We start from the raw sequence: 54,854 nt of genomic DNA, 5'->3' as shown, positions 1-54,854 counted from the left end.
AGTTCGGCACGCTCGAGGCCATGTACCCGGGCCGGATCGACCTGGGCCTCGGCCGCGCCCCGGGGTCGGACCAGAACACCATGTACGCGCTGCGTCGCGACCCGAACTCGGCCGACAACTTCCCGCAGGACGTGCTGGAGCTGCAGGCCTACCTGGCCGGCGCGACCCGGGTGCCCGGCGTCGACGCGATCCCCGGCAAGGGCACGAACGTGCCGCTGTACGTGCTCGGCTCCTCCCTGTTCGGCGCCCACCTGGCCGCTGCCCTGGGCCTGCCGTACGCCTTCGCCAGCCACTTCGCGCCGCAGGCCCTGGAGGCCGCCGTCGCCACCTACCGCTCGGAGTTCAAGCCCTCCGAGCAGCTCGCCGAGCCGTACGTGATCGCCGGGGTCAACGTCATCGCCGCCGACACGATGGCGCAGGCGCAGGAGGACCTGCAGGCGGTGCGCCGGAACATGGCCGTCGGGCTGTTCGGCCGCGGCCGGACGTTCACCGACGAGGAGGCCGACCTGCTGCTCGAGCAGGGCGCCGGCCAGCACGTCAGCTCGATGTTCACCTACGCCGCGATCGGTACGCCGCGCGAGATCGGTGACTACCTCGAGGGGTTCCTCAAGCAGTCCGACGCCGACGAGCTGATCGTCGCCCACCAGTCGCCCACCACCGAGGGCCGGCTGCGCTCGGTCACCCTCACCGCGGAGGCCCTGGAGGGCGTCAGCGCCTGAGGCAGGACGCCGGCGGCCGAGGACTCGGGGAGTCCTGGGCCGCCGGCGTTCGAGGGTGCGGTGCTCAGGCCGTCGGGCGGGCGCCGCCGATGAAGCCGCTCCACCGCATCGAGGTGACCCGGATGACCGACCCGCTCTGCGGAGCCTCGAGGATCTGGCCGTCGCCCAGGTAGATCGCCACGTGGTGGATGGTCGAGGGGTTGCTGGTGTTCGTGGCCCAGAAGACCAGGTCGCCGCGCTGCAGGTCCGACCGGCTCACCTTGGGCAGCGCCTTGTACTGGGCGCTGCTGTTGCGCGGGATGGAGACCCCGGCCTGGGCGTAGGCGTAGCGGGTCAGGCCCGAGCAGTCGAAGCCGACGATGCCGGCGTCCACGCCCCAGCCCATGCTGGGGCCGCTGAGCGAGCCGCCGCCCCACGAGTAGATGGTGCCCAGGTGGCGACGTGCCGCGGAGATGGCCGTCTCCACGGCCGAGGAGTCGCCGGCGCCGGCGTTCGAGACCAGCTGGTGCGTGCCGGCCGAGGTGCTGCTGGTGGGCGCGGTGGCCCGGGTGGCCGCTGCCCGCGCGGCGGCGGCCTGTTGCGCGGCGTACTGCTCGGCGGCGGTGCGGGCGCCCTGCAGACCGAGCAGCGTCTCCTGCGCCTGCTGCAGCTGCGCCTGCACGGCGGCCTGCTGGCTGGCCAGCGCACCGGCCTGCGCCCGGGCGCTCGCCTCGAGCTGCTCGGCGACCGCGAGCGCGTCGGCGGCCTCCTGTGCCAGGGTCGCGGCCTCGGCCAGCGCGGTCTGCGCGGCGGCGTCGGCCGCGCGGGCCTGCTGCTCGGCGGCGGTGACCTGCACGACCACGTCGCCCTGGTGGGCGCTGGCGGCCTCCAGCAGCGCCGCCCGCTCGAGCATCTGCGCGGGCCCGTCGGCGGTGGTCAGCGCCTCGAGCGTGGGGTTGGTGCTGCCCTGCACGTAGCTCTGCCGGGCGAAGTCGGCGACGTTGGCCCGGGCGGTGGTCAGCTCGGCCTCGGCCCGGCGGGCGGCGGCGGTCGCGGCGTCGGCGGCGACCTGGGCCGCCTCCTGCTCGGCCTGCTTCCCCTGGAAGGTGTCCAGCGCGATCGCCGACCGGGCTCGGGCGGCGTCGACCTCGGCCTGGGCGGTGGCCAGCTGGGCGGAGAGGGCGCCGACCTGCTGGGCGGCGGCGTCCTTCTGCTGCTGGGCGGCGCCGAGCTGGGCGTCGGAGGGGTTGGTGGGGGTGGCGGAGGCGACGCTCGGGGCGGCCACCAGGCACAGGGCCGCTGCGACGAGGACCCCCGCCACGCGACGCGCCGGACGGTTGCCGGTCGCTCGCTCGGTCGTCGTCCTGGTGCGCATCGTCTCGCCTCTCCACTCTGTCGGGTGTCGCCCGTCCGGGTGACCTGATCAAGTGGTCGGCTCGTTGCGGAGGGTGCTTGAGCGACTTCTCTGAGTTGAGTTGGCGAAAGCAACACGGTCGGTGGGAGGCGGTCGCCGCACCGCCCCGGCCCACGGACGACGATGGGCCGCATGAACGTCTTCACCGACTACGCCGAGACGCACTGGGTCCCGATCAACGGCGACATGGTGACCGTGCAGACCATCGACGCCGCAGGACGGCGGGAGACGCACGTGCTGTCGGTGCCCGATGCGCTCGCCCAGTTCAAGGTCAAGTACCCGTTCGTGGACGACGCCCAGGCAGCCGCCCTCTTCGCCCAGGGCGGCTGACGTGGGAGGACCCCGTCCTCCTCACCCCTCGCACGCTCGAGGCCGGGATGGATGGCGGGGGAGTGGGCGTTGGGGTGGGTGTGCGCTTCCTCGTCCTCGGTGACTCCCTGGCCTTCGGCACCGGTGCCGCGAGCCCGCAGGACACTCTGGGCGCCCGGCTGACCCGCGCGCTGCGGCAGGCCGGCCACGACGTCGAGCTGCAGGTGCTCGCCGTCCCCGGCGCCACCTCCCTCGACCTCGCCGCCCAGGTCCGCCGGGTGACCGGGCCCGTCGACCTCGCGCTGCTGGTGGTCGGGGCCAACGACCTCACCCGGCAGGTGCCGCCCGCGCAGGCGGCGGCCGCGCTCGGGCACGCGGTGGGTGAGCTGGGGGAGCGGGGCGCCACGGTGCTCGTCGTCCCCACGCCGGACCTGTCGTCGGTGGCCTGGGTGCCGCCGGCCTTCCGCGCGGTCGTCGCCGGCATCTGCGACCAGCTGCGGGCCCGGCAGACCCTCGCCGCCGAGTCGGCCGGCGCGGTCGTGGCGCCGGTGGCCCCGGAACTGTCCCGCCGGTTCTCCGCCGACCCGTCGCTGTTCTCCGCCGACCGCTTCCACCCGTCCTCGGCCGGCTACGCGCTGGTGGCCGAGGCGCTCGCCCCGTGGCTGATCGAGCTCGCCGGCCGGCGCGCGCAGGACGCCGCCTGACTCAGCCCGGGTCCCGCGGCGGCACCCGGCAGGCTGCGGTGCCGCCGGGGAGCCGGTAGCGGTTGGCCGCCACCAGCCGGTAGACGAACGGGGCGACCCAGCTGACCGGCGGCAGGGAGAGCAGCACTCCGAGGAGGGCCCACGGCGACCCGGCGGCCCGCAGTGCCCGGGCCACCGCGTCGGCCCCACCGGACACCGCGCCGTCGTCGTCGACCCACAGCACCTCGGCCTGCGCCCGCTCGGCGGTCACCCCGAGCGCCGCCAGGTCGGCGAACTGCCACGCCACCACCGCGCAGCCGGCCGGCAGCACCCGCCGCGCGACCTCGGCCGACCGGGTGCAGAACGCGCAGTCGCCGTCGAAGAGCAGCGTCGGGGGAGTCATCCGGGCCATGGTCCTCGGATCGCTCAGCCGATGTCCACGGTGAGCGCCCGGTGGTCCGACAGCGGCAGGAGCGGCGCGGACGTCGCGGTCACCCGGCCCAGCGACCCGCGCAGCAGCACGTGGTCCAGCTGCCGGTCCGGCTCCTCCAGCGGGAAGGTCAGGCCGGTGGCCAGCGGTGCCCAGCCGGTCACCGCGGCCGGCGTCGGTGGGGTCATGTTCAGGTCGCCCATCAGCACCAGCGGGCCGGGGAACGCGCTGAGGTCCCGGCGGAGCCGGCGCAGCTGCAGCCGGTTCCAGCCGGGCACGAACGACAGGTGGGTGTTCACCACGGTCAGCTCGCCGTGCGGGGTCTCCACCACGGCCACGACCGCGGCCCGTGGCTCCTCGTGCACCTTGATCACCTTGCGCGGCCCGGGCAGCCACATCGGGAAGGTGAACGGGATCGCCGGCAGCCGGACCACCTGCCACGACCGCACCGGGTACCGCGACAGCAGCGCGATCCCGTACTCCGCCGTCCCGGGCTGCTCCCGGCCGGTGGCCGCCATCCACGTGGCGCCCGGGGTGCCGGCGATCGCCGCCACGAACCGGTGGGCCACCGCGCCCATCGCCTCGGCGGCGACCGCGGTCAGGTCGGCGTGGTGCGACCGGGGCTGCTCCCGGTCCACCTCCTGCAGGGCGAGCACGTCGGCGTCCAGCTCCCGGACGGCGGCGGCGAAGCGGTCGACGTCCACCCGGTCGTCTGCCGGGGAACGTCCGTGCAGGATGTTGAAGGTCGCGAGTCGCACGCGTGTGCGCCTACCCGTTCGGGTAGACGCACACCCGATCTGGCCGATGGACCCGAGGAGTTCTGTGACCGCCGACCGCGACGCCCTGCGGACCGCCCTGAAGCGCACCGCGTCGGCGCTCAAGCACGACGGCGTCCCGTTCGCGCTGGCCGGCGGCTACGCGTTGTGGGCCCACGGCGCCCCGGAGTCGGAGAACGACGTCGACTTCGTCGTCGCCGAGGGGGACACCGAGCGGGCCGCCAACGTGCTGGAGGCGGCCGGCTTCGAGATCGTCCGGCCGCCGGAGGACTGGCTGTTCAAGGCGTGCACCGACGGCGTGGTCGTCGACGTGCTGCACCGGGTGGTCGGCGAGCCGGTCGACGCCGAGCTGCTGGACCGGTCGGCGGAGATGGACCTGCTCGGCGTGCGGATGCCGGTGCTGCCGGCCACCGACCTGCTCAGCAGCAAGCTCCGGGCGATGACCGAGCACTACTGCGACTTCGGCGCGCTGCTCCCGCAGGTGCGCGCGGTCCGGGAGCAGCTGGAGTGGGAGCGGCTGCGCAAGGAGGTCGACGGCAACGACTTCGCCGCCGCGTTCCTGTTCCTGGTCGACCGCCTGGGCGTCAGCGCCGACTGAGCCCCGGACGACGAACGGGCCGGCACCCCCCGAGGGGTGCCGGCCCGTTCGTCAGCGGAGGTCCCGCTGTCAGCTCGTCGGCACCGCGCCGGCGCGCAGGGCGCCGAGCAGGTCGTGGTTGAGCCGGGAGATGGTCTCCATCGAGATGCCCTTCGGGCACACCGCGGAGCACTCGCCGATGTTGCTGCAGCCGCCGAAGTCCTCGGCGTCCTGCTGCCCGACCATCTTCAGCACCCGGGCGTCGCGCTCGGGCTGGCCCTGCGGCAGCAGCCCCAGGTGGGCCACCTTGGCGGCGGTGAACAGCATCGCCGAGCCGTTAGGGCAGGCCGCGACGCAGGCGCCGCAGCCGATGCAGGTCGCGGCGTCGAAGGCGGCGTCGGCGTCCTTCTTCGGCACCGGGACGGCGTGCGCGTCCGGGGCGGTGCCGGTCGGGACGCTGATGAACCCACCGGCGGAGATGATCCGGTCGAAGGCCGAGCGGTCGACCGCGAGGTCCTTGACCACCGGGAAGCCACCCGAGCGCCACGGCTCGATGTCCAGCACGTCGCCGTCCTTGAAGGACCGCATGTGCAGCTGGCACACCGTCGCCTGCTCCGGGCCGTGCGCGATGCCGTTGATCATCAGACCGCACGAGCCGCAGATGCCCTCGCGGCAGTCGTGGTCGAAGGCCACCGGGTCGTCGCCGTCGAGGATCAGCTTCTCGTTGAGGACGTCGAGCATCTCGAGGAAGGACATGTCGGGCGAGACGTCGGTGACGTGGTAGGTCACCATCTTGCCCTTCTGCGTCCGGTCGCGCTGACGCCAGATGCGCAGCGTCAGGCTCATCATCCGTGTCTCCGTGCTGGTCACTTGTAGCTCCGCTGTGCGAGGTGGACGTACTCGTACTCGAGGGCCTCGCGGTGCAGCACCGGCGGCACGCCCTCCGGGGTGTACTCCCACGCGGCGACGTAGGCGAAGTTCTCGTCGTCGCGCAGCGCCTCACCCTCAGGCGTCTGGCTCTCGGCCCGGAAGTGCCCGCCACAGCTCTCGTTGCGGTGCAGCGCGTCGACGCACATCAGCTCGGCGAGCTCGATGAAGTCGGCGACCCGGCCGGCGTGCTCGAGGTTCTGGTTGAAGATGCCCTGCTCGCCGGAGACCTTGACGTTGGTCCAGAACTCCTGGCGGATCTCCGGGATCCGGTCCAGCGCCTTGCGCAGGCTCTCCTCCGAGCGCTCCATGCCGCACAGGTCCCACATGAGCTTGCCGAGCTCGCGGTGGAAGGAGGCCACCGTGCGGGTGCCGTTGATCGACAGCAGCTTCTCGGTCTGAGCCCGCACGCCCTGCTCCGCCTCGACGACCGCCGGGTGGGTGGCGTCGACCTTCGGGAACGGGCCGTCGGCCAGGTAGTCGTTGATCGTGTTCGGCAGCACGAAGTAGCCGTCGGCCAGGCCCTGCATCAGCGCGCTGGCGCCCAGGCGGTTCGCGCCGTGGTCGGAGAAGTTGGCCTCACCGATCACGAAGAGGCCCGGGATGGTCGACTGCAGGTCGTAGTCGACCCACAGCCCGCCCATCGTGTAGTGGACCGCCGGGTAGATCCGCATGCCGGTCTCGTACGCGTCTTCCCCGGTGATCCGGTTGTACATGTCGAAGAGGTTGCCGTACTTGGCCTCGATCGCCTTCTTGCCCAGCCGCTGGATCGCGTCGGAGAAGTCGAGGTACACGCCCAGCCCGTTCGGGCCCACGCCGCGGCCCTCGTCGCAGACGTTCTTCGCCTGGCGCGAGGCGATGTCGCGGGGCACCAGGTTGCCGAACGCCGGGTAGATGCGCTCGAGGTAGTAGTCGCGCTCGTCCTCGGGGATCTCCCGCGGGTCGCGGGTGTCGCCGCGCTCCTTGGGCACCCACACGCGCCCGTCGTTGCGCAGCGACTCGCTCATCAGCGTGAGCTTCGACTGGTAGTCGCCGCTCACCGGGATGCAGGTCGGGTGGATCTGGGTGTAGCAGGGGTTGGCGAACAGCGCGCCCCGCTTGTGCGCCCGCCAGGCCGCCGTGACGTTGGAGCCCTTGGCGTTCGTGGAGAGGTAGAAGACGTTGCTGTACCCGCCGGAGGCGAGCACCACGACGTCGGCCATGTGCGAGGTGATCTCACCGGTGATCAGGTGCCGGACGACGATGCCGCGGGCCCGCCCGTCGACGACGATCAGGTCGAGCATCTCGGTGCGCGGGTGCTGCTCGACGTTGCCCAGCCCGATCTGCCGCTCGAGGGCCTGGTAGGCGCCGTAGAGCAGCTGCTGGCCGGTCTGGCCGCGGGCGTAGAAGGTGCGCGACACCTGGGCGCCACCGAAGGAACGGTTGTCCAGCAGGCCGCCGTACTCGCGGGCGAAGGGCACGCCCTGGGCCACGCACTGGTCGATGATCGCGGTGCTCACCTCGGCGAGGCGGTGCACGTTGTCCTCGCGGGAGCGGAAGTCACCGCCCTTGACCGTGTCGTAGAACAGCCGGTGCACGCTGTCGCCGTCGTTGCGGTAGTTCTTCGCGGCGTTGATCCCGCCCTGCGCGGCGACCGAGTGGGCGCGGCGGGGGCTGTCCTGGAACCAGAAGTTCTTGACCCGGTAGCCCATCTCGGCCAAGGTCGCCGCGGCCGAGCCACCGGCCAGGCCGGTGCCGACGACGATGACCGACAGCCGGCGGCGGTTCGCCGGGTTGACCAGCCGGGCACGGAACCGGCGCTCGTTCCAGCGGTCCTTGATCGGGACGTCGCGGGGCGCCTTGGTGTCGGCGATCGGCTCGCCGACGGTGAAGAGCTCGAGAGGCATGGTGGTGTCCTTCTCTCTCAGTCGATCAAGCCGAAGGCGACGGACAGCGGCACGAGCAGGAAGCCCACGGTCAGCACGGTGGCGATGACGTACGCCAGGCCGTTGACCGCGCGCTCGCGCTTCTTGTTGGTCTGCCCGAGGGTCTGGGTGGCGGCGAAGATGCCGTGCCGCAGGTGCAGGCCGAGCAGCAGCATCGAGACCACGTAGAACGCCGTGACGGGGATGTTCGAGAAGCTCGCGACCAGCCGCTCGTACGGCGTGCTGTCGTGGCCCTCCGGGTTCACCGCGCCGAGGGTGAGGTCGAGGATGTGCCAGATGATGAACAGGGCGAGGATCAGCCCGCCCCAGCGGACCGTGCGCGAGGCGAAGCTCTGCTGCACGCGCTTCTTGGTCGCGTAGGGCACCGGCCGGGCGCGCCGGGCCTGACGCCACAGCGAGATGGCCGCCCAGAAGTGCAACACCACCGCGGCCAGCAGCACCAGCCGGATGATCCAGAGCGTCGTCTGGGCCGGGAGCGCCGGTTCGCCGATGGTGCGGATCCAGCCGGAGTAGGAGTTGAACTTCTCCGGCCCCTGGAACGCCTTCAGGTTCCCGATCATGTGGGCGATCAAGTAGAGGATCATGATGATCCCGCTGACCGCCATCACCGTCTTCTTGACGACCGAGTTGTTGAACCGCCCGGTCTTGGGGGCCCTGCGCTGGCCCGGTTGCGTCGTCACTGTCGCCACGGGGTCACGGTATGCCTCTTCACACATGACACCCAGGTGAACCCGCCGTGACTCAGCTCATGTAAGGCACGCCTCACCTGGAGAACAGGCGCAGCAGCCGCAACGAGGCAGGTGCCCGCGGTGTTCCGGAGGGCGCGGACCAGGGGAGACAGCCCGCCCCGGCGTGGAGGAAGATCCCCGCTGACACCACCCGCACTGCCCCGAGAGGACCCGACGTGCCCGGACCCACCCGCGGTTTCCTCGGCCGCCGCCGTTCGGCCGGTGACCCCCGGCTGCCACCTGGCCAGTACGACGTCGGCGGTGACTGGCCGGTGCTCACCGCCGAACCGACACCCCGGATCACCCCGGAGAGCTGGACGATCACCGTGGACGGCGAGGTGGCGAACCCGACCACCTGGACCTGGGACGAGGCGCACGCGCTGCCCGGCGCCGAGTACCGCGGCGACATCCACTGCGTGACGACGTGGTCGAAGTTCGACACCCACTTCGCCGGCATCAGCGTGGACTCCCTGCTGCAGGTCGCCCAGCCGACCGAGGAGGGCCGGTTCGTGATGGCCACGTCGAAGACCGGCTACACGACCAACCTGCCGATCGAGGACGTCACCGGCGGCAAGGCGTGGCTGGTCTGGGAGTTCGACGGCAAGCCGCTGACGGCCGAGCACGGCGGTCCGGTGCGGATGCTGGTGCCCCACCTGTACTTCTGGAAGAGCGCGAAGTGGATCAGCCGGATCACCCTGCTCAAGCGCGACCAGCAGGGCTTCTGGGAGCAGAACGGCTACCACGACCGGGGCGACCCGTGGCGTCAGCAGCGGTACCAGGGCGACTGATGAAGGACCACGTCCTCCTCACCACTCGCAAGCTCGCGGCGAGCCTCTGGACGAGGCCATGAACGACCCGGGACCGGACTCCGGCGCCACCTCGGTCACCGCCGCCGGCCCGCCCGGCGGTGGGACGGCTCCGGCCGGCGGCTGGCGGACGGCGACCGTCGCCGGGCTGCGCCGGCCGATCGCCCGCTCGGTGGAGCTGCGGCTGGACGTGCACGACCGGGTCGACCACCTGCCCGGCCAGCACTACGTCGTCCGGCTGACCGCCGAGGACGGCTACACCGCCCAGCGCTCGTACTCGGTGGCCTCGGCGCCGGGTGACCCGCTGGTCGAGCTGTTCGTCGAGCGGCTGGACGACGGCGAGGTGTCCACCTACCTGGCCGACGTCGTCGAACCGGGTGACGAGCTCGAGGTCCGCGGCCCGATCGGTGGCTGGTTCGTCTGGGACGGCGCCACCCCCGCGCTGCTGGTCGGCGGGGGCAGCGGCGTCGTCCCGCTGGTGGCGATGGTGCGGCACGCGCGGGCCATCGGGCGGCTGGACCTGCTGCGGGTCGCCGTCTCGGCCCGGACGCTGGACGCGCTGCCCTACGCCGACGAGCTGGCCGAGGCCGGCGCGCTGGTCGTGCTGACCCGGGAGGCACACGGCATCCGGCCGGCGGCCCGGCTGACCGCGATGGACCTCCTCCCGCTCTGGGAGCCGGGGCAGACCGCCTTCGTGTGCGGGTCGGCCGGGTTCGCCGAGGCCGCCAGCCAGCTCCTGGTCGGGCTCGGGATGCCGCCGGCCTCGATCCGGGTGGAGCGGTTCGGTCCGTCGGCACTGGAGTCGCCGAAGCGCTGAACCAGGCCCTCGGTGCGGCGGTCATGAGGGCAAGGCCGGTCGGGTGGCGCGTGTGTGCAGCCGGTCAGCGGGTACGCCTCGCCGGACCGTGGCGCCGGCCCGGCCGTCTGGCAGGAGTGACCGTGGGCACCACCCGAGAAGAGCTCGAGACCCCCGACAGTGCCCGGGAGGAGCTCGGCGAGACGCCGGGCCCGACCGAGGACGAGCTGCAAGAGGCCTTCGACGTCATCGTCAGCGACGGCGCCCAGCGGCTGCACCGCAGCTGGCGGGAGGTGCTCACCACCGGTTTCGCCGGTGGGCTGGAGGTCGCCACCGGGGTGCTGCTGCTCTTCGCCGTCTACGCCGAGACCGGGAGCCACCTGCTCGCCGGGCTGGCCTTCTCGGTGGGCTTCATCGCCCTCCTGCTGGCCCGCAGCGAGCTGTTCACCGAGGGCTTCCTGGTGCCGGTCACCGCGGTGGCCGCAGGCCGGGCCAGCGTGGCGCAGCTGGGCAAGCTGTGGAGCGGCACGCTGGTGGCCAACCTGCTGGGCGGCTGGGCGTTCATGTGGCTCGTCGTCCGGGCCTTCCCCGACCTGCGGGCCACCGCGATCGAGAGCGCGGTCCACTTCGTCGACGCGCCCCTGGACCTGCAGTCGGCCTCGCTGGCCTTCCTGGCCGGCATCGCCATCACGCTGATGACCCGCATGCAGCACGGCACCGAGTCCGACCCGGCGAAGATCATCGCCGCGGTCGCCGGCGCGCTCGTGCTGGCCGGCCTCCAGCTGTTCCACTCGATCCTGGACTCGCTGATCGTCTTCGCCGCCCTGCACGCCGGGGCGCCCTTCGGCTACGGCGACTGGCTGGCCTGGTTCTGGTACACGACGCTGCTCAACATGGCCGGCGGGCTGTTCGTGGTCACCCTGCTCCGGCTGGTCCGCAGCAAGGAGATGATCAAGGAGGAGCGGGCGAAGGCGGGCGCCTAGGTCAGCGGCCTGGTGCCGCCCGGCGCATCGCGGCGACGTAGCGGTCCAGGGCCAGTGACTGCACCCGGAGGCTGACCGGGGTGCCCAGCCGGGCCAGTGGGGTGGCCAGCCGGGAGAAGGCCCGCAGCGCGTAGACGACCTCACCGCCGGGCCGGCGGGTGACGACGAAGGACTCCTCGCCGCTCTCCGGGTGCCCGGGCAGGGTGCCGTAGCCGAACCCGCGGCGGTCGGGCTCGTCGACGACCCAGACCACCCGGCACGGGATGTCCAGCCCGAGGCGGCGGAGGCCGGCGGTCATCAGGACGACGGTGCCCGGCGTGCTGGCCGGACCGTCGGCCTGGATGCGCAGCCCGGCGCCGCGCTGCGCCGTCCAGCGGAACACTGCGGCCGACGCCCGGTCGAAGGCGGCCGCGCCCGAGCCGATGACGTGCTCGCGCTCGACGTGGTGGTAGCCGCCCGGCAGGGTGCCGTCCCGGGTCGCGCCGACCTCGGGGTAGGTGAACGGGGCGTCGGCCAGCTGGGCGAGGGTCATGGCGCGGAGGAGTCCCACGCCGTCCAGTCTCCCCGGGGGGCCCGGCGGTGGCCGGTAGGGTCCAGCGCACTGTGCTCGCCGCCGTCTCCGCCACCCGCTACGTCACCCCGCTGCGCGAGGGTGGCTCGCTGCCGGGGCTCATGGAGGCCGACGACCTGGGCACCTACGTGGTGAAGTGGCGGGCCGCCGGCCAGGGCGTGAAGGTCCTGGCCGCCGAGGTGGTCTGCGGCGAGCTGGCCCGCCGGCTCTCGCTGCCGGTGCCCGCGCTGGTGACGGTGGACGTCGTCCCGGAGCTCGCGGTGGGGGAACCCGACTTCGAGGTCCAGGAGCTGCTGCGCAACTCCGCCGGGGTGAACCTCGGCATGGACTACCTGCCCGGGGCGCTGGACTTCGAGGCCGGCGCCGCGCAGGTCGACCCCGAGCTCGCGGGTCGCGTGGTCTGGTTCGACGCGCTGATCGGCAACGTCGACCGCTCGTGGCGCAACCCGAACATGCTGTTCTGGCACGGCCGGCTGCACCTGATCGACCACGGCGCGGCGCTCACCTTCCACCACAACTGGCCCGGCGCGCCCGCCGCCGTCAGCCGCCCCTATGACGCCGCGCAGCACGCGCTGATCGAGTGCGCGCCCGACGTCGGGGCCGCGGACGCCGCGCTGGCCCCGCTGGTCACCCGGCCGCTGCTCACCGACGTGCTGGCACAGGTGCCCGACGCCTGGCTGGAGGGCCCGTCACCCGACGAGCCCGCCGACGAGGTGCGCGGCCGCTACGTCGAGCAGCTGCTGGCCCGGCTGGCCGCCCGGGACAGCTGGCTGCCCGGGGTGCTCGCGGCTGCCGCGGCCGGCGGCGCGGGGCGGGGGAGCGCCCCGCGCGGGCAGAACCGCCCGTCCTGGCTCGGCCCGCCCCCGCCCGAGGGGGTGACCCAGCGATGACCGCCCGCGACACGTTCGAGTACGCCGTGCTCCGGGTGGTGCCGCGGGTCGAGCGCGGGGAGTCGCTGAACGCCGGTGTCCTCGTCTACTGCCGGCAGCGGGACTACCTCGGCTCGCGCGTGCACCTGGACGCCGACCGGCTGCGGGCCCTCGACCCGACGGCGGACCCGGCGGCGATCACCGCCGCGCTGCAGGCCGCCGCGGACGTCTGCTCGGCGGCGGTGGGCTCCGGAGCGGCCGGGCGGGAGGCGCTGGGCTCACGGTTCCGCTGGCTGACCGCACCCCGCAGCACCGTCGTCCAGCCCGGTCCGGTGCACACCGGCCTGACCGCGGATCCCGACGCCGAGGCCGACCGGCTGCTGCGGCTGCTGGTGCTCCCCGTCACCGACTGACCCGCCCGACGGCTCGGTCGTCCTCGCCCGGCCCGGTGCCGGCGAGGACCGGTCGCACGCGGCCTCGGCAGTCGTACCGGTCACGCGGGGTTCCTCCATCGTTCACCTTGATGGTGACGGAGGTCACTTAACGTCCGGGGCGGACCGTCCACCCGACCCGAGGACACCCCATGACGGACATCATCCCGTCCCGCCGCCGGCTCCTGCTCCCGTTGCTGAGCTCCGTCCGGCACGGCAGTCGCAGTCACACGACCTGCCACTACAAGTGCGGCAACGCCTGCGACGCGCCCGTGCCGAACCAGACCGACAACCCGACGATCGGGCAGGTGATCGAGGGGGCCTTCAGCCGGCGCACGATGCTGAAGGCGGCCGGCGCCGGCGCCCTGGTCGTGGCAGTGGGTCCACTGCGGGCCACACCTGCCCTCGCGACCGGGCCGTCGGACGTGGGCTGGCAGCCGCACCCCGATGTGCCGCTGACGTTCCAGCCAGTCGAGCAGAACCTGCTCGACGAGCTCGTCACCGCGGCCGGCTACGAGTACGGCGTCGTGATGCGCTGGGGCGACCCGGTGCTGCACGACGCGCCGGAGTTCGACGTCGACGCCCAGACGGCGGAGGCCCAGGCCAAGCAGTTCGGCTACAACTGCGACTACATCGGGTTCCTGCCCCTGACCCGCAGCGGTCGCCGGGCGCTGCTGGTGGTCAACCACGAGTACACCGACGAGCAGCTCATGTTCGCCGGCGTCGCCGACGAGGCCGCGCCCACCACCGACGAGCAGAAGCGCATCGCGATGATGGCGCACGGCATCTCGGTGGTCGAGGTCCGCCGGGAGAACAACACCGGCAACTGGCGTCCCGACAAGCGGGGGAGGCACAACCGCCGGATCACGGCGGTGACGCCCCACGAGCTGACCGGTCCGGTGGCCGGCTCGGAGTACGTGCGCACCACCGCCGACCCGGAGGGGCGCGTCGTCCTGGGCACGCTGAACAACTGCGCGGGTGGCATGACCCCGTGGGGCACCACCCTGCACGGGGAGGAGAACTTCAACCAGTACTTCGGCACCTCTGCGCCGATCACGGAGGACCCGCGGGAGCCCCGCCTGGGCCGCTACGGCGTCAGCGCGGAGGACGCCCCGGTGCGCGGGTGGGAGCAGGTCGACCCGCGCTTCGACCTGGCGCAGGAGCCCAACGAGGTCAACCGCTTCGGCTGGGTGGTGGAGCTGGACCCGTACGACCCGGACTCGACGCCGCGGAAGCGGACGGCGATGGGCCGCTTCAAGCACGAGGGGGCCAACGTCCAGATCGCCGAGGACGGGCGCGTCGTCGCGTACTCCGGTGACGACGAGCGGTTCGACTACGTCTACAAGTTCGTGTCGCGGAACCGCTACCAGCCCGGCGACGACCGCGCGTCCCGGGAGCACAACATGACGCTCCTGGAGGACGGCGACCTCTACGTCGCACGCTTCACCGGCGACTCGCCGCCCGAGCAGATCGACGGCCTCGCGAGCGTGCCGGCCGACGGCGAGTTCGACGGCACGGGCCAGTGGATCCCGCTGGTCCGGGACGGGCAGTCGATGATCCCCGGCAAGTCGGTGCCCTGGGTGCTCACCTTCACCCGCCTGGCCGCCGACCGGCTGGGCAAGCAGCTGGACGCCGATGGCGACTTCCCCGACCCCGCCGCCCCTGTCGTCGTCGACCCGGCCAGGGTGCCGACCCGGATGGACCGCCCGGAGGACATCCAGGTCAACCCGGTCAACGGCCGGGTCTACGCGGCGTTGACCAACAACTCCCGGCGGGAGGTCGCCGACGAGGCGAACCCGGTGTCCCGGTCGTTCGCCTTCGACCTGGAGGACGGCACCTACGAAGAGCGCGCCGGCAACCGGAACGGCCACGTCCTGGAGTGGCTGGAGACCGACGGCATCGCCGGGGACGACTTCTACTGGCGGGTGTTCATCGTGGCCGGTGACCCGGAGACGCCGGGGACGTACTTCGCCGGCTACGACAAGTCGGCGGTCAGCGCCATCTCGTGTCCGGACAACCTGGAGTTCGACCCGGCCGGCAACCTGTGGATCTCCACCGACGGCAACGTGCTCTCCACCCGGAACCAGGAGGCCGGCACCTTCGCCGGGACCAACGACGGGCTCTTCGCGGTCCCGACGGCCGGCCCGGAGCGCGGGCACCTGAAGGCGTTCCTCACCGTGCCGGTCGGGGCGGAGTGCAGCGGGCCGCTGATCACCTCGGACGCGCGCTCGGTCTTCGTCTCGGTGCAGCACCCGGGGGAGACCACCGGGTCGACGCGGGACACGCCGTCCAGCACCTGGCCCGACCGGCTGGCCGAGCGTCCCTACCCGCGGCCCAGCGTGGCGGTGGTCTTCCGGACGGATGGCGGCCGGGTCGGCAGCTGACCCGGCGGTCTGCCGGGCCTGGCCCTTCCGGCTGGGCCCGGCGCCGCCCGCGCGCCGCGGGTGAGCACTCCTGACCTCAGCCGGGAGGAGTACGTGCAGCCGCAGGGCGGACTCCAGGCCGAGGTCGATGTGCCCGTCGAGGGCTGACGACCGCGACCGACAGGTCGTGATCGCCGACGACGGCGTGGGTCCCTGCGTCGAGGGCCGTGACCGACGCTCGAGGACCCTACGGTGGCGCGATGGACGTCACCTCAGCCGTCGCCGCCCCTGGTGCTGCGCGGTGGCGTGCCTCCGCCTGGGACTACCTGGTCATCCTCGGGTGGCTGGCCGTGCTCACCGTGCTCGGCCTGGGGGCGCGGCTGGCGCTCCCCGCTCCCGGCCCGATCTCGCCGGTGGCTGCCGACGCGGTCGCGTTCGGCTTCTCGGTGCTGCCGGTCTGGGCCTACCTGACCGTCACGGAGGCGGGCGTCCGCCGGGGCAGCTGGGGCAAGCAGCGGACCGGGCTCGCGGTGGTCGCCGGCGACGGCCGGCGGGCCGGTGCCGGCCGGGTCGCCGTCCGCAACGCCGTGAAGCTGCTGCCCTGGCAGCTGGCGCACGTGGCGGTGGCGCGGATCATCGCCGAGGTGGACGCGCCGGTCACCGTGGCGACCACCTACGGGCTGTCGCTGCTCGTCCCGGCGGTCAGTCTCGCCATCGCCTGGCGGGACCCGGCGCACCGGGCCCTGCACGACCTCGTCGCCGGCACCCGGGTGGTCGGCGCCTGATCCGGGCAGGGGTGCGTGCCGCCCGGACCGGGCGGTCGTGTCGGACCCACCCGGTAGACCGCCGGCATGGAGATCACCGCGGTGGGCGTCGTTGCCCTCGACCTGCGCCGGTCCGTCACCTTCTACGAGCTGCTCGGGTTCCGGTTCCCGCCGTTCGGCGACGACGAGGAGCACGTGCAGACCGACGTGGGGAGCGGTGCCCAGCTGATGATCGACAGCGCCGCGATGATGGCGGAGCTGCTGGGCGAGCCGCCCCGGCCGGGCAACCTGGCCGCGTTCGCCACCCGGTTGGCATCCCCGACGGAGGTGGACGTCGTCGCCGGCCGGGTCGCCGCGGCGGGGCACACCGTCGTCACGGAGCCGTGGGACGCCCCGTGGGGACAGCGCTACGCCACGGTGGCCGACCCCGACGGACACCGGATCGACCTGTACGCGCCGCTGGGCAGCTGACCGGGTCAGCCGGGGAACAGGGCGTCGACCCGGCGGGCGAGCTCCAGGTCGAGTTCGGTGAGCCCGCCGGCGGAGTGGGTGACCACCGAGACCCGCACCGTCGTCCAGCGCAGGTCGAGGTCGGGGTGGTGGTCCATCAGCTCGGCCACGTCGGCGATCATGCTGATCGCCTCGACCGCGGCCCGGAAGGTGGGCAGCTCGAGGGTGCGCTCGATGCCGTCGGTGCCGCCCGACCAGAGCGGCAGGCCGCCCAGCGCGGCGGTGACGTCGTCGGGGGAGAGGCGCGGTGGTCGGGGCACCGGCCCATCCTGCCGCCGGTCAGCTCAGGTGTGCAGCCCGCACTCGACCTTGTTCTTGCCGGCCCAGCGGCCGGCGCGCGGGTCCTCGCCCGGGGCGACCGGGCGGGTGCAGGGGGCGCAGCCGATGGAGGCGTAGCCGATCTCCGACAGCGGGTTCACCGGCACCTGGTGCTCGGCGATGTAGGCGTCCACGTGCTCCTGGGTCCACGCGGCCAGCGGGTTGACCTTCACCATGCCGCGCTTGGCGTCCCAGTCGACGACCTTGGTGCCGGTGCGGGTGGCCGACTCGTCGCGGCGCACGCCGGAACCCCAGGCGGTGAAGCCGGCCAGCGCCTGCGCCAGCGGCTGCACCTTGCGCAGCGAGCAGCACAGGTCCGGGTCGCGCTCGTACAGCTTCGCGCCGTGCTCGGCGTCCTGCTCGGCCACGGTCTGCGGCGGCTGGACGTCGTGCAGCGTGATCGGCAGCACGCTGGTGATCCAGTCGCGGGTGCCGATCGTCTCGGCGAAGTGGTACCCGGTGTTCAGGAACACGACGTTGACCCCGGGGACGGCGCGGCTGGCCAGGTGCGCCAGCAGCCCGTCGGCCATGGAAGAGGTGATCGCGAACGAGTCCCCGAAGGTCTCCCCGGCCCAGGTGAGCACGGCCAGCGCCTGCTCGACCGGGTCGGTGATGCCCTCGAAGCGCGCATCGGCCTCGGCGGCCAGCTCCGGTGTCGGCTGGACGACGGCGGTGGTCACGGTCGGTTCACCCCAGTTCCGGTCAGGTGCACGGTGAAGGTGCGCAGGCACGAGGTGCAGTGCCAGCCCTCACCCTCCGGGACGAGCTCCTCGTCGCCGCAGTACGGGCAGTGGAACACCGGCAACTGCCGGGTCCTTCCCCGCCGCGGCTCGCCCTCCTCCGACATGGTCAGACCAGCCACTCCTCGTCGGCGCGTGCGACGTACTGGGCGAAGCGCTCGCCCGGCTCGCGCCGGTCGAGGTAGCCGCGCAGCACCCGCTCGCAGTAGTCCGCCGTCTCCTCCTTGGTGATCTTGTGGCCGCGGAACTTGCGGCCGAAGGACGCCTCGACCCCGAGGTGCCCGCCCAGGTGCACCTGGAAGCCCTCGACGCTCTCGCCCTCGGCGTTGCGGACGATCATGCCCTTGAAGCCGATGTCGGCGGTCTGGAACCGGGCGCAGCTGTTCGGGCAGCCGTTGACGTTGATCCCGATCGGCTCGTCGAAGTCCGGCAGCCGGCGCTCGAGCTCGGCGTACAGCTCCTGGGCGTGCGCCTTGGTCTCGACGATCGCCAGCTTGCAGAACTCGAGGCCGGTGCAGGCCATGGTGCCGCGGCGGAAGGCGCTCGGGCGCACCTGCAGGTCGTGCTCGGCCAGCGCGTCGACCAGCTCCTCGACGCGGGCGTCCGGGACGTCGAGGATCACCAGCTTCTGCTGGGTCGTCGTCCGGATCCGCCCGCCCTGCGTGCCGTACTCCTCGGCCAGGTCGGCGATCCGGGTGAGCAGGCTGCCGCTGATCCGGCCGGTGCGCAGGGCGAAGCCCACGGCGTTGTGGCCGTCCTTCTGCCTGCTGACCCCGACGTGGTCGCGCTGGTCGTGCTTCGCCGGGGCCGGCGCCGGGCCGTCGGGCAGCTTCTCGCGCAGGTACTCGTCCTCGAGCACCTGGCGGAACTTCTCCGGGCCCCAGTCCGCCATCAGGAACTTGATCCGGGCGTGGTTGCGGGAGCGGCGGTACCCGTAGTCGCGGAAGATCGACGTGCACCCGGCCCAGACGTCGGTCACCTGGTCGGGCCGGACGAACACGCCGATCCGCTTGGCGAACATCGGGTTGGTCGACAGGCCGCCGCCGACCCACAGGTCGTAGCCGGCCTCGCCGTCCTCGTTGACCACACCGACGAAGGAGACGTCGTCGATCTCGGGCTCGGTGCAGTGGTCGACACAGCCGGACATCGACGTCTTCCACTTGCGCGGCAGGTTGCTGAACTGCGGGTCGCCCAGGTACTTCTCGACCGTCTGGGCCAGCACCTCGGAGGCGTCGATGACCTCGTCCTCGAGGACGCCGGCCAGCGGGCAGCCGAGCATCACGCGCGGCACGTCGCCACAGGCCTCCATCGTGCTCAGGCCGACCGACTCGAGCCGTCGCCAGATCTCCGGCACGTCCTCGATCCGGATCCAGTGGTACTGGACGTTCTGCCGGTCGGTGACGTCGGCGACGTCCCGGCCGAACTCGGTGCTGATCCCGCCGAGGACCCGGAGGGCCTCACTGGTCAGCTGCCCGCCGTCGATGCGGGCCCGCATCATGAAGTAGGAGTCCTCGAGCTCCTCGGCCTCCAGGACGGCGGTCTTGCCGCCGGGGATGCCCTGCGCGCGCTGGGTGTAGAGGCCCATCCAGCGCATCCGGCCGCGCAGGTCACCGGGGTCGATGCCGTCGAAGCCGGTGTGGGCGTAGATGTCCAGGATCCGCTGGCGGACGTCCAGGCCGTCGGAGTCCTTCTTCATCCGCTCGTTCGGGTTCAGCGGCTCGCGGTAGCCCAGTGCCCACTGGCCCTGTCCGCGGACGGGGCGGTTGCTGCTGCGGGTGGGGGTCGACACGTCAGTCGTTCTCCTCTGCGCCGGCACGGGGTGCGTGCGCGACGCGGCCGGGTGCGGGTGCAGCAGGGAGGCTGCGGGGGGCGGGGGCCGTGGTCAGCGCGGAGCGCGACAGGCGGCGCTGGAGACCCGCGCCAGATCGACGTGCAGTCGCGCCACGAGGAGGGCGCCGCAGTCCGTCACGGTTCGATCGTGCCACACCGAGGCGACGGAGGGGTCGGGCCTCAGTCGGCGGCGGGGATGCCGAAGGACCGCCAAGCGCTCTCCAGCTCGATCATCTCGGCCACCTGGGCCGGCATCCGCCCGGCGACCACGTCGGCCAGCGTCACGTTCTCCAGCACCCGGCGGTAGGCCTCCCGGGCCGCCACCCAGACCGAGGCCAGCGGCTCCGCGGCCCCGGGGTACTCGACGTCCTCGGGGCGCTGGCCGTGCACCTCGGCGAGGAAGCCCTGCTCCACCCGCATGACCCGGGCGATCGAGACCTCCGCCGGCGGCAGCGCCAGCCGGTACCCGCCCTCCCGGCCGCGCTGGCTGGTGACCAGCCGGGCGTGCTGCAGGTCGCCGAGGATCGCCTGCAGGAAGCGGGCCGGGATGCCCTGTGCCTGTGCGATGCGGTCGGAGGTGAGCGTCGCCGGCGCCACGGCGGCCAGCTCCACGGCGGCGCGCACGGCGTAGTCGACCCGGGCGGAGATGCGCACGGAGCCCATCCTGCCTGGTCTGCGAAGCTGGGCCGCGTGTCCCAGCTGCGGTTCACCACCTTGGTGGAGGCCCCGCTGACCGTCGCGTTCGACGTCGCGCGGTCACTCGGTCGGCCCTGGCCCCGGCCGTTGCGGGAGGTCGTCTCCGAACGGCCCTGGCGCGACGTCCACGAGGCGGAGCTGGCCGGGAGGCGTCGGCTGGTGCACACCCGCGAGTTCGCCGCCACCGGCGCCGGCACGCTGGTGCACGAGCAGGTCGACTGGCAGACCGCGCTGCCGGGGCCGCTGGGTGGCCTGGTCGACCAGACCGTGCTGCGCCGCCGGCTGGTCCGGGCCATGCAGGCGCACCTGGACGCCTACGCGGCCGCCGCGGGCCGCCGGGCCCAGGAGGTCACCCAGGTGGTCGGCGCCGCGCTCGTCGACGACCGCCGGCGGGTGCTGGTCGCCCAGCGCGGGTCGGGCCCGCTGGCCGGGCTCTGGGAGTTCCCCGGCGGCAAGGTCGAGCGTGGGGAGGGCGAGCTGGCCGCGCTCGTCCGGGAGTGCCGCGAGGAGCTCGCCGTCGGCATCGCACCGCAGGCCTTCCTCGGTGAGGTCCCGCTGGACGGCGTCGTCGCCGGCGGCGCCCCCGGCGCGTCCACGCTGCGGGTCTGGTGGGGCCGGGTCACCGCCGGCGAGCTGGTCGCCCACGAGCACAGCGCGCTGCGCTGGCTGCCGGCCGAGGACCTCGACGAGCTGGACTGGATCCCGGCCGACCGCCCACTGATCCCCGCCGTCCAGTCCCTCCTCGCCCGCCTCTGACCCCTCCGCGGCGCTTTCGCGCGATCAGGCGCGGCGCTTTCGCGCGATCAGGCGCGGCGCTTTCGCGCGATCAGGCGCGGCGCTTTCGCGCGATCAGGCGCGGCGCTTTCGCGCGATCAGGCGCGGCGCTTTCGCGCGATCAGGCGCGGCGCTTTCGCGCGATCAGGCGCGGCGCTTTCGCGCGATCAAGCGCGGGGGCTGTGGATGACCGCCGCACGGCCATGGGTGGATGCGCGACGCTGCGGCGGTGACGCCGACACGCCGTTTCCTCGGAGGTCTCTTCGTCGGTTCCCACGCACTCGCCGAGGGAGTGCTGACCAGGCGCCAGCTCGAGTCCGGGCTGTACCGCCGGGTGCTCCGCAACGTCTACGCAGATCCGGGACTCAGGCACGACCACCGGCTGAGGGCCCGGGCGGCCGCGCTCCTGATGCCGGCCGAGGCTGCGCTGGGCGGGCGATCAGCAGCGGCTTGGTTCGGTGCGCCGTTCAGCTCGTCCGCTGATCCGGTCCTTGTCGTCGTCCCCCGCACGTGTCGGTGGCGCGGACCGCGCGGCGTGCAGGTGCACCGGACCGACGTGCGACCGGCTGAGATCTGGCAGGACGAGGACGGCGTGCGGGTAACGACCGCCGTTCGGACGGCCTGGGACGTCGCCACGCTGGAGCCCACGGCCGCTGCGGTCGCCCTGCTGGACGGGATGCTGCGGCACGGGCGGCAGGCGGCGGACGGTCTGTCCGTCGCGGCGCTGGCGGCGGGGTTCGTGCGCCGAAGCGGCCAGTGGGGCAGCCGGCGGGCGAACGCACTGCTGCCACTCGTCGACGACCGCGCCATGAGCCCACCCGAGTCGCGTGTCCGAGTGGCCTGCCACGTCGCCGGCCTGCCGCACCCGGTGCCGCAGTTCCGGGTGTACGAGGACGGCGTCCTCCTGGGTCAGGTCGACCTCGCGTGGCCGGAGGCGAAGCTGATCGTCGAGTACGAGGGTGCCTACCACTTCGACGGCGTCCAGATCGACAAGGACGACGCCAGGTACGACCGGTTGGTCCAGGCGGGCTGGCAGGTCGTCCGGCTGAGCTCCGTCGACCTGCGTGACCTGGACGCCGTCGTCGCCCGGATCCGGACGGTGCTCGCCGACGCCGGCGTCCTCACCTGACCGCTGCGCCTCTCCGCGCGTGCTCGTTCGCGCGGAACCGCGCGTGCTCGTTCGCGCGGAACCGCGCGTGCTTGTTCGCGCGAAACCGTGCGTGCTTGTTCGCGCGAAACCGTGGGGGGTCAGCCGGCGGCGTTGCCGGTGATGTTCCAAGCGGCCAGCCGCACCGCCGGGACGGCGACGCGGTTGTAGCCCATCGGGCCCATCAAGCGGTACGGCTGCGGGTCGACCTCGGAGCCGACGACGACCGCACCGGGGGCCAGCGCCTCCAGGTAGGACTGGGTGAACCGCAGCGTGCTCACCGGGGCCACCACCTGCCCGTCCTCGACCAGCCAGACGCCGTTGCGGGTCAACCCGGTCCACACCGAGCGCCGCGCCTCGACGACGCGGGTGTACCAGAGGTCGCTGACCAGCAACCCGCGTTCCAGCCCGCCGACCAGGTCGGCCACGCTGCCACCCGAGCCGGGGGAGAGCGCCGGGTCCCCGGCGACCGGGCCCCACGTCGCGCTGACGTCGGAGGCGTGCCCGGACGGCGTCCGGTCCAGCGCCGCTGCGGTCCGCCGGTCGGTGGTCAGCCCCACCGGGACGCCGTCGCGCACCAGCTCGGTGCGGGCGGTGGGTGTGCCCTCGGTGTCGAAGGGCAGCCCCACGCCGGCGGACGGGTCGTCGGCGAGGGTGACCGCCTGGTCGAACTGCTGGTCGCCCAGGCGCAGCCCCGAGGTCCCGTCGACGACCGCCTTGCCGTTGAACTGGCCGGACACCAGCCCGCCGACCAGGTCGGCCACCGCCGCCGGCTCCAGCACGACCGGGTAGGCGCCCGGCTCGACCGGGACGGCGTCCACTCCGGCGCGCGCCTTGGCCGCGGCCCGGGCACCGAGCGCGGCGCAGTCGAGGTCGGCGAGGCGGGCGGACATCGACCGCGCGACGCCGTCGGCGCCGGAGAGCCGGGCGATGCCGTCGCAGATCGCCGAGGTGGTCGCGCCGTAGAGGTGCCGGCCGGCGGTGTCGGCGAGCACGGTGCTGAGCGCGGCGGTCTGCACGAAGCCGGCGGCGCTCAGCCCACCCGTGGCGGCGACGAAGGCGGCGACGCCGGCGGCCCGGTCGGCGGGGGAGGCGGCTGCGGTCGCCTCGTCCGGGGAGCCGGCGGAGGTCAGCGGGGCCGGCTCGCCGAGGCCGGGCCAGCTCGGGTCGCGGGGGCGCAACCGGGCGGCGGCGAGGGTGGCCGCGACCAGGTCGGCGACCGCCTCGGTGCGGCTGCGGGTGGTCGCGGCGGTCGCCGTCCGGCCGCCGTCCACGGTCAGCTGCAGGTGCACCGTCACCTGCTCGTCGGCGACGTTCTGGTGGATCGCGGAGTCGGCGAAGCGGGTCAGCGCCAGGGTGGAGCGCTCGGCGCGCACGGTGGCCGCGGCGTCGGTGCCGGCCTGCCGGCGCACCTCGTCGAGGACGGCGCCGGCCAGGTCGTCGAGCAGGGGTCCGTCGAGATCGGGGGAGGGCATCAGCTGCGCACCCCCACCCGGACGCCGGAGAAGCGTGCCGGTGCCGCGCCGTGTCCGGTGTGGCCGACCTGCCCGGGCTGCCCCTTGCCGCAGTTCGGCGTGCCCCAGGCCCGCCACTCGCCCGGCGCGCGGCCGGCGAGCATGTCCAGCGAGGACCAGAAGCGCGGGCCGATGCCGGTGTAGGAGGGGTTCTTGAGCATCCGGCCCTTCCGGCCGTTGCGCACCTCCCAGCCGATCTCGCAGCCGAACTGGAAGTTGAGCCGGCGGTCGTCGATCGACCAGGAGCGGTTGTGCTCCATGAGCACGCCGTCGTCGGTGGCGGCGATCATCTCCTCCAGCGTGTGCGGGCCGGGCTCGAGCCCGACGTTGGTCATCCGGACCATCGGCAGCCGGGCGTACCCGTCGGCGCGCACGGAGCCGGCGTACCCCAGCCCGGCCAGGGCGGCGGAGTCGCGGCCGGCCAGCACGCCCACCCAGATCCCGTTGCGCACCGCGTCGCGGGCGGTGGCGGGGGTGCCCTCGTCGTCGTACCCGAAGGACCCCAGCGCGCCGGGGAGGGTCGGGTCGATGGTGATGTTCATCAGCTCCGACCCGAAGCGCAGCGAGCCGAGCTGGGTGAGGTCCAGCCAGGAGGTGCCGGCGAAGGCGGCCTCCCAGCCGAGGATCCGGTCGAGTTCGATGGCGTGCCCGACGGACTCGTGGATCTGCAGCGACATCTGCTCCCCGCCCAGCAGCAGGGTGGTCTCGCTGGAGGGGCACGGGGGTGCGGTGAGCAGCTCCTGGCACTCGGCGGCGATCCGGTCGGCGTGGCCGGGCAGGTCCAGCTCGCGCACCAGTTCCCACCCGCGGGTGCCGTACTGGCCGCGGAAGGCCGGGTACGAGCGGCGCTGGGTCTCCCCGTCCCCGACGGTCAGGCAGTGCATGCCGGCGCCGGTCTCCCGGATGTGCTGGCCGATCCGGGCGCCCTCGCTGGAGACGAACGCAGTGCGGGTGTCCCAGGCCTGGTGCAGCGCCTCGGCGACGGCCACACCGGCGGCGCGCATCGTGGCGGTGACCCCGGTGAGCAGGTCGCCCTTCTCCGCCAGCGGGACGGCGAACGGGTCCTCCAGGCACTCGCTGGCCCAGTCGGCCTGCACGGCCGGGACGCCGACGAGCTCCATCGGCGGGCCGGGGACGGCGGCCGAGGCCTGGGCGATCGCGGTGGCCCGGGCGCCGGTGCGCCGGGCGTCGGCGTCCCCGGCCGGGTCGCCGAGCGCGGCGAAGCCCCACGAGGAGCCGACCAGCGCACGGACGCCCAGCCCGACGGACGCGGTCTGGGACAGCGAGCGGACGTCGCCGTCCCGGGCGGTCATCGACTCGTGCCGGCGGTCGACCAGCCGCGCGTCGGCGTACCGGGCGCCGGCCGCGAGCGCAGCCTCCACGGCGGCCGTCGCCGCCTCGAACGCGGCCGGCTCGACGGCGGACCCGCCGCCCGGTTCATTAGCGATGCTCATCATCGCCGCCCATCTTCCGTCCGGGACGGGGCGTGGCACAAGCGCCCGGACGCACGAGAGCGCCGCCCCGGCGAGCCGGGACGGCGCTCTCGCGGTCGATCAGTGGCCGGACCGGCTCACTTGAAGACGTCCTTGACCTTCTCGCCGGCCTGCTTGGCGTTGCCGGCGGCCTGGTCCTTCTGGCCCTCGGCCTGCATGTCGCGGTCGTCGGTGGCGTTGCCCACGGCCTCCTTGCCCTGGCCGGACAGCTCCTGGGCCTTGTTCTTCATCTTGTCCACGGCGCTCATGGGTCCTCCTGGCTCGACGGTGTCGAGGAGCCCGGTACCCGATCGGCGTGGCGACACACCCGCATGATCAATTGCTCCGGGAGGCGTCGAGAAGGGCCGGAAAGTGTCCGGTCGAGACGGTTGTATTGCGTCGGTGTTTCGCGTTCTCCCAGGTGGTCGTGAGCGAAGGTCACAAGATGATGACGGTCATGGACTGCCTCTTCTGGCTCTGCCTAGGGTCTGCCCGTCGCTCCTGTCCGTCAGCGTCCCGACAGCTGCCTGACAGCGTGCGTTCACGCACGACCCCCCAGTCCGCCCGGTGTCCGGGTCGGTCAGACCTGATCGTTCCTCCCGCTCACGCGGGTCGAGGAGGCAATCCAACGTGAAGTTGAGCAAGCGCAGTGCGATGCTCATCGCGACCGGGCTCACCGGCGCGATGGCGCTGTCGGCCTGTGGCGGCGGCAGTGACGACGGTGGCGGCGACGGCGAGAGCGGTGCCTCCGGTCGGGTCGTCTTCGGTGAGTCCACGGACTTCCCGGAGAACCTCTACCCGAACATCGCGGCCGGCAACGCGACGTCGGTGGCCAACGTGCTGATCCGCGTCCTGCCCTCGCCGTACCACATCCAGCCGGACTTCACCGTCGAGTACAACGACGAGCTGCTGACCGAGGAGCCGACGCTCGAGGAGACCGACGGCGTCCAGGTCAACACCTACTCGATCAACCCGGACGCGGTGTGGAGCGACGGCACCCCGATCACCGCGGACGACTTCGAGTTCACCTGGCGGGCCAACCGCAGCGGTGACCCCGCCGACGGCGGCTGCGCCGCGGTGCTGTCGACCACTGGCTACGACATCATCGAGAGCATCGAGGGCTCGGACGACGGCAAGACCGTCACCGTCACCTACACCACGCCGTACGCCGACTGGCAGGGCAACTTCGAGAACCTGCTGCCGGCCCACCTCATGGACAACGAGGACCCGGTCGCGCTCTGCGAGACGATCACCAACGGCTGGCCGATCTCCGAGGGCCTGCCGGAGAACATCTCCGGTGGCCCCTGGCAGGTGTCGAACATCGACGCCGGCACCCAGGTCATCGTGCTCACCCCCAACCCCGAGTGGTGGGGCGACGGCCCGAACCTCGAGCAGCTGATCATCCAGAACATCGGCAACGACCCGACGACCGCCGTCCAGGGCATCCAGTCCGGTGAGCTCGGCGTGATCTACCCGCAGCCGCAGCTGGACCTGGTCGAGCAGATCCAGGCGCTGGAGCCGAACGTCGAGAGCGAGATCAGCTTCGGTCTCTCGTTCGAGCACGTCGACCTCAACACCCAGGACCCGCACCTGGCCGACCCGAACGTCCGCAAGGCGTTCGCCTACGCGCTGGACCGCCAGGAGATCGTCGACCAGACCGTCGGCCAGTTCTCCAGCGACGCGCAGGTCCTCAACAACCGGATCTGGCTCAACACCCAGCCCGAGTACGAGGACACCGCGCCGGAGGAGGTCACCGGCCAGAGTGTCGAGGCCGCCAAGGCCCTGCTCGAGCAGTCCGGCTACACCCTCGGTGCCGACGGCGTCTACACCCACCCCGAGCGCGGCCCGCTGAACATCCAGATCGACACCACGGCCAACAACCCGCTGCGGCAGACCACGATCGAGGTGATGATCCCGCAGCTGAAGGAGGCGGGCATCAACGCCACGTTCAACGCCAACCCGGACATCTTCGCCGGTGCGGACAAGCCGACCAGCCTCGAGGGCGGCGGTTTCCAGGCCGCGCTCTTCGCCTGGGTGGGCAACCCGTTCGTCACCTCTGCGCAGTCGATCTACCAGACCCCGCAGGGCGACAACATCCAGCAGAACTACTCGCGGGTCGGGACGCCGGAGATCGACGCCCTGTTCGCGGAGCTGGCCGCCGAGCCGGAGCGTGAGCGTCAGGCGGAGCTGGGCAACCAGATCGACGCCCTGCTGTGGGACCAGATGGCCACCATCCCGCTCTACCAGAAGCCGACCTTCATCGCGTACCAGTCCTCGATCGAAGGGGTGCAGGACAACCCCACCGAGGCCGGCCCGCTGTGGAACTCGCAGACCTGGACGATCGAGTGACCTCGGTCGACTGAGCACCACCTGCACCGAGCACCACCTGCACTGAGCACCACCGGCCCGGCGCCGCCCTCACCGGCGGCGCCGGGACCCGGCTCCACGGCCCCCTGGGATGACTCCCGGGGGGCCGTGGGGTGTCCGGGGTCGATGTGTCGCCGCTGTTCCGCGACTGTGACGCCCCGAGATCCACCCTGGGTGCGGCCCCGCCGCCGCCCACCGGCCCGTTCCCCACAGGGCGGAGCGCCCGCCTCCAGGACGCGCCGCTCACCAGGCCGTCCGGAACCGGACGGCTTCCGCTCCCGGCGTAAGGTCACCGCATGTTCTTCTTCACGATCCGGCGGATCATCGCGTCGGTCCTCGTGTTGCTGGTGAGCTCGTTCCTGGTCTTCGCGCTCTGCGCGGCCAGCTTCGACCCGCTGGCGAAGTACTACACGCAGAACCCCCGGCCGCCGGAGTCGTTCTTCAACAACCTCCGCGAGCAGCTGGGGCTCAACGACAACTTCTTCGTCCGCTACTGGAACTGGCTCAGTGGCGCGCTCACCGGCGACTTCGGCGAGACCATCAACGGCACCCCGGTGGCCGACCAGCTGATCGGCCGGATCGGGGTGACCGGCCGGATGATCATCGCCGCCGTGGTCATCGCGGTCGTCCTGGCGATCATCGTCGGTGTGGTCGGGGCGGTCCGGCAGTACAAGGCCTCCGACTACGCCCTCACCTTCTTCGTCTACATCCTCATCGCGCTGCCGACGTTCTGGTTCGCCGCGCTGCTGAAGGAGTTCGTGGCCGGGGGCATCAACGACATGCTCGGGTCGCAGGTGCTCTACACGATCGGCGAGGAGACGCCCGGGCTCGGGCTGTACGCGAGTGGCTGGGAGCTGTGGTCCGACCGGCTGGGGCACCTGATCCTGCCCACGATCAGCCTCGCGATGCTGTCCTTCGCGGCGTGGAGCCGCTTCCAGCGCGCGGCCATGCTCGACGTGATGGGGTCGGACTACATGCGGCTGGCCCGGGCCAAGGGGCTCACCTACCGCCGCACCGTCGTCCGGCACGGGCTGCGCAACGCGCTGATCCCGCTGACCACCGTCGTGGCGCTGGGCATCGGCACCCTCTTCGGTGGGGCGATCATCACCGAGACGGTCTTCGTCTGGCACGGCATGGGCGAGTACCTGATCAACAACGGCATCCACCAGAACGACATCAACGTGGTGCTGGGCTGGCTGCTGGTCAGCGCGGTCTTCGTCGTCGTCTTCAACCTGATCGCCGACATCCTCTACGCGGTCCTGGACCCGCGGATCCGGCTGGCCTGAGCCGCCTCGCGAGAGAGAAGGACACCCCATGGCCACCACCCAGGCCACCACGGACACCGCCGGCGGTGTCCTCCCGGCCACCCCGGGCGCGCCGCAGAGCGGCGGCGAGGTCGAGCGCGAGTTCACCGTCAAGGCCCGCAGCCAGCGCCAGCAGATCATCCGGCGGTTCTTCCGCAACAAGGTCGGGATGACCGGCCTGGTCATGTTCGTGGTCCTGCTGGTCTTCGGCTTCATCGGCCCGCTGGTCGACGGCAAGACCTACGACGCCCAGAACTCCAGCGCGCAGTCCGTGCCGCCGGGCACCGCCGGCTACCTGCTGGGCAGCGACGCCATCGGCCGTGACCTGCTGGCCGGGCTCATGCAGGGCGTGCAGCGGTCGCTGTTCATCGTGCTGCTGTTCGTGGTGATCGCCTTCCCGCTGGGCCTGCTGGTCGGCGCGCTGGCCGGCTACTTCGGCAAGTGGGTCGACAGCCTCCTGATGCGGTTCGTCGACCTGATCCTGACCGTGCCGCTGCTGGTCGTGCTCATCGTCGTGGCCAGCAACTTCCCGAGCTCCCGGACGCCGCTGGGTGTCGGCATCATCCTGGGCCTGTTCGGCTGGCTCGACCTCGCCCGCATCGTGCGCAGCCAGTTCCTCTCGCTGCGCGAGAAGGAGTACGTGGAGGCCGCGCACGCGATGGGCGCCTCCAACGCCCGGATCATCTTCAAGCACCTGATCCCGAACACGCTGGGCTCGCTGATCGTGTGGACGACGCTGGCCGCCGCCACCGCCATCACCCTCGAGGCCGCCCTGACCTACCTCGGGTTCGGCGTCAACGGGGCCAACCAGACCTCGCTCGGCCGCCTGGTCTCCGACGGGGTGCAGGCCGCGAGCACCCGACCCTGGCTCTTCTACTACCCGGGCATCGCCCTGCTGCTGATCGTGTTGGCCATCAACCTGATCGGTGACGGCATCCGCGACGCCTTCGACCCGAGCAACCGCCGCGTGCGGGCCTGACAGCATTGAAGACGGAGAGCTCCATGTCCACCCTCGGGACCAGTGGCACCGGCGCGTCCGCGTCCGGGGCCACCGCCGTCGGCGCCAGCTCGACCGGCACCCTCAGCCAGGCCGGCAGTCGCACCACCAGCCTCGGCGGCTTCGACGCGAACGCGCCGCTGCTGCAGGTCAGCGACCTCAACGTGCACTTCCCGACCGAGGACGGCGCCGTGCACGCCGTCCGCGGCGTCGACTACACCCTGCGCTCGGGTGAGGTGCTGGGCATCGTCGGCGAGTCCGGCTCCGGCAAGTCGGTGACCTCGCTGGCGGTCATGGGGCTGCTGCCGGGCTCCGCCCGCGTCACCGGCTCGGTCCGCTACCGCGGCCAGGAGCTGCTCGGCCAGAGCGACCGGAGCATGTCCCGGGTGCGCGGCAAGGGCGTCTCGATGATCTTCCAGGACCCGATGACCTCGCTGGACCCGGTCTACCGGGTGGGGTACCAGATCGAGGAGACCCTGCGGATCCACGACAAGTCGCTGTCGTCGAAGGCGGCTCAGGCGCGGGCCGTGGAGCTGCTGGAGCTGGTCGGCATCCCCAACGCCGGTGAGCGGGTCCGCTCCTACCCGCACGAGTTCTCCGGCGGCATGCGCCAGCGGGTGGTCATCGCGATCGCGATGGCCAACCAGCCCGAGGTGATCATCGCCGACGAGCCGACCACGGCCCTCGACGTCACCGTGCAGGCGCAGATCCTCGAGGTGCTGCAGACCGCCCTCCAGGAGACCGGCGCCGCGATGGTGCTGATCACCCACGACCTCGGCGTGGTCGCCGGCTTCGCCGACCGGGTGCTGGTCATGTACGCCGGCCGCCCGGTCGAGGTCGGCAGCGTCGAGGACATCTACTACGAGCCGCGGATGCCCTACACCCTCGGCCTGCTCGGGTCGCTGCCGCGGCTGGACTCCAGCACGAAGGAGCGGCTCACCCCGATCCTCGGTGCACCGCCCTCGCTGCTGAACATGCCGCCGGGCTGCCCCTTCGCGCCCCGCTGCCCGCTGCACATCGCCGCCTGCGACGAGGCGGAGCCACCACTGCTCCAGGTCGGCGCCGGGCACCAGGCCGCCTGCATCCGCACCGCCGAGGTGGCCAAGGCCCACGGCCACGCCGCGGACGTCTTCAGTGTCACCGGCGCGGACGCCGACCTGATCGGGGTCGGCCAGGTCGCCGACCTCACCACGACCGAGGAGAGCCGGGAGACCGGCGCCCCCGGGACCCCGCCGGGAGACCAGACCGAGCCGGGTGCCGGCGGCACCACCGGCCGCACCGGCAGCGTCGTGAGCCCCGAGCCGCGCCCCACGAACGGAGACCGGGCATGACCGCCCCCACCACCGACCGCACCGCCGACGGCGCGGACCGCCGCGGCGAGCCGATCCTCTCGGTCCGCGGGCTGGAGAAGCACTTCCCGATCAAGGGCGGTGGCCTGATCAAGCGCACCGTGGGTGCGGTGCGCGCAGTCGACGGCGTCGACCTCGACCTCTACCCCGGCGAGGTGCTGGGGCTGGTCGGTGAGTCCGGCTGCGGCAAGTCCACGACCGGGCGGGCGATCCTGAACCTGCAGCCGGCCACCGCCGGCTCCGTGGTCTTCCAGGGCCGGGAGATCGTCGGGCTCGGCCGCAAGGAGATGCGCCCGCTCCGGCGGGACATCCAGCTGGTCTTCCAGGACCCGTACGCCTCGCTGAACCCGCGGCTCCCGGTGTTCGACATCGTCGCCGAGCCGCTGATCATCCACGGCCTGACCAAGGATGAGAAGGAGCTGCGCTCCCGGGTCCGCGAACTGGTCGAGACCGTGGGGCTGAACCCCGAGCACACCAACCGGTACCCGGCCGAGTTCTCCGGCGGGCAGCGACAGCGCATCGGCATCGCCCGGGCCCTGGCCCTGCAGCCCAAGGTACTGGTGCTCGACGAGCCGGTGTCCGCGCTCGACGTCTCCATCCAGGCCGGCGTCATCAACCTGCTCGAGGACCTCAAGGACCAGTTGGGCCTCAGCTACCTGTTCATCGCCCACGACCTGTCGGTCGTCCGGCACATCTCCGACCGGGTCGCGGTCATGTACCTCGGCCGGATCATCGAGATCGCCGAGCAGGAAGAGCTGTTCACCCGCCCCGCGCACCCGTACACCCAGGCGCTGCTGTCGGCGATCCCGCTGCCCGACCCGCGTCGCGAGCGCGCCCGCCAGCGGATCATCATCTCCGGCGACGTGCCCAGCCCGGCCAACCCGCCGTCCGGCTGCCGGTTCCGCACCCGCTGCCAGAAGTTCGCCAACGTGCTCAGCGACGGCGAGCGTGAGCTGTGCATGACCGTGGACCCCAAGCTGGAGACCCGCGGCACCGGTCACCTCAACGCCTGCCACTACGCCGAGGCGACCTCGGTGCTCTGACATGGCGATCCTCCGGATCGCACCGCGGCCAGGAGCCGTGCCCGGCGTGCGCTGAGCCGTTTCGTCCGTCCCCGGCAGGACCCTGCGGGTCCGTGCCGGGGACGGACAGCTCGCTGCGCTCGCGAACTGCTGCGCGACCGACGGGCGCTTGAGGGTCGTCAGGCGGCCCTCGTCCGTGCCCGGCAGGACCCTCCGGGCCCGTGCCGGGTCCGGACAGCTCACTCCGCTCGCACATGCCTCGGGTCGGAACGGTGACTCTGGGCCGCGGGCGGGCTCCTGGTCGTGGGTCGTCGTGAGGGCGCACGGTGTAATGGCTGGCGTGACTGCGCCCTCCCGCCGGCTGATGCTGGTGCACGCCCACCCCGACGACGAGACGATCAACAACGGGGCCACCATGGCCCGCTACGTCGCCGAGGGCGTGGGCGTCACGCTGCTCACCTGCACCCTGGGGGAGGAGGGCGAGGTGCTGGTGCCCGAGCTGGCGCAGCTCGCCGCGGACCAGGCCGACCAGCTGGGCGGCTACCGGATCGGGGAGCTGGCCGCCGCGATGGCCGCCCTCGGGGTCACCGACTGGCGCTTCCTCGGCGGGGCTGGGCGCTACCGGGACTCCGGGATGATGGACACCCCCGCGAACGACCGGCCGCGGGCGTTCTGGCGGGCCGACCTCGCCGAGGCGGTGGCGCACGCGGTCGCCGTCGTCCGGGAGGTGCGGCCGCAGGTGCTGGTCACCTACGACGAGATCGGTGGCTACGGGCACCCCGACCACATCCAGGCGCACCGGGTGGCGATGGGCGCGGTGGACGCCGCCGCCGACCCCGCCTACCGGCCCGACCTGGGCGAGGCATGGACCGTCGCGAAGGTGTACTGGAACGCGATGCCGCGCTCGGTGGTGCAGCGGGGCATCGACGCGATGGCGGCGCTGGGGGAGGAGTCCCCGTTCGCGTCGCTCGGCGACCTCGACGAGGTGCCCTTCGCCGTCGCCGACGAGGTGGTCACCACCGAGGTCGACGGCCGGGCGTACGCCGACCGCAAGGAGGCCGCCATGCGCGCGCACCCCACCCAGATGACGGTCGACGGACCCTTCTTCGCCCTGTCCAACAACCTGGGTCAGCGGGTGCTCGGCGCCGAGCACTACCGGCTGGTCCGCGGGCAGCGGGGGCCGGCCGGGCCGGGGCCGGAGGGCTGGGAGGACGACCTGTTCGCCGGGCTGCCCGGATGAGGGCGCTCCAGCTGACCGGCTGGGCCGTTGCCGCGGTCCTGGTCTCGGCCTGGCTGGCCCTGGTGGAGGTCTTCTGGCTGCCCTGGCGGCTGGGCGGCGTGCCGGTCCCGGTCTCCGTGCTGGCGGCCGTCTTCGGCAACGTGCTGCTCGTGGGCGCCGCGCGCCGACTGTCCGGTTCCCGGCTGGTCGCCGTGCTGCCGGCCGTCGTCTGGCTGGGCATCGCCCTGGCCGCGACGACGCAGCGCCCGGAGGGCGACCTGCTGCTGCCCGGCGGCGACGCGGTCACCGAGCTGGTCAACCTGGGCTTCCTGCTGGTCGGCGTGGTCGCGGCGGCGTTCGCCGTGGGCCGTGCGCTCGGCGGCACACCGCCGCCGCGCCCGCCGGTCAGCCGATCCGCCGCCGGTAGTGGTAGCGGTGGTGCTCGATGAAGCCGGCGCCGCGGTACAGCGCCCGCGCCGGGGTGTTCTCGGCGGTCACCTGCAGGTAGACGGAGTGGGCCCCCCGGTCGGCGGCCCACTGCTGCAGCGCCGTCATCACCGCGGTGGCCAGCCCCCGGCGGCGGTGGCCCTCGGCGACGGTGACCGCGGTGACGCCGAGCCAGCCGTCGGTGAGCGCGCCGCGGGCGACGGCGGCCAGCGGCGCCGGCTCGGGGTCCAGCCGCACCGAGGCGAAGACGACGTCCTCGCCGTGGGTCAGCACCTCGAGGGCGCCGTCGGGCAGCGGGCCGCCCCGGTACCGGTAGCCGGCCAGCCAGGCGTCGTCCGGGGTGGGGGAGAGCTCGACCGAAACGGCGGGCGGCGCGGTCGCGGCGATCGGTGCGGTGAGCACCAGCACGTCCCCGTCGGTGGCCCAGCCGGCCGCGGCGAAGGCGGCGTCCGCGCGGCGGGACTGCACGCCGGGGAGCATCGCGCACGGCTGGAGGCCGCGGTCGTCGTACCAGCGCGCCACCGCCGCCACCGCCTCCGCCAGGGGCCTGCCTGGGTCGCCGACGACGAGTGCCGAGTTGGCACGGCCGGTGAAGCCGTTGCCGGCGCGGAGCAGCCAGTCACCCAACGGCGCCTCCTCGAGCGCGCGCCAGCCGCGCGCGGCCAGCAGCTCCAGCTCCACCACGCCCAGCGGTGACCGCCTCTGTCCCATGCACCGATCCTGCGGCCCTGCCCCGGCAGCGTGTCGGCCGGGGTGCCGCGCCGTCCGCGGAGAGCGGGTGGGCAGGTCGGGGAGGGGGTGTCGGCCCGACCCGTCGCGCTGGAGCACGGGGGCTCGGGTGATACTGGAGTTGATCGAACGCACCCCTGGCCGGCCAGGGAACGCGCCAGCCGCACGCCCCGGAGGAACCCCGTGACCTACGTCATCACCCAGGCCTGTGTCGACGTCCTCGACAAGGCGTGCATCGACGAGTGTCCGGTGGACTGCATCTACGAGGGCGACCGGATGCTCTACATCCACCCCGACGAGTGCGTCGACTGCGGTGCCTGCGAGCCGGTCTGCCCGGTGGAGGCCATCTACTACGAGGACGACGTCCCGGACAAGTGGAAGGACTTCTACAACGCCAACGTGGAGTTCTTCTCCGACCTGGGCAGCCCCGGCGGTGCGGCCAAGACCGGCAAGATCAACAAGGACCACCCGCTGGTCGCCGCCCTCCCGCCGCAGGGTGAGGGGCACTGAGCGCGGTCCGGCTGCCGGACTTCCCCTGGGACTCCCTGACCGAGGCGCGCGCCCGGGCCGCTGAACACCCCGGCGGCGCCGTCGACCTGTCGATCGGCACCCCGGTCGACCCGACCCCGGCCCTGCTGGGGGCGGCGCTGGCCGGCGCCGGGGACGCCCCGGGCTACCCGACGGCGCTGGGCACCGCGGACGTCCGGCGGGCGGCCGCGGACTGGCTGTCCCGCCGGTTGGGCGTGCAGCTCGCCGACCCGTTCGGCGCCGACCCGTCGGTCATCCCGACGGTCGGCTCCAAGGAGCTCGTCGCGCTGCTGCCCACCCTGCTGGGGCTGCGCAGCGGCACGGTGCTGATCCCCGAGGTCGCCTACCCGACCTACGAGGTGGGCGCGGTGTTGGCCGGGCTGACCGTGCGCCGCACCGACGTCCCGCCGGCCGACCCGGACGACGTCGTCCTGGTCTGGCTGAACTCCCCGGGCAACCCCCACGGCCGGGTGCTCACCGACGTGCAGCTGCGCGACTGGGTCGCCTGGGGCCGCGAGCACGGGGTGCCCGTGGTCGCCGACGAGTGCTACGTCGAGCTCGGCTGGGACGTCCAGCCGCGGTCGGTGCTGCACCCTGACATCGCCGGCCCCGACCACGCCGGCCTGCTCGCCGTGCACTCGTTGTCCAAGCAGTCGACCGCGGCGGGGTACCGCGCCGGGCTGCTGTCCGGCGACCCGGCCCTGGTCCGCCGGGTGTGGGAGACGCGCCGACATCTGGGCCTGCTGGTGCCCACGCCGGTGCAGGCCGCGATGGCCGCCGCGCTCGCCGACGACGAGCACGTCGCCGTCCAGCGCGAGCGCTACCGGCTGCGCCGGGAACGCCTCGCCGCCGCCGTCCGGGCCGGTGGCGCACGCATCGACCACTCCGAGGCCGGCCTCTACCTCTGGGTCACCCGGGACGAGGACTGCTGGACGACGATCGGCTGGCTCGCCGAGTCGGGCATCGTGGCCGCCCCCGGGACCTTCTACGGCCCGGCCGGCAACCGGCACGTGCGGATGGCGCTCACCGCGACCGACGAGCGGATCGACGCCGCGGTGGAGCGGCTCGCCGGCTGACCGGCCTCAGCCGGTGGCGCCCAGCGTGGCGCGGTGGGCAGCGGGGCTGACCCCGGTGGCCCGCTTGTAGGCGGCGCTCAGCGCGAAGGGGCTGGCGTACCCGACCCGGCGGGCGATGCCGGTGAGGGTCAGCCCCGGGTCGCGGAGCAGGTCGGTGGCCAGTGCGATCCGCCAGCCGGTCAGGTAGCTCATCGGGGGCTCGCCGACCAGGTCGGTGAACCGGCGGGCGAGGGTGGCCCGGGCGACCCCGACGGCGCCGGCCAGCGAGGCGACCGTCCACGGCTCGGCCGGCCGGTCGTGCAGCAGCTCCAGCGCCGGCCCCACGACCGGGTCCCCGGCGGCGAGGTACCAGCCGGGGGCGCCGGCGTCCGGGCGGTCCGCCCAGGTGCGCAGCGCCGACACCAGCAGCACGTCGAGCAGCCGGTCGAGCACCGCCTCCTGGCCTGCCGCGTCCCGGTCGATCTCGGCGGCGAGCAGCTCGGTCACCGCGCGGGTGCCCGCGTCGGCGTGGACGACGACCAGTTCGGGCAGCGCCCGCACCAGCCGCTCGCCCACCGCGCCGGGCGCGGGGTAGGTGCCGGTGAGCAGCACGGTCGGCCCGGCCGCGTCGTTGCCCCACGAGCGCTCGCCCAGGACGGCCATCGGCCCACCGCCGGCCCCGTCGACGGGGGTGCACACCTGCCCGGGTCCGACCTCCACCTGCGGTGCGGTCGCCGGGTCGTCGGCCACCGTGTACGGGCGGGGGCCGCGCAGCAGGACGACGTCCCCGGCCGGCACGGGCACGGTCCGGCTGTCGGCGAGCACGACCCAGGCCGACCCGCGCAGCACGGTCAGCACGGTGAGCGGCGCCTGGTCGGCGATCCGCAGCGACCAGGGCGGCCGCAGCAGCGAGCGGAGCAGGAAGGCGCCGCGGGCGTGCGGCCCGCCGAGCAGTGCGGCGACCGGGTCCATGGCCCGAGAGCGTAGACGCTCACGCATGCAAGCGGGCTCCTGTGCCATGGATCGTCTCGCCCGTCGGGGCTGTACTGGTGGACATGAGCGAACAGACGATCCTCGTGACCGGCGGCACCGGCACCACCGGCAGCCGCATCGCCGCCCGCCTCCGCGCCCGCGGTGTGCACGCCCGGGTGGCCTCCCGCAGCAGCGCCTGCCGGCTGGACTGGGCGGAGCCCGGCACCTGGGCCCCGGCGCTGGCCGGTGCCCGGGCCGTGTACCTGGCCTACGCCCCCGACCTCGCCGTGCCGAGCTCCGACGAGGTGATGGCCGCCGTCACCCGCGCCGCCACCGCGGCCGGGGTGCGCCGGGTGGTGCTGCTGTCCGGGCGGGGTGAGCCGGGCGCCCAGCGCGCGGAGGCCGCGGTGCGGCGGGCCGCCGAGGAGGGCGGGCTGGACTGGACGGTGCTGCGCTGCAGCTGGTTCGTGCAGAACTTCACCGAGGGGCAGTTCGCCGGCCCGCTGGCCACCGGGGAGCTCGCCCTCCCGGTGGAGGACGTCCCGGAGCCGTTCCTGGACGCCGAGGACATCGCCGACGTCGCGGTCGCGGCCCTGCTGGACGACGGGCACGCGGGGCGGACCCACGAGCTGACCGGCCCCCGGGCGCTGACCTTCGCCGAGGCGGTCGCGGAGATCGCCGCGGTGACCGGCCGGCCCGCGCACTTCCGCCCGGTGCCGTTCGAGGCGTACGCCGCGGAGCTGGCCGCCGCCGGCGTGCCGGACGACGTCATGGGGCTGATGACCCACCTGTTCACCGAGGTGCTCGACGGCCGGAACGCCGCACCGACCGACGGGGTGCAGCAGGCACTGGGGCGCCCGGCCACCGACCTCGCCGACGCGGTGCGGCGCAGCGCCCTGGCCGGGAGCCGGGCGTGACCGGGGAGCGCGCGCCGCTGCTGGTCGTCGCGTCGCTGGGGTGCGGTCTGGTCGCCGGGGCGTTCGCCGTCTTCAGCCTGATGGTCATGCCGGCGCTGACCGCCCTGCCCGGTGCCACGGGGGCGACGGCGATGCAGTCGGTGAACCGCGTCGCCGTCCGGCCGGGGTTCATGGCGCTGCTCTTCGGCACCGCGCTGGTCTGCCTCGTGCTGGGCGGCGCGGAACTGGCCGGGCAGCGACGGCCGGCGGTGCTCACCGGGGTGGCGCTCCACCTGTTCGGCGTGGTGGGGGTGACCGTGCTGGCCAACGTGCCGCTCAACGACGCGCTGGCCCGGCTGGACGCCGCCGCACCGGGCGCTGCGGAGGCGTGGCGGGAGAACGCGGCGCGCTGGACCCGGTGGAACACGGTGCGGTCGGTGGCCGCGACGGGCGCCGCGACGGCCTTCGTGCTGGGGCTGGCCGACTGACCAGCGGTCAGGTCAGCCGGAGCTGGAGCGGCAGCTCGAAGGCGCTGGGGGTGCTCACCCAGCCGCCGTCGGGGGTCCACGCCCAGCCGTCCATCACGACCCGGGTCAGGCCGAACCGCTCGGCGTGGGCGACCGCCCAGGTGGCCTCGGGCCAGCCGGCGCCGGCGATGGTGACGGTGCCGTCGGCCTCCGTGGTCGGTGCACCGGCCTCGCGCCGGGCCGTCTCGGTCAGCGCCGCCGTCCGGGCGGCGGGGTCGCCGGCGGCTCCCGGCGGGTAGCCACAGGCCAGCGCCCCGGCCTGCGTCGCCGCCAGGGCGCCGGCCAGGGCGGACGCCATCGGCTCCCACTGCTGGTACGCCTCCGGGAAGCCGCTGCGCTGCACCGCCTGGGCGACCTCGGTGAGCCGGCCGGTCTCCCAGCCGGGCACCTCCACCAGCCCGTCGAAGAACTTGCCGGCGGAGTACACCGGGTCCTGCACCTGCGCCTCGGTGCCCCAGCCCTGCGAGGGGCGCTGCTGGAACAGGCCGAGGGAGTCCCGGTCGCCGTAGGACAGGTTGCGCAGCCGGGACTCCTGCTGGGCGGTGGCCAGCGCGATCACGGTGGCCCGCTGCGGCAGCCCGCGGGAGCGGGCCACCGCGGCGATGGTGGCGGCTGCGGCGGCCTGCTCGGTGGTCACGGTGACGCCGGCGCCGGGCACGGTGCACCCGGCCAGCACCGACGGCGTCACCTCGTCCTCCCGCCAGCTCAGCGCCACGGCCGCGATCAGGACGGCGACCAGCAGCAGCGGCCACAGCCCCCGCGTCCGGGAGCGACGGGCCCGCCTGCGACTGCGGGTTGCCGGCCGGGGCGGGCGCGCCGGTGGGCGGGCCGCCCGGGCCGCGGGTCGTCGGCTCGCGACCGGGCTGCTGACCATCGCGCCGATGGTAGGTCGCCGTGCTGGCAGTCACCTGGACGTCAGGGGGCCCGCGCGACGACGGTGTCAGGTGGGGAAGGCGAGCCCGATGAGCCGCCCCGCCGCCGCCGTCAGTTCGCGTGCAGCGCGGCGTTCAGGGCGCCCCAGTCGCCGTTGCGGGGCAGCGCCTCCAGCGCGCCGTCCAGCGAGTTGCGCCGGAACAGCAGGCCGTCCCGGCCGGAGAGCTCGCCGGCCTTGGTCGTCGTCCCGTCGGGGAGGCGGACCTTGGACCCGGCGGTGACGTAGCAGCCGGCCTCGACGACGCACCCGTCGCCGAGGGAGATGCCGATGCCGGCGTTGGCGCCCAGCAGGCAGCCGGAGCCGATCGAGATGACCTGCTTCCCGCCGCCGGACAGCGTGCCCATGATCGAGGCGCCGCCGCCGATGTCGGAGTCGGCGCCGACCACGACGCCGGCGCTGATCCGGCCCTCGACCATCGAGGGGCCGAGCGTGCCGGCGTTGAAGTTGACGAAGCCCTCGTGCATGACCGTCGTGCCCTCGGCCAGGTGCGCGCCCAGCCGGACCCGGTCCGCGTCGGCGATCCGCACCCCGGCCGGGACGACGTAGTCGACCATCCGCGGGAACTTGTCCACGCCGAAGACGGTGAGCTGGCCGTGCGCGGCACGCAGCCGGGCGCGGACGGCGTCGAGCTCGGTGGCCAGCACCGGGCCGGCGCTGGTCCAGGCCACGTTGGCGAGCAGTCCGAACTGCCCGTCCAGGTTCACCCCGTGCGGTCGCACCAGCCGGTGCGAGAGCAGGTGCAGCCGCAGGTAGACGTCGTGGGCGTCCACCGGCGGTGCCGAGAGGTCCGCGATCGTGGTCGAGACGGCGACGGTCTGCGCCCCACGGGCCTCGTCGCTGCGCACCAGCCCGGAGAAGTCCGGCCCGAGCAGCCCCTCCAGCTCCAGCACCCCGATCTGCTGGGTGCCGGTCTCGCCCTGGTCGGCGGTGCTGAGCGCGGGGGCGGGGAACCAGGTGTCGAGCACCGTGCCGTCGGCGGTCAGGGTGGCGATGCCGACGCCGTTGGCGCCGGTGGTCTCTGCAGCGGTCGTCACGGTCGTCGAGGCTACCGAGTGCGCGGCAGTGACCTGGCCCGCAGAGCGGGCACCCGCCCACCAGGACTGTTCAACCGGCCGCCGATCACCGTTCGCCCAGCTGCGGCCCGGCCCGGCCACGCTGCCCCGGACTGAGCACGGGCCGCCGGGCCCGGCCGACTCGAAGGGAACGCGCAGTGCTGCTGCACCAGGACGTGGACCGACGGAGCTTCCTCGCGATCGGGGCGGTGGGGACGGCGCTGCTGACCGTGCCCAGCGTCTTCCGCGCACCGGCCGCCGCGGCCGACACCAACCCGGCCGACACCACCGCGGGGGCCACCCACCCGCTGCTGCCGTTCGTGGACAACTACAACAGCAACACCACGGCGAACCTCAGCACGGAGACGAACGCCGCCGTCGTCATCCTGTCCGGGATGGCCGACCTGTGGCGGACCGGCTCCAGCTGGGACACCGGCGTGGCGGTCGACCCGGCGCTGCGGCAGAACATCACCCACGTCGTGCAGGTGAGCCGGGCCCGAACCGCGGCCGAGGCGGCGCAGTCGTTCATCTACGACCGGCAGCACCAGAGCTACGCCGTCACCGGCGGGCTGGGCCCGCTGGCCGAGCTGTACCGGACCGGGGCCAAGGCGGTCACCAGCATCACCGCTGCTCCGGACGGCACGCCGCCCACCAAGATCGACGACGCGGTGCCGGCCGGCGCGCCGGCCGGCTCGTCGCTGGGTGCCGGGTCCTCGGCGTCCGAGCTCGGCCGGGTGGTCGACCTGGTCAACACGCTGCGCGGCTCGAACACCTCGAGCAACCCGTCCAAGTTCACCTACCAGTACCCGCGCCCGTGGCGAATGACGGTGGCCAACACCGTGGTGCCCACCGGCGCCGTCGACGAGTACGGCTACCCGGTGTACCGGTCCGACGTGGTGGTCGCCCCGCAGCTGCTGCGCCAGCGCAGCACCACCCCCGAGAGCGACGGCGGCTACGTCAGCGGGCACACGAACGCCTACTGGCTGGCCGCGCTGGCGCTGGCCTACGCCGTGCCGGAGCGCTTCCAGGAGATGGTGGCGCGCGCCGCCGAGCTCAGCGACTACCGCATCGTCAGCGGCATGCACTCCCCGGTCGACGTGATCGGCGGGCGGATCCTGGGCACCGCGCTCGCCGCGGCGAAGCTCCACGAGGCGGCCAGCGCACAGGTCAAGGCCGACGCTCGGGCGCAGGCACTGGCGTACTTCACCGCCCGCACCGGCACCACGCCGGACACCCTCATCGAGGCCGCCCACACCGGCGAGGACCCCTACGCCGACCGGGCGGCCACCCGCCGCGCGACGCTGCGTCGGTTCACCTACGACCTGCCCACCCGCGGCTCGACGACCGTGCCGATGGTGGTGCCCAAGGGCGCCGAGGCGCTGCTGGAGACCCGGCTGCCCTACCTGACCGCCGAGCAGCGCCGCGAGGTGCTGCGCACCACCGCGCTGCCCTCGGGCAACCCGCTGCTGGACGGTCCCGAGCTGTGGGGCCGGCTGGACCTGTTCACCGCCGCCGACGGCTACGGCGCCCTGGACGGCGAGGTCCGGGTGGTGATGGACGCCGCCGCCGGCGGGTTCTCCGCCCGCGACACCTGGCGCAACGACGTCCGCGGCACCGGCCGTCTGGTCAAGGCCGGCTCGGGGACCCTGGAGCTCGCCGGATCGAACAGCTGGACCGGGGGCACCCGCGTCACCGACGGCACCCTGGTCGCCCGGTCCAACGGCGCGCTGGGCCAGGGCCCGGTGCAGGTCGAGGGCGGTGCGCTGCGGCTGGGGGCCGGGGCGACCGTCGTCGCGGCCCGCGGTGACGTCTCCCTGACCGGTGGCGCACTGGCGCTGACCTTCGGCTCGGCCGCGCAGCCGCCGCTGTCGGTGATCGGCACCGCCACCCTGGGGGTCGGCAGCCGGCTGGAGCTCACCGTCGAGGACGCGCGCCGCTGGGCGCACGGCGGCCCGGTGCCGGTGCTGCTGGCCCGCTCGGTGCGCGGCACCTTCGGCTCCGTGGTCGAGACGACCGGCCGCTTCGACGTCGAGCCGGTGTACCAGGCCGGTGCCGTCTCGGTGCGACTGCGGGCGCGCTGACCGGAGGCCCGCGCGTGCGGGCCGGTCACGGGCCGGGCCTGATTAGGCTCGGCCCGTGACCGGACCCGCCCCCCTGGACCTGACCGCCGACGTCCTCGCCCTGACCCGGGCGCTGGTCGACGTGCCGTCGGTCTCCGGCACCGAGGGGCCGCTGGCCGACGCCGTCGAGGCGGCGCTGCGCGGGCTCGGCGGCCTGGAGGTGGAGCGGATCGGCGACTCGGTGCTGGCCCGCACGAACCTGGACCGGGACACCCGGATCGTGCTGGCCGGGCACCTGGACACCGTGCCGGTCGCCGGCAACCTGCCCAGCCGGCTGGAGACCGTGGACGGCCTGGAGCGGCTGTACGGCTGCGGCACCAGCGACATGAAGGCCGGCGACGCGGTGATGCTGCGGCTGGCCGCCCGGTTCGGCGTCCCCGGGGCGCAGCCGGCCCGCGACCTCACGTTCGTCTTCTACGACAACGAGGAGGTCGAGGCGGTCCGCAACGGCCTGGGCCGGGTCGCCCGCGAGCGCCGCGGCTGGCTGTACGGCGACCTGGCGATCCTGATGGAGCCGACCGACGGCGTGGTCGAGGGCGGCTGCCAGGGCACGTTGCGGGTGGTGCTGACCGTGCCCGGCAAGCGGGCGCACAGCGCGCGTTCGTGGCTCGGGGTGAACGCGGTGCACGGCGCCGCGGGCATCCTCGCCACGCTGGCCGGGTACCGGGCCCGCGAGGTGGAGATCGACGGGCTGACCTACCGCGAGGGGCTCAACGCCGTGCGGATCGAGGGCGGGGTGGCCGGCAACGTCGTCCCGGACGAGTGCCGGGTGACCGTCAACTTCCGCTTCGCCCCCGACCGGGACGAGGACCAGGCGCTGGCGCACGTCCGCGAGGTGTTCGCCGACGCCCTCGCCGCCGGGGTGACCTGCGAGCTCACCGACTCCTCGGGCGGTGCCCTGCCCGGGCTCGCCGAGCCGGCCGCCGCGGCCTTCGTCGCCGCGGTCGGGCAGCCGCCCCGGGCGAAGCTGGGCTGGACCGACGTCGCCCGGTTCGCCGCCTTCGGCATCCCCGCGGTCAACTACGGACCGGGCGACCCGAACCAGGCACACCAGGCCGCCGAGCACGTCGTCGTCGACCGGCTCCAGCCGGCCGAGGACGCATTGATCGCCTACCTGAGCGGGAGCAACGCATGAGCCAGCCCGAGGACGACCGGCGCCGACCGATCCGCCACCGCGGACCGATCACGCTGCGCGGCGGTGAGCCCGACCCGCGCAACGCCGGGACGACCACCGATCAGCGGCTGCTCGACCGGCGGGGCGACAGCGGTTTCGTGCACACCGACCCCTGGCGGGTGCTGCGCATCCAGGCCGAGTTCGTCGAGGGCTTCGGGCTGCTGGCCGACCTGCCCCGGGCGGTCAGCGTGTTCGGCAGCGCCCGCACCCCGCGCGACTCCGAGTACTACGCCACCGGCGTACAGCTCGGCGCGGCGCTCGCCGACGCGGGCTACGCGGTGATCACCGGCGGTGGCCCCGGCGCGATGGAGGCGGCCAACAAGGGCGCCTGCGACGCCGGGGGCATGTCGGTCGGGCTGGGCATCGAGCTGCCGTTCGAGCAGGAGCTCAACGAGTGGGTCGACGTCGGTGTGCTGTTCCGCTACTTCTTCGTGCGCAAGACGATGTTCGTGAAGTACGCCCAGGCCTTCGTGATCCTGCCCGGCGGCTTCGGCACCCTCGACGAGCTGTTCGAGGCGTTGACCCTGGTGCAGACCCGCAAGGTCACCCGCTTCCCGGTGATCCTGTTCGGCAGCGCCTACTGGTCAGGGCTGGTCGACTGGATCCGGGACACCATGGTCGCCCAGGGCACCGTGGGCCCCAACGACCTGGAGCTGCTGCACGTCACCGACTCCGTCGAGGAGGCGGTGCAGCTGATCCAGGCCGCCGACGCGGCCCGCGAGCAGCACACCGGGGAGCCGCCGTCCGGGGACCCCGTGCCCGGGCGGGCGCCGGTCGACGGCTGACCGTGGCCGGCCTGGTCTTCGTCGTCGGCCTGCTGCTGGTCGGCGGGCTGCTCTTCCTGGGTGCCTCGCTGCTGCTCGGGCGCGGGGAGACCCAGCCGCCGGCCGACGTCGCCCGGTCACCGGTCGAGCTGCCCGAGGGGCGGGAGGTGGTCGGCGACGACGTCCGCGCGCTGCGCATCTCGGTCGCCGTGCGCGGGTACCGGATGACCGAGGTCGACTGGCTGCTGGACCAGCTCGCCCAGGTGATCGACGAGCGGGATGTCGAGATCGCCGGGCTGCGGGCCCAGCTGCCGCCGCAGCCGCGCGCGGCCGACCAGCAGGACACCGACCCCGACGGCGTCCCCGTCCCGGGTGCGGACGACGAGAGGAGCACCGGTGCCTGAACTGGTCGAGCAGGTCGAGGTGGACGCCCCGCCGGAGCAGGTGTGGGCGGCGCTGGTCGACTGGGACCGGCAGGGGGAGTGGATGCTGCTCACCGACGTCCGCGCCGGCGCGCGGGACGGGCAGGGCGTGGGCGGTGAGCTGGCCGCCACGACCGGGGTGCGGCTGCCGGTGCTCGGCCGCCGGGTGGGCGTGCTGGACACCATGCTGATCACCAGCTGGCAGCCGCCGCTGCGGGTCGACGTGCGGCACACCGGCCGGGTGGTGCGGGGCACCGGGACGTTCGAGGTGCGCCCGCGGGCCGGCGGTGGTTCGACGTTCGTCTGGACCGAGGGCCTGGACCTGCCGCTGGGCGCGCTGGGCCGGCTCGGCTGGCCGCTGGTGCGCCCGGTGATGGCGGCCGGCGTCCGGCTCTCGCTGCGCCGCTTCGCCGCCTACGCGCAGGCCCACCCGGCCTGACCGGAGCTCAGACGCCGGCCGGCTGGGTGGTGTGGACCGCGGCCCGGACCGCGGCCCGGCTGCGGTACCACTGCCGCCACAGCAGCGCGGCGACGACCACGTGCACGACGGTGCCGCCGTCGTAGAGCAGCCGCGCACCCGCCTCCGCGTTCGTCACGCCGGCCGGCGGGTGGGCGTAGAGCCACTTCGCCAGCACGTCGTGCCCGGCCATGCCGGCGCCCAGCGCCACCGCCCGGGCGACCACGCCCCGCCGGTGCGGCGCCGGGTCGACCGTCAGGACGGCGGCGGTGGCCAGCCAGCCGGTCAGCAGCACGTGCACCGAGACCAGCAGGTGCCAGCCGGGGGAGTGCGCCACGGTGCCGAGCAGCCCGCTGCCGTGCAGCACCCACAGCCCGCCGACGTTGAGCGTGACCGCGACGAACGGGTCACCCAGCACCTGGGCCGGGGCCGAGCGCAGCAGCCGGCTCACCGCGCGCGCCCGGTGCACCGGCAGCCTGCGCAGCAGCAGGGTGACCGGCGCGGCCAGCACCAGCAGCACCGGCGCCACCATCCCGGCCAGCAGGTGGGCGGCCAGGTGCGCCCGCAGGTCACCGTGCGCCGCGGCCAGCGGCCCGGTCAGCCCGGCCGCCGCCACGGCCAGCCCGGCCAGCCAGCTCGCCGTCCGCAGCGGTGACCACCGCACGTCGACCGCGGCGAGCACGTACAGCAACGCCAGCAGCGCCAGGACGGCGAGGACGACGCCGGTCACCGGGGGGCCGTCACCGGTCGGCGGTGGGGGTGCGGCTGCGGGCCAGGAGCAGCAGCCCAGCCGCGAGCAGCACCACACCCGCGCCGATCCAGGCGACGTCGTAGCCGAGCAGGTCGACGCCGTAGCGCACCTGGTGCACCCGCAGCACCTTGTGGTCCACGACGCCGTCGAAGGTCTGGAACGCCCCGGCGCCGGTGAGCACCGCACCCCACCAGGTGCGCGAGGCGAAGGCACTCCGCCGGCGCACGTCGGCCAGCAGCGCCAGCCCGGCCACGGTCGCCGACCAGGTGAACGCGTGCAGCAGGCCGTCGGAGACGAGTGCGGCGTCCCCGCCGGCGCGGTCGTAGAAGTGGTGCCAGTGCAGCAGCTGGTGGAAGACGATCTCGTCGATCGCGCCCATCGCGCCCACCCCGAGCAGCAGACCGGACAGCAGCAACCGCCGGTCGGGCCTGGTGCGGCCGGGTGCGGTCACGCTGGCCTCCGTCGTCGGTACGGCACGTGCCCGCTCGCTGCCCGCCCGGCCGCGCGGGGAAACCCGCCGGTCGTACGACCCCGGGTGGACCGGACCGGCGGAGTTCCACCCCCGGGCCGACGCGGCCGGGGTGGGGGAGCGGCCACGCTGGGGCCATGACCGCGATCCTCTCCGCCCGGGGCCTCCGGATGACCTACGGCGACGGCGCCGCCGCCGCGCACGCCCTCGCCGGGGTGGACCTCGACGTGGGTGCCGAGTCCCTGGCCGTGATGGGCCCCTCGGGCTCGGGCAAGACGACGCTGCTGCACTGCCTGGCCGGCATCGTCGCCCCGACCGAGGGGTCGGTGACGTGGGGCGGGCAGGACCTGGCCCGGCTGTCCGACGCCAAGCGGACCGTGCTGCGCCGCACCGACTTCGGCTTCGTCTTCCAGTCCGGCCAGCTGCTGCCCGAACTGCCGGCGGTGGAGAACGCCGCGCTGCCGCTGATGCTGGCCGGGGTCGACCGGCGGACGGCGACCGAGCGGGCGGCCCGCTGGCTGGCGCACCTCGGGCTCGCCGGGCTGGAGCAGCGACGGCCCGGCGAGCTCTCCGGTGGACAGGGCCAGCGGGTGGCGATCGCCCGCGCCCTGGTCACCGAGCCCGGCGTGGTCTTCGCCGACGAGCCGACCGGTGCCCTCGACGGGACCACGGGGCAGGAGGTGATGGGCCTGCTGGTCGGCGCGACCTCGGCGGCCGGGGCCGCCCTGGTGGTGGTCACCCACGACCCGGGCGTGGCCGCCTGGTGCGGGCGGGTGGTGACCATGGGCGACGGGCGGCTGGTCGACGACCGCCGGACGGCCCGGTCCGGCGACGTGGCCGCCCGATGAGGGCCGCGTTGCGGCTGTGGTGGGCACTGGCCCGGCGGCAGGGGCCGGACCGGCTCACCACCGGCCTGGCGGTGCTGGCCTTCGCCGCGGTCACCTGGGCGCTGCTGACCACCCTCGGTGGGCTCCGGGCGTTCATCGACCGCGCCGCCGTCGACGGGGCCGGCGCCGAGACCTCGGGCACGGGGGAGGTGTACGTCGTCCTGGCCGTGGTCGCGGCTGCGCTCATCCTGGTGCCGCTGATCACCCTCGGTGGTGCGGCGGCCCGGCTGGCGGTCGCCCGGCGCAACGCCCGGATGGCGGCGCTGCGGCTGGCCGGGGCGACCACCGGGCAGGTCGCCACGATGGCCGTCGCCGACGCGCTGGCTCAGGCGGTCGCCGGCGCGCTGGCCGGCGCGGCGCTCTACGGGGTGACCCTGCCGCTGGTGGCGCTGCTGCACTTCCAGGGCCGGGCCTTCGCCGTCCACGAGCTGTGGGTGGGTGGCTGGGCGGTGTCCGCGCTGCCCGCGGTGCCGCTGGTCGCGCTGGTCTCGGCGCTGGCCGCGCTGCGCCGGGTCGCGATCACCCCGCTGGGGGTCGCCCGACGCACCGGGGTGCCACCGCTGTCCTGGACCCGGCTGCTGCCGCTGTTCGCGCTCGTGGGGGTGTTCCTGCTCGCCGCCAACGGGATGCTCCACGTCGGGGCGGTCGTGCTGCTGGCCATCCTGGTCGGCACCCTGGCCGGGGCGATGTGGGTGTTCAACCTGGTCGGCCCGTGGCTGGTCTCGGTGCTGGGCCGGGCGGTCGCCCGGCGGGCCCGGACCGTGCCCACCCTGCTGGCCGGGCGGCGGATCGCCGACGACCCCAAGGCCGCCTGGCGCAGCGTCGGCGGCGTGGCGCTGGTCGCCTTCGTCGCCGGTGTGCTCAGCGTCAGCCCGGGTCTGGCGGCGACCGGCGCGGAGGAGGACCGGCACCTGGGGATCGACATCGCGACCGGGACGGCGGTCACGCTGGTGATCGCCGCCCTGCTGGCCGCGGTCTCCACCGGGGTCACCCAGGCCGGCCGGGTGCTCGACCACGCCGCGGAGTACCGCGCACTGCACCTGGCCGGCACCGAGGTGCGCACGCTGCACGCCGCCCGGATGCGGGAGACCTGGATCCCGCTGCTGGTCTGCGTGGGGGGCGCGACGGTCACCGCGCTGGCGCTGATCAGCCCGTTCGTCGAGGCGTTGGCCGACGCCCCGGTCGGGGTGGTGCTGTTCCTGGGCTCGGTCGTGGCCGGCTGTGCGCTGGTGCTCGCCGGCACCGCGGCCAGCCGCCGGATGGTCGAGCGGGCCGCCCTCGCGGCGTGATCAGGTCGGGCTGAGCGGGGCCTCGCGGTCGGGGTGAGCCCGCTCAGCCCGAGGTGATCACGACGTCGCCGTCCGGCGGGCCCGGCGGACGGCGACCACCGCCCAGACCGCGGCCACCAGCCAGACCGCCAGCACGATCAGCAGCAGGTTGCGGCCGTACTCGCGCGGCAGGAAGGACGGGTTGGCCGGGCTGTCGCCCGGGGTGAGCAGGAACGGCAGCGTGATGAGCGTGAGCACCCCGCTGACCACGGCGGCGACCACCACCGGCGGGCGGGCCGGGCGGGGGAGCAGCCGCGCGGCCAGCCAGCCCAACGCGATCCACAGCGGGGCGAGCACCAGGTCGTGCAGCAGGGCGGCGCCGACGAACCAGGTCGCCCACGACCCCAGCGGGATGCGGCTCCCGGCGGAGACCAGCCCGTAGCCGCCCCAGGCCAGCGCGGCGAGCCCGGGGAGCAGGAACAGCCACCGCCACCACGGCCGCAGCGCCGACGTCGCCGGCCGGTCCGGGTCGGCGGCGTACGGGTCCTCCGGCACCAGCCCCGCGGCTCGCGGGTCCCGTTCCCGGCTGCGCTCTGCCTCCAGGCTCACGGTGCTGCCTCCAGGCTCACGGCACTCCCTCCGGGCTCATGCCGGCGCCACCGCGGTGACCCACTTGGTCTGCATGACCCCGGGCCGGTTCGGCGCGATCAGCCGCACCGGGTAGCCGTGGTCTAGGTCCAGCGGCTCGCCCTGCAGCTGCAGCGCCAGCAGGGTCAGCGGGCTGCTCGCGTGCGGCGGCGCCACGGTCGACACCCGGTAGAGCCCGCCGGGCTGCAGCGACTCGACGGTCACCTGGGTGTCCCGCGGCAGCCCGGCCTCCTCGAGCAGGTCGGCCAGCCGCACCCCGGTCCAGGTGCCGCCGGCGCTCCAGCCCTCCACGCAGGTGATCGGCAGTTCGACGGTGTGCTGGGCCATCCCCTGCAGGTCGGCCAGCGTCAGTTCCAGCGGGTTCGGGCCCGCCACGGTGAGCCGGTAGGCCGGGTCGACGGCGGTCTCGGTGACCCCGGCCCGCTCGGCGGTCTGCCGCACCGGCAGGTCCTGCGGGCCGACGCCGGGGTGCCGCGGCGCGAGCAACGACACGTCGGCGAGCGGCGAGAACGTCTGCCCGGCCATGGCCAGGGTGACCGCGCCGGCGCCGGCGCCGGTGGCCAGCACGAACGTGCGGCGGGACACCGCACCGTGCTCGGCCGCCTCGTCCTCGGCGGTCAGCTCGGCCGCCTGCTCCGGCGCCAGCCCGGCGACCGCACCGGGGGAGCCCCGGCGGGCCAGGCCGCGGCGGATCTCCGGCGCCTTGGCCCCCACGTGCACCGCGACCGCGCCGATCGCGATCCAGCCGGTCCAGTAGTGGGTGTCGGTGAAGAAGAAGCCCCACGGGTACCACTGCGCGATGTTGACCAGGCCGGTGAGCAGCTGGAACGTGCCGGCGGCGACCAGCACCAGGATCGAGATGCGGCTGATCAGCCGGGACGGCGAGCCGGCCGGCGGCCACTCGAACAGCTTCGGGTAGACCGTCCAGAGCTTGACCAGGAGCAGTGGGATCGCGGCCAGCCCGGTGACCACGTGCAGGCCCTGGGTGACGCCGTACAGCCAGACCGGCCGGGCCGGCCAGACGAACCAGCTCGGCGCGTCCTGGACCAGGTGGCTGATCATCCCGGTGAGGAAGCAGACCAGGAACGCCGCGCCCAGCCAGGCGCCGACCCGGGAGGCCCGCCGCTCGGAGTGCAGCGGGCTGGCGAAGGCGCCCCGCCGGAACGGCCCGCGGCGCAAACCGTCCGGGGGCGCCGGCAGCCGGGCGCCCAGCACCCGGTCCAGGGAGGCGGTCACGGCAGCCCCGCCGCCACCTCGTCGACGACCCGGCGGGTGCGGCTGTCCGGCGGGCAGAGCGCCGCCACCGACAGCGCGTCGGGGAAGTGGTCGATGTCGGTGAGCTGCGGCAGGTCGAGCACGGTCAGCCCGGCGCCCTCCAGTGCGGCCCGGGTCAGCACCGCGGTGTCGTCGCGGGACATCGGGACGTCGGGCAGCACCTGCGCGCCGTCGGGGGAGTGCAGCCCGAGCGCCCACCAGCCGCCGTCCGGGGCCGTGCCGAGCACCGCCGTCCCCGGGCCGGCCGCGACCAGCCGGTCGAGGGCGTCGGTCAGCAGGGCGGGGGTGACCTGCGGGGTGTCCATGCCGATCAGCAGGGTGGGCAGCGCGCCGTCCGGGGCGCCCATCGCGTCGGCGAAGGTGTGCGCCAGCCGGGTGCCCAGGTCCCCGTCGACCTGCGGGACGACGACGCAGCCGGACAGGTCCAGGTCGCGGGGCTCGCCGTCCAGGGCCACCACCCGGCGATGCACCGGGGTCGCCCGCACCACGTCGAGGGTGTCGCCGACCGCGGCGGAGGCGATGGCGGCGGCCTGGTCGGGGGTGCACGGCGGGCTCAGCCGGGTCTTGCTCCGGCCCGGCACCGGTGCCTTGGTGATCACCAGCAGCTGGGTCGTCGTGGCAGGGGTCATCGCGCCAGCACCTCCCGCATGTCCCGGATCGTGCGCAGCGTGCCGAGCGCGGTGCCGGTGACCTTGGACTTCGTCCCCTCGGCGCGCGGGGCGTAGTCGACGTCCACCTCGACGATCCGCCAGCCCGCGTCGGCGGCCTTGGTGACCATCTCCAGCGGGTAGCCGAACCGGCGGTCGGTGATCGCCAGTGCCAGCAGCGCCTCGCGCCGTCCGGCGCGCATCGGGCCGAGGTCGTGCAGCGCGAGCCCGGTGCGCCGGCGCAGCATGACGCTCAGCGCGGTGTTGGCGACCCGGGCGTGCACCGGCCAGGCGCCGCGAGAGGTGGGCCGGCGACGGCCCAGCACCAGGTCGGCCCCGCCGGCGAGCACGGGATCGGCCACGAGCGGCAGGTCGGCCGGGTCCATCGAGGCGTCGGCGTCGCAGAAGCAGACGACGTCGGCGGTGGCCTCCTCCAGCCCGGCGTGCGCCGCGGCACCGAAGCCCCGCTGCGGCACGTGCACCACGGTGGCGCCGTGGTCGGCGGCGATCTGCGCCGACCCGTCCGTCGAGCCGTTGTCGGCCACGATCGCGCGGTAGCCCTCGGGCAGCCGGGTGAGCACCGCGGGCAGCGCCCCGGCTTCGTTCAGGCAGGGGAAGACGACGTCCGGCACGTACGGACGGTAGCCGTGGTCGACGTTCATCGCCCGGCGTTCGGCCCGAGCTGCCCCGCCGGATGGGTGAGGGGCGCCGACCGGCCGGTCCACCTACGCTCGCGCACCGTGACCACCGCCGCGCCCCAGGCTCCGACCCGCCGGCGGCGGTGGCTGCCCGTCGTCGCAGTGGCCCTCGTGGTCGGGTTCGTGCTGGTGATGGGCCGGATCGGCTGGCACCTCACCCGCGACGGCGTCGTCCTGCACCTGCTCGGCGGCTACGTGCTGCGCGGCGGCTTCGACGTCGTGCTCACCCCGCGGGTGCTGCTGCCGGTGGTCGTCGGTCTGGCCGGGGTGCTGGCCGGGCCGGCGCTGGCCGCGCGGGCGCCGTGGCGGGTGCTGCTGCCCGGCTCCGCGCTCGCCGCCGCGGCGTGGGCCGTCGCCCTGGCGCTGTCGTCGGGCTGGCACCGGCTGCCCGAGCCGCTCTCGGTGGTCTACGAGTACCCGAACGACGTCCCCCGGGTCGAGGGGATCGGGGCCTTCCTCTCCGGCTTCGTCGCCTCCGTGCCGGCCGACGCCGCGGACCCCTGGACGACGCACGTCGCCGGGCACCCGCCGGGCGCCCTGCTGGCCTTCGTGCTGCTGGACCGGCTCGGCCTGGGCGGGCTGGGCTGGGCGGCGGCGATGTGCGTCGCCGGCGGGGCGCTGGCGGTGCCGGCCGTGCTGGTCGCCGTCCGCGCGGTGGCGGGGGAGGAGCCGGCCCGCGCGAGCGCCCCCTTCCTCGTGCTCGCCCCGATGGCGCTGTGGGTGGCGACCTCGGCCGACGCGCTCTTCGCCGGTGTGGCGGCCTGGGGCGTGGCGCTGCTGGCGACCGCGGCCGCCCGGGCCCCCGGCGTCGCCGACGTGCGCGCCCTGGCCGGTGGGCTGCTGCTCGGGCTGGCGCTGTTCCTGTCCTTCGGGCTCACCGCGCTGGGGCTGGTCGCGCTGACCGTCGTCCTGGTGCACCGCGGTCGGCTCGGCTGGGGCGGCGTGGTGCGGGTGCTCGGGGTCGCGGCGCTGGGTGTCGCGCTGGTGGTCGCGGCGTTCGCCGTCGGCGGCTACTGGTGGGTGGAGGGGTTCACCGCCGCAGGGGAACGGGTGCGCTCGGGCCCCTCCTACGCCAACCGGCCGCTGGAGTTCTTCGTCTTCGCCAACCTGGCCGCCGCCGCCCTCGCGGTCGGCCCGGCGGCCGTGGCCGGGCTCGCCTCGCTGCGCCGCGCCCGGCTGGCGCTGCTGCCGCTGGCCGCGCTCGTCGGCATCCTGGTCAGCGACCTCACCGGCCTCGTGCGCGGGGAGACCGAGCGGATCTGGCTGCCGTTCTACGTCTGGCTGCTGGTCGCCACGGCCTTCCTCCCGCCCCGGCAACGGCGTGGATGGCTGGCCGCCGGCGTGGTGCTCGCGATCGGCATCGAGGTCGTGGTCCGCACCGAGTGGTGACGTCGTCGGTGCCGGGTGCCGGGTGCCGGGTGACGCCGGAGATCAGACCGGCCCGCCCCGGGTCCACCCGGGGCCTGCCCGGACCGGCCGCGGACAGCGCCTACCTTCCCCAGGCGTGGCACCCCGATCCCAGAACGTCCTGCCCGCCCCGCCGCAGCTGCCGGCCGACCTGACCGAGGAGCACCTGCTGGCGGCCGACCTGACCGCCCACGTCGAGCAGCGGGCCCTGCACGGCGAGGTCGAGGACGTGCTGCTCGACGACGTCGAGGTCAGCGCCAGCCGGCTGGCCCGGCTCCGGCTCATCGGCGGGCGGATCACCCGGTGCCAGTTCACCGACGTCGAGGTCGTGGACTCCGACCTGTCCGGCGTCGACGTCCCGGACAGCCGATGGCAGCGGGTCGCCGTCCGGGACAGCCGGCTGGCCGGGGTCTCGGTGGCCGGGAGCACGTGGTCCGACGTCACGCTGACCGACGTGCGGGCCGCACGGCTGGACCTCCGGTTCGCCACCGTCCGGCGGGCCCGCTTCACCCGCTGCGACCTCAGCGCCCTCGACCTCACCGGCGCCACCCTGGACGGCGTGGTGTTCGAGGACTGCCGGCTGGTGGAGGCCCGGTTCGCCCAGCTCACGGTCAAGCGGGCCGAGTTCGTCGACTGCGACACCTCGGCCGCGGTGGGGGTCGACTCGCTGCGCTCGGCAGTGGTGGACGCCACCACGCTGATGTCGCTGGCCGCCCCGATGGCCGCCACACTGGGGCTCCGGCTGAGCTGAACACCCCGCCCGGGGGTGAGATCTCGCCCGCGCCGACCGCCCCTCGGCCCGGACGGGTTAAAATTGCAGGCCGACTGCCCGAGCCCGGCCGCTGACGCGGCCCGGTGGGTGGTCGACCGTCAGCACGTGCCGGCTCCTGCCGGCACCCAGCACCGGCCTCTCCGCCATCACCCTCGGGTGCGGCGACGCCGACGACACCGTCAGGAGAGGCGAACATGAGCGTTGCCGACGTGGACACCTCGAGCAACCCGGCCGACGCCGACTCCGTCGTGCAGGTCGTACCCGCCGCCGCCGACGAGACCACCGAGACCCCCGCGGGCGCCGAGACCTCCTCGGACTTCGTCTGGGAGGACGACGAGGACGCCGTCGCCCTGCGGCAGGCCCGCAAGGAGGCCGAGCTCACAGCCTCCACCGACTCGGTCCGCGCCTACCTCAAGCTGATCGGCCGCGTGAAGCTGCTGACCGCCGAGGAGGAGGTCGACCTCGCCAAGCGGATCGAGGCCGGCCTGTACGCCGACCACAAGCTGGCCGAGGCGGCCGAGGCCGGCACCAAGCTGGCGGCCCCCCTGCGCCGCGAGCTGACCTGGATCGTGCGGGACGGCGAGCGCGCCAAGAACCACCTGCTGGAGGCCAACCTCCGCCTGGTCGTCTCCCTGGCCAAGCGCTA

The 54,854-nt window shown here is 74.1% G+C and carries 60 protein-coding genes (1 of these 60 running past the window's edge); 35 read left to right on the top strand and 25 right to left on the bottom strand.

Translation table 11 applies throughout. The features are described from left to right. Positions 1 to 719, top strand: partial view of an LLM class flavin-dependent oxidoreductase gene (locus HLA93_RS00300; RefSeq protein WP_222192236.1) — the 3' portion only. The gene continues 271 nt to the left of window position 1, outside the view; only the last 719 of its 990 coding nucleotides appear in the window; its start codon lies off the left edge, out of view; it ends in the stop codon at positions 717 to 719. Between the two features lie 64 nt (positions 720 to 783). Here HLA93_RS00300 and HLA93_RS00295 read toward each other — a convergent pair whose 3' ends face one another. Beyond that, on the bottom strand, positions 784 to 2,073 hold the full coding sequence (locus HLA93_RS00295) for a C40 family peptidase (protein ID WP_222192235.1): 1,290 nt from the start codon (positions 2,071 to 2,073) through the stop codon (positions 784 to 786). A gap of 171 nt (positions 2,074 to 2,244) precedes the next feature. Between HLA93_RS00295 and HLA93_RS00290 the strand changes: the two genes are divergently transcribed. Next, positions 2,245 to 2,442 (top strand): hypothetical protein, encoded by a 198-nt coding sequence (locus HLA93_RS00290; RefSeq protein WP_110554023.1) that lies wholly within the window; start codon positions 2,245 to 2,247, stop codon positions 2,440 to 2,442. Between the two features lie 74 nt (positions 2,443 to 2,516). Next, on the top strand, positions 2,517 to 3,125 hold the full coding sequence (locus HLA93_RS00285) for an SGNH/GDSL hydrolase family protein (protein WP_308127860.1): 609 nt from the start codon (positions 2,517 to 2,519) through the stop codon (positions 3,123 to 3,125). 1 nt (position 3,126) lies between these two features. Here the strand turns inward: HLA93_RS00285 and HLA93_RS00280 are convergent, their stop codons facing one another. After that, positions 3,127 to 3,507: a thiol-disulfide oxidoreductase DCC family protein gene (locus HLA93_RS00280; RefSeq protein ID WP_222192234.1), complete on the bottom strand. Its 381-nt coding sequence runs from the start codon at positions 3,505 to 3,507 to the stop codon at positions 3,127 to 3,129. Between the two features lie 23 nt (positions 3,508 to 3,530). After that, complete coding sequence (locus tag HLA93_RS00275) at positions 3,531 to 4,292, bottom strand: endonuclease/exonuclease/phosphatase family protein (RefSeq protein WP_222192233.1); 762 nt, start codon at positions 4,290 to 4,292, stop codon at positions 3,531 to 3,533. A gap of 64 nt (positions 4,293 to 4,356) precedes the next feature. On the opposite strand from HLA93_RS00275, the gene HLA93_RS00270 reads away from it, so the two are divergent. Continuing rightward, entirely contained in the window at positions 4,357 to 4,908 is a 552-nt protein-coding gene (locus HLA93_RS00270) for a nucleotidyltransferase (protein WP_308127859.1), read from the top strand. Between the two features lie 69 nt (positions 4,909 to 4,977). On the opposite strand, the gene HLA93_RS00265 is transcribed toward HLA93_RS00270, so the two are convergent. Genes HLA93_RS00265 through HLA93_RS00255 form a run of 3 tightly spaced genes read right to left on the bottom strand, consistent with a single transcriptional unit; the run spans position 4,978 to position 8,428 of the window. Beyond that, positions 4,978 to 5,757 (bottom strand): succinate dehydrogenase/fumarate reductase iron-sulfur subunit, encoded by a 780-nt coding sequence (locus tag HLA93_RS00265; protein WP_308127858.1) that lies wholly within the window; start codon positions 5,755 to 5,757, stop codon positions 4,978 to 4,980. After that, a complete protein-coding gene (locus HLA93_RS00260; protein WP_222192231.1) occupies positions 5,754 to 7,700 on the bottom strand; it encodes a fumarate reductase/succinate dehydrogenase flavoprotein subunit in 1,947 nt (648 codons plus the stop codon). Before HLA93_RS00260 ends, HLA93_RS00265 begins: the two co-directional genes overlap by 4 nt. Positions 7,701 to 7,717: 17 nt before the next feature. Further along, on the bottom strand, positions 7,718 to 8,428 hold the full coding sequence (locus HLA93_RS00255) for a succinate dehydrogenase cytochrome b subunit (RefSeq protein ID WP_308127857.1): 711 nt from the start codon (positions 8,426 to 8,428) through the stop codon (positions 7,718 to 7,720). Positions 8,429 to 8,643: 215 nt separating this feature from the next. Here HLA93_RS00255 and HLA93_RS00250 point away from each other — a divergent pair, with 215 nt between their 5' ends. The 3 genes from HLA93_RS00250 to HLA93_RS00240 all read left to right on the top strand — a co-directional run bounded on the left by HLA93_RS00250 (position 8,644) and on the right by HLA93_RS00240 (position 11,052). After that, positions 8,644 to 9,255: a sulfite oxidase-like oxidoreductase gene (locus tag HLA93_RS00250; RefSeq protein WP_222192229.1), complete on the top strand. Its 612-nt coding sequence runs from the start codon at positions 8,644 to 8,646 to the stop codon at positions 9,253 to 9,255. A gap of 58 nt (positions 9,256 to 9,313) precedes the next feature. After that, the gene (locus tag HLA93_RS00245) at positions 9,314 to 10,090 is read left to right on the top strand and encodes an FAD-binding oxidoreductase (RefSeq protein ID WP_246625468.1); all 777 of its coding nucleotides are present in this window, start codon (positions 9,314 to 9,316) and stop codon (positions 10,088 to 10,090) included. Between the two features lie 122 nt (positions 10,091 to 10,212). Then, complete coding sequence (locus HLA93_RS00240) at positions 10,213 to 11,052, top strand: formate/nitrite transporter family protein (RefSeq protein WP_308127856.1); 840 nt, start codon at positions 10,213 to 10,215, stop codon at positions 11,050 to 11,052. 1 nt (position 11,053) lies between these two features. On the opposite strand, the gene HLA93_RS00235 is transcribed toward HLA93_RS00240, so the two are convergent. Beyond that, entirely contained in the window at positions 11,054 to 11,602 is a 549-nt protein-coding gene (locus HLA93_RS00235) for a DUF1990 family protein (RefSeq protein ID WP_222192227.1), read from the bottom strand. A 29-nt stretch (positions 11,603 to 11,631) separates the two neighbouring features. Here HLA93_RS00235 and HLA93_RS00230 point away from each other — a divergent pair, with 29 nt between their 5' ends. From HLA93_RS00230 to HLA93_RS00210, 5 genes are all read left to right on the top strand, one after another. Beyond that, positions 11,632 to 12,513, top strand: coding sequence for a HipA family kinase (locus tag HLA93_RS00230; RefSeq protein ID WP_308127855.1), 882 nt, complete (start codon positions 11,632 to 11,634; stop codon positions 12,511 to 12,513). Beyond that, positions 12,510 to 12,905 carry a DUF3037 domain-containing protein gene (locus HLA93_RS00225; protein WP_222192226.1) on the top strand — a complete coding sequence of 132 codons (396 nt, stop codon included), beginning with the start codon at positions 12,510 to 12,512 and terminating at the stop codon, positions 12,903 to 12,905. The genes HLA93_RS00230 and HLA93_RS00225 overlap by 4 nt, the downstream gene beginning before the upstream one ends. Positions 12,906 to 13,075: 170 nt before the next feature. After that, positions 13,076 to 15,307 (top strand): PhoX family protein, encoded by a 2,232-nt coding sequence (locus HLA93_RS00220; RefSeq protein WP_222192225.1) that lies wholly within the window; start codon positions 13,076 to 13,078, stop codon positions 15,305 to 15,307. 239 nt (positions 15,308 to 15,546) lie between these two features. Then, positions 15,547 to 16,071 (top strand): RDD family protein, encoded by a 525-nt coding sequence (locus HLA93_RS00215; RefSeq protein ID WP_222192224.1) that lies wholly within the window; start codon positions 15,547 to 15,549, stop codon positions 16,069 to 16,071. 66 nt (positions 16,072 to 16,137) lie between these two features. Next, positions 16,138 to 16,521, top strand: coding sequence for a VOC family protein (locus tag HLA93_RS00210; RefSeq protein ID WP_222192223.1), 384 nt, complete (start codon positions 16,138 to 16,140; stop codon positions 16,519 to 16,521). Positions 16,522 to 16,526: 5 nt separating this feature from the next. On the opposite strand, the gene HLA93_RS00205 is transcribed toward HLA93_RS00210, so the two are convergent. The 5 genes from HLA93_RS00205 to HLA93_RS00185 all read right to left on the bottom strand — a co-directional run bounded on the left by HLA93_RS00205 (position 16,527) and on the right by HLA93_RS00185 (position 20,111). Further along, positions 16,527 to 16,820 carry a 4a-hydroxytetrahydrobiopterin dehydratase gene (locus HLA93_RS00205; protein WP_222192222.1) on the bottom strand — a complete coding sequence of 98 codons (294 nt, stop codon included), beginning with the start codon at positions 16,818 to 16,820 and terminating at the stop codon, positions 16,527 to 16,529. Between the two features lie 24 nt (positions 16,821 to 16,844). Further along, entirely contained in the window at positions 16,845 to 17,558 is a 714-nt protein-coding gene (locus HLA93_RS00200; RefSeq protein ID WP_222192221.1) for a phosphoadenylyl-sulfate reductase, read from the bottom strand. After that, positions 17,555 to 17,725: a hypothetical protein gene (locus tag HLA93_RS00195; RefSeq protein ID WP_222192220.1), complete on the bottom strand. Its 171-nt coding sequence runs from the start codon at positions 17,723 to 17,725 to the stop codon at positions 17,555 to 17,557. Before HLA93_RS00195 ends, HLA93_RS00200 begins: the two co-directional genes overlap by 4 nt. A 2-nt stretch (positions 17,726 to 17,727) precedes the next feature. After that, positions 17,728 to 19,407, bottom strand: coding sequence for a nitrite/sulfite reductase (locus HLA93_RS00190; protein ID WP_222192219.1), 1,680 nt, complete (start codon positions 19,405 to 19,407; stop codon positions 17,728 to 17,730). A gap of 221 nt (positions 19,408 to 19,628) precedes the next feature. After that, positions 19,629 to 20,111 (bottom strand): RrF2 family transcriptional regulator, encoded by a 483-nt coding sequence (locus HLA93_RS00185; RefSeq protein ID WP_246625467.1) that lies wholly within the window; start codon positions 20,109 to 20,111, stop codon positions 19,629 to 19,631. Positions 20,112 to 20,138: 27 nt separating this feature from the next. On the opposite strand from HLA93_RS00185, the gene HLA93_RS00180 reads away from it, so the two are divergent. After that, positions 20,139 to 20,900, top strand: coding sequence for a (deoxy)nucleoside triphosphate pyrophosphohydrolase (locus HLA93_RS00180; RefSeq protein WP_222192217.1), 762 nt, complete (start codon positions 20,139 to 20,141; stop codon positions 20,898 to 20,900). Positions 20,901 to 21,147: 247 nt separating this feature from the next. Further along, complete coding sequence (locus HLA93_RS21745) at positions 21,148 to 22,047, top strand: endonuclease domain-containing protein (RefSeq protein WP_222192216.1); 900 nt, start codon at positions 21,148 to 21,150, stop codon at positions 22,045 to 22,047. Positions 22,048 to 22,166: 119 nt separating this feature from the next. Here the strand turns inward: HLA93_RS21745 and HLA93_RS00170 are convergent, their stop codons facing one another. The 3 genes from HLA93_RS00170 to HLA93_RS00160 form a co-directional block, all read right to left on the bottom strand. After that, the gene (locus tag HLA93_RS00170; RefSeq protein ID WP_222192215.1) at positions 22,167 to 23,540 is read right to left on the bottom strand and encodes a metallopeptidase TldD-related protein; all 1,374 of its coding nucleotides are present in this window, start codon (positions 23,538 to 23,540) and stop codon (positions 22,167 to 22,169) included. Continuing rightward, entirely contained in the window at positions 23,540 to 25,036 is a 1,497-nt protein-coding gene (locus tag HLA93_RS00165; RefSeq protein WP_246625466.1) for a TldD/PmbA family protein, read from the bottom strand. Before HLA93_RS00165 ends, HLA93_RS00170 begins: the two co-directional genes overlap by 1 nt. A 113-nt stretch (positions 25,037 to 25,149) precedes the next feature. Continuing rightward, positions 25,150 to 25,320: a CsbD family protein gene (locus HLA93_RS00160; RefSeq protein WP_222192214.1), complete on the bottom strand. Its 171-nt coding sequence runs from the start codon at positions 25,318 to 25,320 to the stop codon at positions 25,150 to 25,152. 361 nt (positions 25,321 to 25,681) lie between these two features. On the opposite strand from HLA93_RS00160, the gene HLA93_RS00155 reads away from it, so the two are divergent. The 7 genes from HLA93_RS00155 (at position 25,682) to HLA93_RS00125 (ending at position 33,758) form a co-directional block, all read left to right on the top strand. Further along, complete coding sequence (locus tag HLA93_RS00155) at positions 25,682 to 27,400, top strand: ABC transporter family substrate-binding protein (RefSeq protein ID WP_222192213.1); 1,719 nt, start codon at positions 25,682 to 25,684, stop codon at positions 27,398 to 27,400. A 314-nt stretch (positions 27,401 to 27,714) separates the two neighbouring features. Then, positions 27,715 to 28,704: an ABC transporter permease gene (locus HLA93_RS00150; RefSeq protein WP_222192212.1), complete on the top strand. Its 990-nt coding sequence runs from the start codon at positions 27,715 to 27,717 to the stop codon at positions 28,702 to 28,704. 28 nt (positions 28,705 to 28,732) lie between these two features. Further along, positions 28,733 to 29,701 (top strand): ABC transporter permease, encoded by a 969-nt coding sequence (locus HLA93_RS00145; RefSeq protein WP_222192211.1) that lies wholly within the window; start codon positions 28,733 to 28,735, stop codon positions 29,699 to 29,701. 23 nt (positions 29,702 to 29,724) lie between these two features. Further along, a complete protein-coding gene (locus HLA93_RS00140; RefSeq protein ID WP_222192210.1) occupies positions 29,725 to 31,050 on the top strand; it encodes an ABC transporter ATP-binding protein in 1,326 nt (441 codons plus the stop codon). Continuing rightward, positions 31,047 to 32,111 carry an ABC transporter ATP-binding protein gene (locus HLA93_RS00135; protein ID WP_222192209.1) on the top strand — a complete coding sequence of 355 codons (1,065 nt, stop codon included), beginning with the start codon at positions 31,047 to 31,049 and terminating at the stop codon, positions 32,109 to 32,111. Before HLA93_RS00140 ends, HLA93_RS00135 begins: the two co-directional genes overlap by 4 nt. Before the next feature lie 319 nt (positions 32,112 to 32,430). Then, positions 32,431 to 33,330, top strand: coding sequence for an N-acetyl-1-D-myo-inositol-2-amino-2-deoxy-alpha-D-glucopyranoside deacetylase (gene mshB / locus HLA93_RS00130; RefSeq protein ID WP_308127854.1), 900 nt, complete (start codon positions 32,431 to 32,433; stop codon positions 33,328 to 33,330). Further along, a complete protein-coding gene (locus tag HLA93_RS00125) occupies positions 33,327 to 33,758 on the top strand; it encodes a hypothetical protein (protein ID WP_222192207.1) in 432 nt (143 codons plus the stop codon). The genes mshB and HLA93_RS00125 overlap by 4 nt, the downstream gene beginning before the upstream one ends. Here the strand turns inward: HLA93_RS00125 and HLA93_RS00120 are convergent. Beyond that, positions 33,715 to 34,467, bottom strand: a complete 753-nt coding sequence (locus HLA93_RS00120) for a GNAT family N-acetyltransferase (protein ID WP_222192206.1) — start codon at positions 34,465 to 34,467, stop codon at positions 33,715 to 33,717. The two genes, HLA93_RS00125 and HLA93_RS00120, sit on opposite strands and share 44 nt — an antisense overlap. A gap of 201 nt (positions 34,468 to 34,668) precedes the next feature. Here HLA93_RS00120 and fdxA point away from each other — a divergent pair, with 201 nt between their 5' ends. Together fdxA and dapC are read left to right on the top strand one after the other, a co-directional pair. After that, on the top strand, positions 34,669 to 34,995 hold the full coding sequence (gene fdxA / locus HLA93_RS00115; protein WP_091764542.1) for a ferredoxin: 327 nt from the start codon (positions 34,669 to 34,671) through the stop codon (positions 34,993 to 34,995). Beyond that, positions 34,992 to 36,089 (top strand): succinyldiaminopimelate transaminase, encoded by a 1,098-nt coding sequence (gene dapC, locus HLA93_RS00110; RefSeq protein WP_222192952.1) that lies wholly within the window; start codon positions 34,992 to 34,994, stop codon positions 36,087 to 36,089. Before fdxA ends, dapC begins: the two co-directional genes overlap by 4 nt. Positions 36,090 to 36,095: 6 nt before the next feature. Here the strand turns inward: dapC and HLA93_RS00105 are convergent, their stop codons facing one another. After that, positions 36,096 to 37,040: an AraC family transcriptional regulator gene (locus tag HLA93_RS00105; RefSeq protein WP_222192205.1), complete on the bottom strand. Its 945-nt coding sequence runs from the start codon at positions 37,038 to 37,040 to the stop codon at positions 36,096 to 36,098. Positions 37,041 to 37,123: 83 nt separating this feature from the next. Here HLA93_RS00105 and HLA93_RS00100 point away from each other — a divergent pair, with 83 nt between their 5' ends. Both HLA93_RS00100 and HLA93_RS00095 read left to right on the top strand, forming a co-directional pair. Further along, a complete protein-coding gene (locus HLA93_RS00100; protein WP_222192204.1) occupies positions 37,124 to 37,957 on the top strand; it encodes an NmrA family NAD(P)-binding protein in 834 nt (277 codons plus the stop codon). Continuing rightward, positions 37,954 to 38,424, top strand: coding sequence for an anthrone oxygenase family protein (locus HLA93_RS00095; RefSeq protein ID WP_222192203.1), 471 nt, complete (start codon positions 37,954 to 37,956; stop codon positions 38,422 to 38,424). The genes HLA93_RS00100 and HLA93_RS00095 overlap by 4 nt, the downstream gene beginning before the upstream one ends. 7 nt (positions 38,425 to 38,431) lie before the next feature. Here HLA93_RS00095 and HLA93_RS00090 read toward each other — a convergent pair whose 3' ends face one another. Together HLA93_RS00090 and dapD are read right to left on the bottom strand one after the other, a co-directional pair. Further along, positions 38,432 to 39,337, bottom strand: a complete 906-nt coding sequence (locus HLA93_RS00090) for a hypothetical protein (protein ID WP_222192202.1) — start codon at positions 39,335 to 39,337, stop codon at positions 38,432 to 38,434. A 110-nt stretch (positions 39,338 to 39,447) separates the two neighbouring features. Beyond that, on the bottom strand, positions 39,448 to 40,431 hold the full coding sequence (dapD, locus tag HLA93_RS00085; RefSeq protein ID WP_222192201.1) for a 2,3,4,5-tetrahydropyridine-2,6-dicarboxylate N-succinyltransferase: 984 nt from the start codon (positions 40,429 to 40,431) through the stop codon (positions 39,448 to 39,450). A 176-nt stretch (positions 40,432 to 40,607) separates the two neighbouring features. Between dapD and HLA93_RS21310 the strand changes: the two genes are divergently transcribed. Genes HLA93_RS21310 through HLA93_RS00060 form a run of 5 tightly spaced genes read left to right on the top strand, consistent with a single transcriptional unit; the run spans position 40,608 to position 45,368 of the window. Beyond that, positions 40,608 to 42,530, top strand: a complete 1,923-nt coding sequence (locus HLA93_RS21310) for a phosphatase PAP2 family protein (RefSeq protein ID WP_308127853.1) — start codon at positions 40,608 to 40,610, stop codon at positions 42,528 to 42,530. 55 nt (positions 42,531 to 42,585) lie between these two features. Then, positions 42,586 to 43,704, top strand: a complete 1,119-nt coding sequence (dapE, locus tag HLA93_RS00075) for a succinyl-diaminopimelate desuccinylase (RefSeq protein WP_222192200.1) — start codon at positions 42,586 to 42,588, stop codon at positions 43,702 to 43,704. Then, complete coding sequence (locus tag HLA93_RS00070) at positions 43,701 to 44,528, top strand: TIGR00730 family Rossman fold protein (protein WP_222192199.1); 828 nt, start codon at positions 43,701 to 43,703, stop codon at positions 44,526 to 44,528. The genes dapE and HLA93_RS00070 overlap by 4 nt, the downstream gene beginning before the upstream one ends. Before the next feature lie 2 nt (positions 44,529 to 44,530). Continuing rightward, positions 44,531 to 44,911 carry a DivIVA domain-containing protein gene (locus HLA93_RS00065; protein WP_222192198.1) on the top strand — a complete coding sequence of 127 codons (381 nt, stop codon included), beginning with the start codon at positions 44,531 to 44,533 and terminating at the stop codon, positions 44,909 to 44,911. Continuing rightward, complete coding sequence (locus HLA93_RS00060) at positions 44,904 to 45,368, top strand: SRPBCC family protein (RefSeq protein WP_222192197.1); 465 nt, start codon at positions 44,904 to 44,906, stop codon at positions 45,366 to 45,368. Before HLA93_RS00065 ends, HLA93_RS00060 begins: the two co-directional genes overlap by 8 nt. Positions 45,369 to 45,375: 7 nt before the next feature. Here HLA93_RS00060 and HLA93_RS00055 read toward each other — a convergent pair whose 3' ends face one another. Both HLA93_RS00055 and HLA93_RS00050 read right to left on the bottom strand, forming a co-directional pair. Then, positions 45,376 to 46,116: a cytochrome c oxidase assembly protein gene (locus tag HLA93_RS00055; RefSeq protein ID WP_308127852.1), complete on the bottom strand. Its 741-nt coding sequence runs from the start codon at positions 46,114 to 46,116 to the stop codon at positions 45,376 to 45,378. 10 nt (positions 46,117 to 46,126) lie between these two features. Beyond that, positions 46,127 to 46,588, bottom strand: coding sequence for a DUF2243 domain-containing protein (locus tag HLA93_RS00050; RefSeq protein WP_308127851.1), 462 nt, complete (start codon positions 46,586 to 46,588; stop codon positions 46,127 to 46,129). A 155-nt stretch (positions 46,589 to 46,743) separates the two neighbouring features. Here HLA93_RS00050 and HLA93_RS00045 point away from each other — a divergent pair, with 155 nt between their 5' ends. Continuing rightward, positions 46,744 to 47,454 carry an ABC transporter ATP-binding protein gene (locus HLA93_RS00045; RefSeq protein WP_222192196.1) on the top strand — a complete coding sequence of 237 codons (711 nt, stop codon included), beginning with the start codon at positions 46,744 to 46,746 and terminating at the stop codon, positions 47,452 to 47,454. Next, positions 47,451 to 48,782: a hypothetical protein gene (locus HLA93_RS00040; protein WP_222192195.1), complete on the top strand. Its 1,332-nt coding sequence runs from the start codon at positions 47,451 to 47,453 to the stop codon at positions 48,780 to 48,782. Before HLA93_RS00045 ends, HLA93_RS00040 begins: the two co-directional genes overlap by 4 nt. Before the next feature lie 57 nt (positions 48,783 to 48,839). On the opposite strand, the gene HLA93_RS00035 is transcribed toward HLA93_RS00040, so the two are convergent. From HLA93_RS00035 to HLA93_RS00020, 4 genes are read right to left on the bottom strand one after another with little or no spacing between them, the layout of a single operon-like run. Next, a complete protein-coding gene (locus tag HLA93_RS00035) occupies positions 48,840 to 49,370 on the bottom strand; it encodes a hypothetical protein (RefSeq protein ID WP_222192194.1) in 531 nt (176 codons plus the stop codon). Between the two features lie 36 nt (positions 49,371 to 49,406). Next, positions 49,407 to 50,645 carry a molybdopterin-dependent oxidoreductase gene (locus tag HLA93_RS00030; protein ID WP_222192193.1) on the bottom strand — a complete coding sequence of 413 codons (1,239 nt, stop codon included), beginning with the start codon at positions 50,643 to 50,645 and terminating at the stop codon, positions 49,407 to 49,409. Continuing rightward, positions 50,642 to 51,313 carry a TIGR04282 family arsenosugar biosynthesis glycosyltransferase gene (locus HLA93_RS00025; protein ID WP_222192192.1) on the bottom strand — a complete coding sequence of 224 codons (672 nt, stop codon included), beginning with the start codon at positions 51,311 to 51,313 and terminating at the stop codon, positions 50,642 to 50,644. The genes HLA93_RS00030 and HLA93_RS00025 overlap by 4 nt, the downstream gene beginning before the upstream one ends. After that, positions 51,310 to 51,993 carry a glycosyltransferase family 2 protein gene (locus HLA93_RS00020; protein ID WP_222192191.1) on the bottom strand — a complete coding sequence of 228 codons (684 nt, stop codon included), beginning with the start codon at positions 51,991 to 51,993 and terminating at the stop codon, positions 51,310 to 51,312. Before HLA93_RS00020 ends, HLA93_RS00025 begins: the two co-directional genes overlap by 4 nt. A gap of 78 nt (positions 51,994 to 52,071) precedes the next feature. Between HLA93_RS00020 and HLA93_RS00015 the strand changes: the two genes are divergently transcribed. The 3 genes from HLA93_RS00015 to HLA93_RS00005 form a co-directional block, all read left to right on the top strand. Further along, on the top strand, positions 52,072 to 53,418 hold the full coding sequence (locus tag HLA93_RS00015) for a hypothetical protein (protein WP_222192190.1): 1,347 nt from the start codon (positions 52,072 to 52,074) through the stop codon (positions 53,416 to 53,418). A gap of 115 nt (positions 53,419 to 53,533) precedes the next feature. Next, positions 53,534 to 54,187, top strand: coding sequence for a pentapeptide repeat-containing protein (locus tag HLA93_RS21740; protein ID WP_222192189.1), 654 nt, complete (start codon positions 53,534 to 53,536; stop codon positions 54,185 to 54,187). Positions 54,188 to 54,402: 215 nt separating this feature from the next. Further along, on the top strand, positions 54,403 to 54,854 hold a 452-nt coding region (locus tag HLA93_RS00005), incomplete at its 3' end, for a sigma-70 factor domain-containing protein (protein ID WP_306433265.1).

The sequence above is a fragment of the Modestobacter italicus genome (assembly GCF_019799965.1).
Taxonomy (GTDB): domain Bacteria; phylum Actinomycetota; class Actinomycetes; order Mycobacteriales; family Geodermatophilaceae; genus Modestobacter; species Modestobacter italicus_A.
This window is presented reverse-complemented; position numbering and strand designations above follow the sequence as displayed.

Excerpts from the sequence above, each read along its gene's own strand:
- HLA93_RS00295 (WP_222192235.1), bottom strand. The coding sequence starts at position 2,073 with ATGCGCACCAGGACGACGACCGAGCGAGCGACCGGCAACCGTCCGGCG.
- HLA93_RS00290 (WP_110554023.1), top strand. The coding sequence starts at position 2,245 with ATGAACGTCTTCACCGACTACGCCGAGACGCACTGGGTCCCGATCAAC.
- HLA93_RS00280 (WP_222192234.1), bottom strand. The coding sequence starts at position 3,507 with ATGACTCCCCCGACGCTGCTCTTCGACGGCGACTGCGCGTTCTGCACC.
- HLA93_RS00260 (WP_222192231.1), bottom strand. The coding sequence starts at position 7,700 with ATGCCTCTCGAGCTCTTCACCGTCGGCGAGCCGATCGCCGACACCAAG.
- HLA93_RS00245 (WP_246625468.1), top strand. The coding sequence starts at position 9,314 with ATGAACGACCCGGGACCGGACTCCGGCGCCACCTCGGTCACCGCCGCC.
- HLA93_RS00225 (WP_222192226.1), top strand. The coding sequence starts at position 12,510 with ATGACCGCCCGCGACACGTTCGAGTACGCCGTGCTCCGGGTGGTGCCG.
- HLA93_RS00220 (WP_222192225.1), top strand. The coding sequence starts at position 13,076 with ATGACGGACATCATCCCGTCCCGCCGCCGGCTCCTGCTCCCGTTGCTG.
- HLA93_RS00215 (WP_222192224.1), top strand. The coding sequence starts at position 15,547 with ATGGACGTCACCTCAGCCGTCGCCGCCCCTGGTGCTGCGCGGTGGCGT.
- HLA93_RS00210 (WP_222192223.1), top strand. The coding sequence starts at position 16,138 with ATGGAGATCACCGCGGTGGGCGTCGTTGCCCTCGACCTGCGCCGGTCC.
- HLA93_RS00195 (WP_222192220.1), bottom strand. The coding sequence starts at position 17,725 with ATGTCGGAGGAGGGCGAGCCGCGGCGGGGAAGGACCCGGCAGTTGCCG.
- HLA93_RS00185 (WP_246625467.1), bottom strand. The coding sequence starts at position 20,111 with ATGGGCTCCGTGCGCATCTCCGCCCGGGTCGACTACGCCGTGCGCGCC.
- HLA93_RS00170 (WP_222192215.1), bottom strand. The coding sequence starts at position 23,540 with ATGCCCTCCCCCGATCTCGACGGACCCCTGCTCGACGACCTGGCCGGC.
- HLA93_RS00165 (WP_246625466.1), bottom strand. The coding sequence starts at position 25,036 with ATGATGAGCATCGCTAATGAACCGGGCGGCGGGTCCGCCGTCGAGCCG.
- HLA93_RS00160 (WP_222192214.1), bottom strand. The coding sequence starts at position 25,320 with ATGAGCGCCGTGGACAAGATGAAGAACAAGGCCCAGGAGCTGTCCGGC.
- HLA93_RS00150 (WP_222192212.1), top strand. The coding sequence starts at position 27,715 with ATGTTCTTCTTCACGATCCGGCGGATCATCGCGTCGGTCCTCGTGTTG.
- HLA93_RS00145 (WP_222192211.1), top strand. The coding sequence starts at position 28,733 with ATGGCCACCACCCAGGCCACCACGGACACCGCCGGCGGTGTCCTCCCG.
- HLA93_RS00140 (WP_222192210.1), top strand. The coding sequence starts at position 29,725 with ATGTCCACCCTCGGGACCAGTGGCACCGGCGCGTCCGCGTCCGGGGCC.
- HLA93_RS00135 (WP_222192209.1), top strand. The coding sequence starts at position 31,047 with ATGACCGCCCCCACCACCGACCGCACCGCCGACGGCGCGGACCGCCGC.
- HLA93_RS00125 (WP_222192207.1), top strand. The coding sequence starts at position 33,327 with ATGAGGGCGCTCCAGCTGACCGGCTGGGCCGTTGCCGCGGTCCTGGTC.
- HLA93_RS00120 (WP_222192206.1), bottom strand. The coding sequence starts at position 34,467 with ATGGGACAGAGGCGGTCACCGCTGGGCGTGGTGGAGCTGGAGCTGCTG.
- HLA93_RS00105 (WP_222192205.1), bottom strand. The coding sequence starts at position 37,040 with ATGGACCCGGTCGCCGCACTGCTCGGCGGGCCGCACGCCCGCGGCGCC.
- HLA93_RS00100 (WP_222192204.1), top strand. The coding sequence starts at position 37,124 with ATGAGCGAACAGACGATCCTCGTGACCGGCGGCACCGGCACCACCGGC.
- HLA93_RS00090 (WP_222192202.1), bottom strand. The coding sequence starts at position 39,337 with ATGGTCAGCAGCCCGGTCGCGAGCCGACGACCCGCGGCCCGGGCGGCC.
- HLA93_RS00070 (WP_222192199.1), top strand. The coding sequence starts at position 43,701 with ATGAGCCAGCCCGAGGACGACCGGCGCCGACCGATCCGCCACCGCGGA.
- HLA93_RS00045 (WP_222192196.1), top strand. The coding sequence starts at position 46,744 with ATGACCGCGATCCTCTCCGCCCGGGGCCTCCGGATGACCTACGGCGAC.
- HLA93_RS00040 (WP_222192195.1), top strand. The coding sequence starts at position 47,451 with ATGAGGGCCGCGTTGCGGCTGTGGTGGGCACTGGCCCGGCGGCAGGGG.
- HLA93_RS00025 (WP_222192192.1), bottom strand. The coding sequence starts at position 51,313 with ATGACCCCTGCCACGACGACCCAGCTGCTGGTGATCACCAAGGCACCG.
- HLA93_RS00020 (WP_222192191.1), bottom strand. The coding sequence starts at position 51,993 with ATGAACGTCGACCACGGCTACCGTCCGTACGTGCCGGACGTCGTCTTC.